The organism is Mycobacterium asiaticum (assembly GCF_001673635.1).
GTDB lineage: Bacteria > Actinomycetota > Actinomycetes > Mycobacteriales > Mycobacteriaceae > Mycobacterium > Mycobacterium asiaticum_C.
On the sequence record NZ_LZMH01000066.1, the window covers coordinates 1 to 57,671 of the forward strand.

The following is a 57,671-nucleotide window of genomic DNA, read 5'->3' on the forward strand; positions in this document are numbered from 1 at the left end:
CCTATGCCCCCCCCTTTTGGTGTGCCCCCATCCGCCTCACCCCCCCCCCCCCGGGGGGGGGGGGGTGTTTTACCCGGGGGCCCCCCGCCACAGAAAGGAACCCGTCATGACCATTAGCCTCAGCTACGACGAGAAGATCGCCCTGCTGGACCTCGGCGACGACGAAAACCGTTTCTCGCCGGACTTCCTCGATGCGATCAACGCCCGCATCGATGAGATCGAGGCAAGCGACGCGCACGGCCTGGTCACCACCGCAACCGGCAAGTTCTACACCAACGGCCTCGATCTCGATTGGCTCGGCGCACACGGTGACCAGGTGCAGTCCTACGTTGGCCGGGTCCACAAGCTGCTCGCGCGGGTGCTCACGCTACCGATACCGACCGCCGCTGCGGTGGTCGGCCACGCCTTCGGGGCCGGCGCCATGCTCGCGCTGGCGCACGACTACCGCGTGATGCGCGCCGATCGCGGCTTCTTCTGTTTCCCGGAGGTCGACATCCATATCCCGTTCACCCCGGGAATGGCGGCCCTCATTCAGGCCAAAGTCACACCGCAGGCCGCGGTCGCCTCGATGACCACCGGCAGACGCTTCGGCGGGGTCGACGCCGCGGGCCTCGGGATCGTCGACGCCACCGCGGGCGAAGGAGCCGTGACGGCCGCGGCGGTGGAGCTACTTCGACCGCTGGGCAGCAAGGACCGTGGCACGCTGGGCGCCATCAAGAACACCATGTTCGGTCCGGCCGTGGCCGCGCTCACGGAGAGCTAGCCGCGCTCCGCGATCAGCGACAGCAAAGCGCGCGCCGCGGCGCTGGGCGAGCGGGTGGCCGAGGTGGTGACGTACAGCCGCCAGGACAGGCTCTGGTCGGCCACCGGCACGGTGACCAGGCCGTCGTCGTCGATGTCGTCGAGGATGGACCAGCTCAGGAAGCCGATGCCCAGCCCGTTGCGAATATAGGCCGCGGCGGTGCCGATGTCGGCGACCTCCAGGGTGACGGTGCGCTCGACGCCGGCCGCGGCGAACGCGGTGTCGACGACGATTCTGGTGCCGTAGCCCGGCGGTGCGTCGACGAAGGACAGTCCCGCCAATTCGGCGAGGATCACCGAATCGCCGGATGCCAGCGGGTGGTCTTTGGGCACCACCAATTGCAGCGGGACGTCGGCGACCAGCCGAGCGCGCAGGTCTGACGGCGGGGCGCCGGTGAAGACCAGGAAGGCGATGTCCAGGTCGCCGTCGCGCAGCTGCCGGGCCAGTCCCGTCGTGCCGGCACGCGCCGCCCGTAGGTGAACTCGTACCTCGGGATGCCGAACGTGCAGTTCGGCGAGCAGTGCCGGCAGGTCGATGACGTTGATCGAGGTCAGGGTCCCGACGGTGACGGTGCCGCGCACGGTTTCGCGGGTGGCGTTGACAGCATCCTTGGCGGCGCGCGCAGCGTCGATGGTGGCGCGGGCGTGCGGGCGGAGCTCCTCACCGGCAGGGGTCAGCCGCACCCCCGCCGGGCCGCGGGTGAACAGTTCGGCACCGAGTTCGCGCTCGAGCGCCCGTATCGTCGCCGAGACGCCGGACTGGACGACATGTAGCCGCTGCGCCGCACGGGTGAAGCTCAGGTGGTCGGCGACGGCGAGGAAGTACTCGAGCTGGCGAAGCTCCATCCAGCAATTATCACTGATCGTGCTAGTAGTCATCAGATAATTTCTCTGGTGGTGATTGCTGGCCCGGGCGTACTTTCGGCCGCGTGGACATCACCCGAACTCGGTGGTCGTCGCCCTGCGAGGACGACGAGTTCGTCGTCGACAACCCCGCCACCGGGCGACCCGTCGCCGTCGTCCGCGCGGCGGGTCCGGCGCAGGTGGACCAGGCGGTTCGGGCCGCGCACGCCGCCCAGCGGGACTGGCAGCAACGCCCCGCCCGCGAGCGCGGACGCTGCCTGCGCCGGGTCGCCGACGTCATTCGCGCGCACGCCTACGAGATCGCCGCCCTGGAGTCCCTGGAGATGGGCAAGCCGATCACCCAGGCCCGCCAGTTCGACGTCGAAGCGGCGACAACGATCTTCGAGTACTTCGCCAGCGTGGTGGAGGTACTGCCCAGTCACGCGCGCGACTACGGACCGGTGTTCGACGTGACCACGCTTGAGCCGTACGGCGTGATTGCGGGCATCGTGCCGTTCAACTGGCCGCCGATCCACACCGCCGGCAAGACCGCCCCGGCCCTCGCGGTGGGCAACAGCATCGTGCTTAAGCCACCGGAGCAGGCGCCCTCGGTGGTGCTGCGGATGGTGGACCTGATCAACTCCGTGCTGCCCGATGATCTGGTGCATGCAGTTCCCGGCGGCGGCGCGGTGGGATCCGCCCTGGCCGGACATCCGTTGGTCGGCAAGGTGTCCTTCACCGGATCCCCGACCACTGCGACGGCGGTACTGCGCACCGCCGCGGAGAACCTGACCCCGACACTGATGGAACTCGGCGGCAAGAACCCGTTGCTGGTGTTCGACGACGCCGACCTGGACAAGGCACTGCTGGCGGCTATCGACGGTGGCTTCTTCAACCAGGGTGAGGCCTGCACCGCTTCATCGCGAATCCTGGTGCAGGACAGCATCTTCGATGAGTTCATCACGAAGTTCACCGCGGCGGTGACCCGCCTCAAGGTTGGCGACGGCGCCGACCAAGCCACCGATGTCGGACCGCTGGTCACCCGCAGTCAACAACAGCGCGTGCTGAACTACCTCGATATCGGCGTCTCCGAGGGCGCACATATCGCTGCCCAGGCGCCGCTTCCCGACGATCCGCGGCTCGCCGACGGCTTCTACGTCGCACCAACGGTTTTCACCGACGTCGAGCCGGACATGCGGGTGGCCACCGAAGAGATCTTCGGCCCGGTCGTCACGGTCCTGCGGTTCGGCAACGAGGAGGAAGCGGTCCGGATCGCCAACCGTACTCAATTCGGTCTCGTGGCAGGGGTTTTCACCCAGGACACCGACCGGGCGCTGCGGGTGAGCCGGCAGATCCGGGCCGGTGCAGTGTTCGTCAACAACTACGTGCGGATCGCCGTCGGGACCGGTTTCGGCGGTGTGGGCCACAGCGGCTTCGGGCGCGAACACGCCCAGGAGACCCTGTCCGAGTACGGATACAGCAAGACCATCCGACTCGCCGGCAACAGCGACGACATCCCGCGCTGGGCGGGCGCCACCCGAGTACTGGAGAGCTGAGCAATGCGCACCATCGCCATCGAAGAGCATTACGCCACAACGCAATTCCTCAACGGTCCGGGTGGCTGGTTGAAAACGCGACCGGGCATCGTCGAGCCGATTTGCAATCTGGGTGAAGCACGCATCAAGGCGATGGACGAGGCGGGCATCGACCTGGCGGTGCTGTCCCTGGCCGCGCCCGGCGTGGAACAGCTGGACGGACCGGCGGCCGTGCGTCTGGCCCACGATTGCAACAACGAACTTGCCGCTGCGGTCGAGCGGTTTCCTGACCGGCTGGCCGGGTTCGCCACCCTGCCCATCAGCGAGCCCGAGGCGGCCGCCGACGAACTGGAACGGGCGGTGCGCAAGCATGGTTTCGCGGGTGGGGTGGTCAACGGCCACTGCCGCGGTATTTACCTCGATGACCCGCACTTCGCACCGGTCCTCGACCGTGCGGCCGAACTGCAGGCACCGCTCTATCTACATCCGACCATGCCCCCGCCGGCGGTGATCGAGTCCTGCTATGCCGGGTTCTCTGATCAGGTGTCGTTCGCGCTGGCCACGGTGGGCTGGGGCTGGCACATCAACACCGCCACGCACGTGCTGCGCATCATTTTGGCCGGGGTGTTCGACCGTCACCCCAACCTGCAGCTGATCATCGGGCACATGGGCGAGGGGATTCCGTTCATGGCACCGCGTTTCGACGCCACACTGAAACCCGATCTGACCGGGCTGAACCACCCCATCAGCACCTACCTGCGCCGGAATCTGCACTACACATTCGCCAATTTCAACGACGCCGCGACCTACGCCAACCTGGTCGCCAATGTCGGCGTCGAGCGAGTGGCCTTCTCGACCGACTATCCGTTCGGATCGATGAACGCGGGCCGGAACTTCCTCGACAGCCTGCCGCTGTCGCAGCGCGACCGGGCCCGTATCAGCCACCGCAACGCGGAGTTGCTGCTCGGCCTGTGAACTGCCGGTGAGGCATGCTGTGGGATAGCCTGGCAAGCAATTCCCGCGGCCATCCGCGCAAGCTTCGGCGAGAAGGATTCGATGACACCGCCCGCACGCGCGCTTGACCGCGAAGACGCCGGTTACCACAAAGCGCTGAAGAACCGGCAGCTGCAAATGATTGCCTTGGGCGGCGCCATCGGGACCGGCTTATTCCTCGGCGCCGGCGGCCGACTGGCCTCGGCGGGGCCGGGGCTGTTCGTGGTCTTCGGGGTCTGCGGTGCCTTCGTTTTCCTGATCCTGCGTGCCCTCGGGGAACTTGTCCTGTACCGCCCGTCGTCCGGCTCCTTTGTCTCCTACGCGCGCGAGTTCTTCGGCGAGAAAGTGGCTTACGCCGCCGGCTGGATGTATTTCCTGAACTGGGCGATGACCGGGATCGTGGACACCACCGCAATCGCGCAGTACTGCCGCTACTGGAATATCTTCCAGCCCATCCCGCAGTGGACCCTGGCACTCATCGCGCTCGTGGTGGTGCTGACGATGAACCTGATCTCGGTCAAGCTGTTCGGCGAACTGGAATTCTGGGCCGCCTTGATCAAGGTGCTGGCCTTGGTGACGTTCCTGATTGTCGGGACGATCTTCCTGGCCGGACGCTTCAAGATCCAGGGTCAGCAGACCGGCTGGTCGATCTGGTCCGACCACGGCGGATTCATACCGACCGGCGCGCTGTCACTGGTGCTCGTCACCGCCGGAGTGGTCTTCGCTTACGCCGCAGTGGAACTGGTCGGCATCGCCGCCGGGGAAACCGCGGAACCGGAGAAGATCATGCCCCGCGCGATCAACTCGGTGGTATTCCGGATCGCGGTCTTCTATATCGGCTCCACCTTCCTGCTGGCCCTGCTGCTGCCCTACACCGCATATCGCGACGGCGTCAGCCCGTTCGTGACGTTTTTCGACAAACTCGGGATCTCCTGGGGCGACGACGTAATGAACCTGGTGGTGCTGACGGCAGCCCTGTCGAGCCTGAACGCCGGGCTCTATTCCACCGGCCGGATCCTGCGGTCCATGGCGATCAACGGCAGCGGTCCGAAGTTCACCGCGCCCATGTCGAAGAACGGCGTGCCGTATGGCGGCATCCTGCTCACCGCGGGGATCGGCTTGTTCGGCATCGTGCTCAACGCGGTTACCCCCAGCCACGCCTTCGAGATCGTGCTGCACATCGCCGCGACGGGTGTGATCGTGGCCTGGGCGACGATCGTCGCGTGCCAGCTCCGGTTCTATCACCTGGCCAAGTCCGGCGAGCCGGAGCGGCCGGCGTTCCGGATGCCGCTGGCTCCCTATACCGGCTGGGTCACGCTGGCGTTCCTGGCCGGCGTGCTCGTCCTGATGATGTTCGACAAGGTCTACGGCCGCTGGATGATCGCCGCGATGGCGATCGGCATCCCGGCACTTATCGGTGGCTGGTTCCTGGTGCGAAACCGGGTGCGGGAAACCGCGGCCGCGCACGCCCGGCAACTCGACGAAGCCGGAGATGCCGAGGCGACACCCTCGGCGGAACCGGTGGAATGAACTCAGGAACACCCTTCGGCGCGCTGTAGCCAGTCAAGGACGTCGGAGCGGCGCAGCGTCCACCCGCAGTCCGGCAGCCGTGCGATGACTTCGAAGGTGAACCGCTGATACGTCGACGACGGCACGGTCCACCCCTCGTCGCACCAAGGGCATTTCTGGGGCTGCGGGGCGCCGCCGCACACCACGCACCGGGCGGCGTCGCCGAGGGTGTGGATGAGCAGCGACCGGGCCAGATCGGCCGGTCCTGAACCGGCGTATCCCCACATCAATCCCGCCGGGGAGTGCTTGACCCGGTGCGGAAGAAGTCCGACGAACTCGCCGCGGGCTTCCACGGTGACCAACCGACCACCACCGGTCTGCTCGGGCTCGCATCCCCGGTAGCAAATGTCGTCGTCGTACCGTCTCATCTCGCCGTCCTGTCTCCTATCCCCCTTCCATTACATTCCAATTCTGACCCGTCTATATAGACATGTCAACACAGGAATATTGACATGCACGTAACGCTTTTTCATCGGCGCCGTTGCAACAGCGCGTCACTGCGGTGACTTGCGCCGCAGCGCGCTTAATCTGACTCCCTGGATCGGAGAGTTCGGGGAGTAGCACGTGTGGTTATTGCCAAAGGTACGGTGGGGCTTGCTGGCCGCCGCCGTGCTGGTCGCGGGGTGCAGCAGCACCATTGACGGCAGGCCGATAGCCTCGCCCGGCGCAGGCCCGACCGAGCCCACCTTCCCGACGTCACGCCCGAGCGCCGCCCCACCCACTTCCTCGGCCCCCGCACCTGCACCGCCGCCGGCCCCGCCGACGAGTCCGACTCCGGGCGCCATACCGCTGAAGCCCGACGAGAACGGCTACGTCTTCATCGAAACCAAGTCGGGCCTGACGCGTTGTCAGATCAACAAGGAGAGCGTCGGCTGCGAGGCACCGTTCACCAACTCCCCGATCAAAGAGGGCGAACACGCCAATGGCGTGCACATCACCTCGGGCGGCAACGTGCAATGGGTGCTGGGCAACCTCGGCGCCATCCCCACCGTCACCATCGACTACAAGACCTATGACGCCCAGGGCTGGACCATCGTCGCCAGCAAGGACGGCACCCGTTTTCAGAACAATGGCACCGGCCACGGCATGTTCGTCAGCATCGACAAGGTGAACACGTTCTGAGCTGACCCGGCGCCGCCCTATAACATCGGGTTGTGGCACGGTATGGCCCACCGGGGGACGACTTCAACAACCAGCCCACTGAGTACGGCGGCTTCGGCGGCTACCCGCCGCAAGGCCCGCCGCCGGGTGGGCCTCCTCAGGGTCCGCGCCCGCCGGGTCCACCACCGGGTGGACCTCCGTATGGTCCGCCTCCGCAGGGGCCACCCCCGGGGCCCCAACAGCAACCCACCGTGGAAGGGCAACCGCCCGGTCCGCCGCCGCAGTATGGCCCGACCGTAGAACACGGCCCGCCGCCGCAGTATCAGCCCACCGTCGAACACGGCCCAGCGCCGCAATTCCAGCCCACGGTCGAACATGGCTCGCCGCTGAATCAGCCCACCGTCGAGGGGCCACCGCCCGATCAATACGCTCCGTACGACGAGGATCCCGATGCCGAGCCGCGGCCCTGGTACCGCAAGCCGGTGACGCTGATCGGCTGGGCAATTCTGGTCGTGATCCTGCTCGCGCTGATCGCCTACGGCGTCACGCAGCTAATCGGCGGGGACAAGAGCAACAGTCCCGCCCCGAGCACGACGTCGTCAACGTCGACTACCACCACGACCACCACGACGACAACAACCACCACGGAGACGACCACCACCACAACCGAGCCCAGCACCAGCGCGGAACCCCCCACTCAGGCTCCGCCGACCAACCCGCCGAGGAGTCAGCCGCCCGCGCCGCCGCCGTCGCAGCAACCGACGCACCGCGGCCCGCACCTGCCTCCGCTGCCGTCCACGATCACCATCCCCGGGGGGCCGACGATCACGGTGCCGCACCTGCCCTAGCCGCAGGTCACCGATCGGCAACGGACCCGCGTGGCGGGGGTTTGCGGGTCCGCGCAGCAACTAGCATCGGCGCCCGTGACCAGGTACGACCCGCCCGATTACGGCGCCAACGACCCGACCGATGGCAATCACGGCTATGGGCCGGGTGACGGCTACGAGCCGGAACCGGTCCCGGGGTGGCGACGGCCGCTGGCGCTGGTGGGCTGGGGAGTGCTCATCGCGGTTCTGATCGGGCTGATCATCTACGGCATCGTGCTGCTTTCCCAGGGCCGACCCAGTCCTGCTTCGGTCACCACGACGACGTCCACCACGACCACGTCGCCCACCACGACCACCACGACGACGACCACGACCACTACGGCGACGACCACGACCACCACGACCACCACGTCGCCGGAAACAACCACGACCAGGTCGCCGGAGACGTCCACCACCACAAGCACCGTGCCGACCACGACACCGGCGAACTCGCCTGCACCCGGGTTGCTGCCCAAGCTGCCGTCGCAGATAACGTTGCCGCAGATCCCCACCGTCATCAATCTGCCGCCGGGCCTCTGACCCGGCCCCGCCGTCCGCAGGACGGCTAGGGTGGGGAACGGCCGCCGACCGCCAGCAAAGGAATGGACTCAGAGGTGTGGATATGAGCGAGTCGCTCGGGTTGTCGATCGGGGTGGCCAACCTGGTCGCGGTCCGCTCGGGTAGCGCCCCGGTATCCCGCACGCCGGTCTTGACGTTGTTCGAGCACCGCCCATCCGAAGTCGGCCTGCCGGAAGAGAATCCGAATCTCACCGAAACTGGTCTAGTGCTGCGCGGCTTCGTGGAGCGCGTCGGCGATCCGGCTCCGCTGGTCGCCGCGGACGGGACGAAATACCTGGGCCAGGCACTGACCATCGAGGCGCTGGAAGCGATGGCGCGCACGGTCGGCTACGGGACCCCGATCACCATCGCGGTGCCCGCCTACTGGTCGGACAACCAGGTGGCCGCGCTGCGCCAGGAACTGTTCGCGCAGCCGGACCTGACCGCCAAGGGTGGTGGCACGCCGACGTTGATCTCGGATGCGGCGGCCGCGCTGGCTGCGCTGAACGCCCGCCCCGGATTTCCCCGCAGCGGGGTCGTCGCGTTGTGCGACTTCGGCGCCGGCGGGACCAGCATCACCCTGGCCAACGCCGGCTCCAATTTTCAGCCGGTCGGCGGCACGGTGCGCTACAGCGAGTTCTCCGGAGATGACATCGACCAGATGATCCTGAATCATCTGCTGGCCGTCTCCCCCAGTGCCGACAGCACGGACGTTTCCGGCACCGCCACATCGATGGGATCGGTGACGCGGATGCTCGCCGGATGCCGGACAGCCAAGGAACAATTGTCGTCCGCGACGGTGGCGACGGTCGCTGTTGGTGCGGGCAGCGGCGTACAGCTGACCCGCACCGCCTTGGAGCAACTGATCTCGGGCCCGCTGGACCGCTTCATCTCGGCGGTCGGAGATGTGTTGCAGCGCAATGGCATCGGCAACTTGGCTGCGGTGGCGACAGTGGGCGGTGGCGCCGGAATCCCGTTGATCACCACTCGGCTGTCGGAACGCTTGCAGGTGCCGGTGTTCACCACGCCGCAACCCCTGTTCGGCGCCGCGATCGGTGCCGTGACGCTGGGCGCCATCGCGCAGTCGGCCGCCGCTGCGCCCACGGGTATGAGTCCCGCGGCCGACGTGCCCACCGGCGCCGTCGGTGCGGCGGGTCTAGCCGGCGCCGCCGGTCTCGCCGGCGCCGCCGGTCTGGCCGGCGATGCGACTGCCGCGTCCCCCACCGCGGCATCCGCGACCGCCGCGGTGCCCACCGAGGCGTTCCCCGAGGATGCCCGTCAGACGACCGACCGTGCGCTGGCCTGGTCCGAAGACAGTGGCACCGGGATGGAGCCGGTTCCCTACACCGGGCCTGCCGACTACACCGGCCCGGTCGAACCGCCGCCGGGTGTCGGGTATCCCGATGCTGATCAGGACCGCTACCCCGCCGAACCGGACGTCCCGCCCTGGTACAGGCGCCCGGCCATTCTGTTGAGCCTGGCCGGTGCCGCCGCGGCCATCATCCTGGCCATCGTGCTGGCGTTCACACTCGGACCGAGCGACACCAAACCTGTCACCACGACATCGCAACCGCCGCCGATCACCACCACGGTGATCGGAACCGACAACAGCCCCACCGAAACGGTGATCACGCCTCCGCCCGTCACCGTGACCTCGACGCCGCCGTCCAGCACCACCACCAGCCCACCGTCGAGCACCACCTCGTCGACGTCGACCACTACCCCGTCGACCACCACCACGACGACGACGACTCAACAGACCACGACCACGCAGCCCACCACGACCCAGGCGACCACCACCAACCCGCCGACCACCACGCAGCAACCACCAACCACTACGCAGCAGCCGCCCACCACCAGCGCGGCGCCCGCGCCGTCAACCAGCGCGGCGCCCGCGCCCGGGACCTGATCCGGCTCAGCGACGGGCGGGGAATTCGGCCAGGATGCCCTCGGCGCTGCGCACCGCGGCCCGGCAGGCACGAGTGGTGAACGGGTCGTTGAGAGGATGCTCGGCCCGGCGCCGCCACCACCGCGCGGCCGCGAACGCCGCCCGCGGGGCCTCCTGCGGGTCAAGCCTGCACAATTCGGGATCCAGGCCCAGTCTGCTGACCGGGTCGGTGCCCGACCCGCCCAGGATACGGCGCAGCGACGACATCTCTTCTGCATCGAATCTCGTTGTGCGCGAGGCTAACTGGCTCAGCAATCTTAATTCCTCGAACGCGTGGGTGTCGGCGAGCAGCGGGTCGATATCGGCGATGACGTACGGCGTGGCCAGCACCGGGTGGGTTTCGACGAACTTGCGCAACGACACCAGCGCGGTGTGCGCCTTGAGCATGTCGGAACGCTGCGCGAATTGCTGGTCGATGACTTCGCGCAGCGCCACCAACCCGCTGCGCTCGAGCAGCTCGGCGGCCAGGCTCGTCGCATCGGCGACCCCGGCCGCCAGCACCGCTATCGAGATCCGGATGCCGAACATGCCGAACCGTTCCAGCAGCTGCGCGCGAATTGGCGCGTCCACCGGCAGCGGGCTGTCCGGTCGAACGAACCGGTCCACACTCAGCAGCGCCTTGTTCAGCTCGGCCGGATCGGACTCGGCAAGTTTCTTCAGCGCGACGAACTCACCCTGCCGCAGGGTGCGCGCCGTCATCGCGAGCAGCCCAGACACCGGAACCACCGCCTGACAGATGCCCGTCTGGTTCATCTCGCTGGTGAACCGCTTGGCGACGTCGCTGGCCGACAACATCGCGTCGATGCGCCCGGCACCGATCTCGTCGGCCCGCGACGCGACGCCGATGATGCCCAGCGCACCGGCCGAGCCACCGACGAGGCCGCCGATCTGTTTGAGCAGCGCGATGTCGGCCGCGTTGAGGGTGCGCAGCAAGAAAACCACCGCGTCCACCCGGGGCACTCCGTCGGCGGGAACCAGCAGTTGCAGGGTGCGCTCAGAGGCCTCGCGGGTCAGCGACGAGGTTCCCGGGGTGTCAATGATGGTGGTGTGCACCAACTCCTGCGCCGGCCACTCGACGTGCAGGTCCAGGACGTCGGCCGGGTTGACTCTGCTCAGGTCGAAGCTCAGGCCATCGCGGTGGGTGATTGGGACGTTGCTGCGGCGTCCGCCGCGGTGGTTTGCGGTGACCTTCGGGGTGGGGCCGTGCCGGAACCAGGTGACGATCCTGGTGGCCTCGGTTGCGTCCGTCGGCGCGATGTCGTCACCGACCAGGGCATTGACCAGGGTGGACTTTCCGGCCTTCAGGGTGCCGGCCAACGCGATGCGGATGGGCTCGTTGAGCCGCGCGCCAATGCGTTCCAGTTCGTAAAAGACGTCCGCGCGGTGGCGGTAGGCCGGTTCCCCCCGGTAGGCCTCGATGGTGCCGCCCAGGATGGCGCGGACCCGATCGCTTGTGCTCACCCTCGTCCTATGGTCGCCCGTACCCTCAGTTTGTCTAAGTTTTCGGTGACCTGGCGCAGGATGTCCAGTTGCCGCTCCAATTCGCGCACCCTGGTGTCGCGTTCGACGCCTTCCATGTGAGCGGCGGTGACTGTGGCTTGCAGTGTCTCGTTCAACGATTGACTCAACTCGTTGGCGATCTCGCGGTAGTGGTCGCGCAGGGTGCGGTGAATCGTTTTGAGCCGGTCGCGGGATTCCTTGCCCACTACGAACGAGACCTCGTCGACGAAGCGGCGCAAGTTGGCCTTCGCCTCCGCCCGGGCGCGCAGAACTCGGCCTTCCTTCTCCTCCTTGTAGGCCATCCGGCCGAGTAACAGCCCGGCGCCGACCGATACCGGGTTGAACAGACCCAGGCCGGCCACCGACGACAACATGCCGATCATCACCACGCCCCCGTAGGAACCGCGCAACCCGGAGATCATCTTCTGGCCCTTGCCCTGCGGCTTAGCGTCCAGTTCCGCCAAAGCCTTGAGCTGGTCGAAGTTGCCGGCCATCAGGCGCGAGGTCAATTCGGGCGACATCACCGAGTTCAGTCCGGCGTCGTTGAACGAGCGGGCGACGTCGAGGGCCAGCGCCTCGGCCCGTTGGTATGCCCAGACGAAGTTGTCGCCGACCGCGGTGGCCACCGCATCCTCGGCATCGGCACCGATCTCCGCCCAGTGCAGGGTCGGGTCGCACGAGTCGATCTGCCGCTCGATGTCGTCGGTCAGAGCACGGAACCGGGCGCGCAGGTCGTGGTCGACGTCGTTGCTCAGGTCGGTGAATCCGTCATTGAGGACCTGCTGCCACAGCGCGGTCGCCTGCAGTGCGTCCTGGGCTTCCTGCTTGCGGCGTTCCAGGTCCGCAGTGAGCCGGTCACGCACCTGCGGATCGTTGACGACGGACAGCTCGGAACTGGCGGACACGGTCAATTGCTCTGCCGCCGAACGGATTTCGGTCAACACCTCATCGCGTATCCGGTCGTTCTCGCGGGACAGCACCTTTTCGCTGAGGAACTTGACGATCGCCGGGAAGTTGGATTCGGCGTTGAGTTCCTTGTCGTTGAGGCTGACGGCGTGGCTGCGCAGCAGCGACGAGACCGGGATGATCGGCATCGGCACACGGGCGCGGTGCAGGTGGGCGGCGTTGGTGTTGACGATGTCGCGCCAGCGCGGATACAGATCGGTTTTGGTGGCCACCACCACGCCGACCGGGCACACCTGATGTGCTTTGCGCAGGAACCACATCTCGGGTTCGGTGAACTCCTGGCTGGCATCGCTGACCATCAGCAGGGCATCCGCGTCCGGCAGCAGTCCAAGGGTCGCCGACAGGTGCGGCTGTCCGTGGCCCCCGACGCCCGGGGTGTCGATGAACGCCAATCCACCCTGCAGCAGCGGGCTGGGCGCGCCGATCTCCACCCGCAGCACGCGGCGGCCGCCGGCTTGGGATGCTTGACGCAGGTCGGTGTTGATCGCATCGACGGGGAGGTCGACGGTGGTGGTCTCGCCGTTGGGCCCGGCGGCCAGGACGAGCCGGGCGGTCGGCTGCGCGCTGTAGCTCACGACCGTGATGACCACGGTGGCTTCATCGTCGCCCACCCGCGCCACGGGGAGGTTCAGTAGCGAGTTGAGCAGCTGGCTCTTGCCCTGCTTGAGCTGGCCGGCGATCACGACCCGGATCTGCGGGTCGGTGATCCGCGTGCGCGCACGTCGGAGTCGCTGCACCAGATCACCGCGCTCGTGGAGTTCAGCGATAGCGATCGTGTGGTCGATCAGCTCGACGATCACACTGACCCGGCGCGGGTCATCGGGTTGAGCCACCGTGCTGCCCCCCTTTCTCGATCGCGTGCCTGTCAGAACACGGTAGGTGCATAAACCGGCGGGGACCATGAAGGTCCCCGCCGGTGGTCGCCGATCGGGCTATCAGAACCCGTGGTGGTCGGCCGCGCCGTGCGTCCCGGGGACGTCGGTGTGCGCCGGCGGCGTGTGTGCCGCGGGCGGCTCGTGGCCGAACACCGAAGGGCCTTGCGGCTCGTGGTGAGTCGGTTGCTCTATCGGCTGATGCTGCTGCGGAGTAACCACCGGGCCGTGGTCGGCCGGAGCCGGGTGGGTCGGCGTCTCCACCTGCGGGGCCGGGCTGTGCGGGACGTTGATCACCGGCGGGTTCGTGCCGCCGTGACCGGCGTCGCCTTGGCCCGTTGTGGTACCCGGCGTCTGGATGACCGGACCGTGGCCACCGCCAGTCGGCGGTGTCGTACCCCCGCCAGTCCCGGCACCGGTGCCACCGGTCTGGATGACGGGGCCCTGACCGGACGGGAACGTCGGCGAGTGGTCACCCGGAGTGACGCCGCCGGTTCCCGCGCCGCCACCCGCACTGCCGGGCGTACCAGCAGTGCCGGGCGTGCCAGCACCGGCCGGGACGCTTCCACCACCGAGCGTTGTACCTTCCTGACCCAGGATGTCGCCATGTCCGCCGGCGCTACCGGTGGCCGGCGCGTGGGTGCCCGGGCCGGTCGTGACGCCACCGGGGCCGTTCGCCGCTCCGCCCGGTGCGGTCGCCACGCCGCCGGGTCCGGTTGCTACGCCGCCTGGTCCAGTCGCCACGCCGCCGGGAACCGTGCCGGGGCTACCCGCGGTCACAACGACGGGGGCACCTGGTTCGGCGGCTCCGGGAGAGGACAGGGGCTGGGGCGCCGGGTGGGTTCCTGCACCGCCGAGGCCGAGCCCTGCGCCGGCCGCGCCGCTGGACTGCCCGCCGACGCCGACACCCCCAATGGGGCCGCCGACCTGCGGCGTCGCGGCGCCATGCAGCGCGGCGCCTTCGCTGGCAATCAGCCCGGCCTGCGGGGCCGCACCGGCACCCGCGTTGATTGCCGGATTGGCGCCGACGTTGCCCAGCGCGCCGAGGTTGCCGGTACCGGCAATTCCGCCGCCCGCAGCCGCAGCGGCCTGACCACCGACAGCCGCTTGGGTAGCGAGGCCCGCTTGGCCCGCAAGGCCTGCCTGGCCTGCGATGCCTGCCTGACCGGCGAGGCCCGCCTGACCTGCGATGCCCGCTTGGCCCGCCAGCCCGGCCTGACCGCCAGCCGCAATGCCGGCCTGGCCACCGGCCGCAATGCCGGCCTGGCCACCGGCCGCAATGCCGGCTTGGGCACCGACCGCTCCGCCGACCTGCCCAGCGGCGCCTATTGCGCCACCGGCCTGCCCCCCGACCCCACAGCCAACCTCCAGCACCGCCGGTGCCGCCGGCACCGCCCACACCACCAAGGACCGCGCCGCCGGCACCGCCAAGCCCGCCGGTCCCGATCAGCCCGGCCGCCCCGCCGGCGCCACCAGCCTGACCCGGGGCGCCCGCCGCACCGGCACCGCCGTTGCCCCACAACAAACCACCGGCACCACCGGCACCACCGGGCGTGGTCGCATCCGCGCCATTGCCAATCAATGGCCGCCCCAACCACGCCTCGAACGGTGCATTGATCGCCCCCCACACCACCTGCTGGGCATTGGCGGTTTCAGCAGCCCCGTAGGCTGCCGCACTGCCGGCCAGCATTGCCACGAACTGCTCATGAAACAGCTCAGCCTGCACGCCCAACGATTGATACTCGAGGGCGTGGGTGCTGAACAACGCCGCGATCCCTGCCGACACCTCATCGGCAGCCGCCGCCACAATCTGCGTCGTCGAGGCAACCGCGGCCGCATTAGCCACCCCCACCGCCGACCCGATCCCCGCCAACTCGGAGGACGCCGCGGTCGCCCATTGCGGTACCACATTGACAAACGACACAGACGACCTCCAGAAACCAGCGGGAATAGCCCCGACGCCACCCTCCGGACACGCCATCCCGTCATCACCAACGACCGGAAAAGACGGGACCTTCTAAACGCCGGTGCAGACCCGCACCCGATACCCGCCCGGTAATTTACGTTTATGCAAGAGGTTGGTACCAGCACTTTCATAGGTTTCATGCACAATGCCCAAGAATCACTGCCGAGCCCTGCGCATTTTGTGCAAAATGCACACTGCTTTCGCCCGCGACCCGGTTTACGCACGTGGTATGCCACACTGCGCGTCGGTGACGCATGCAGAAATATCTTTCGTGCGCAAGGTTGGGTAATAACTCTAAGCGAATTCATATTCGCCTAAAATAATCACGGTTCATCGTCATACATCAGCTCGATGACTCCTGACCCCGAGAGGCGCGCGCCTCAGCGTCTTCCCGCCGCGGCGATCGCTTGCCTTCCAACCGTCACGCCCTTTTCGGCTGGTCAAAAATTTGCTACTGCGTCACTGGCCCGAGCGGTCGTGCGGTATACACAGGACGACTTGATCTTGTGACCTAGTGTCGCCGTCCGGTTATCCACATACCGGTTTCCTGCAAACAGGCCAAGTCCCTAGGACAATCCAGTTACGACACAACCCGCTGATTGTGGTGGACAACTAATGCCAACGACCAATGAGGGGAAGGGCTATACCGCGGCTTGTCCACACGGTTGCGAGCGGTTCCGGCGATGATCTCGAGTTAAGGATGAGCTGTTCGCCGCAACCAAGGTCGACTTCGTCCCTTAACGCGCAATGCGCCGGCTCCTCAGTTGGCTGAAATCAGCGCCTCGGAGAGAATTCGATATTACTCGGAACGCCAATTCGCCGTCTAATGAGCGCGGTGAGGAATTGCGATCGTGGCAGCAGTCCGTCTGCAGCCATAGCGGGAGCCCGAAGAACGGCTCGATGGGTCCGCTGGGTTCTGGTACGACGGCAACGGCGTTATACGTGCGGGGCGCGGTCCAGTCGCGAGTGTGTCCGCACCGTAGACAGCTAAGTCGTCGGCGGGCCTGATCCCGCCATCGACACCGATCCCATCCAACAGCCGGCAACGAGATGATCTGGGCACAACCGTGACATGCCGGGCACCGAATCAGGATCTGCTCACCGAAGCAGCACAGCCGTTTCAAGGAGTCGGGAAACCGGTGGGTGTTTTCTTCGGTTTTTCCCGCCACTCCACCAGTATCACGGCGTCGAGGCGGTGGATACGACACCTGTTGCGTTGTCCGCGGGGGTTCCAGTCTCGGCGACTGCCATTTCCGCGCCGGGATGTCCCGCCTCCGGCAGTGCCTCAATGACCAGGCCCCGCAAACTGCCACGACGTTGAATCCGCCGGGCAGGGACATGAACCAACTCACGATTGACAACCCAGTACCGCGGGTAATGGATGCGGCAGGCGGCGTGGACGCGCGCCGTCAGCGATTGCAACGAGGGGACGCCACACGATGGACAGCTATTCCGCCACGTCAGTAAGAGAAGCGAGCCCGCCGCACGACGAGTTGCGGCGCGGCGAACGTCCGATCTCACCCGACGACGATCCCTTCTACCAAGCGCCACCGGGCTATGAGGACGCGGAACCTGGGACGGTGTTGCGATCGCGCGACGTCGAGATTGGATTCCTCGGTCTCGTCAGCCAACGAGTCAAAGCCACACAGCTGCTGTACCGCACCACGAATCTGCACGAGGAACCGGAAGTCGCGGTGACGACCGTGATCGTCCCGGCGCAGCGCGAGGCGGACGCCGCCTGTCCGGTGCTGTCATACCAATGCGCGATCGACGCCGTGGCGTCGCGCTGTTTCCCGTCCTTTGCCATGCGGTGCGGTGCCCGACCGATCGGTGCGTTCGTCCAAGCCGAGTATCTATTGGTGACTGCCGCGCTGGCGGAAGGCTGGGCGGTCTGTGTACCGGACCACGAAGGCTGCCACGGCATGTGGGGCGCCCCCGTCGAGCCTGGTTACCGGATTCTGGACGGGCTGCGGGCCGCGACACGGTGCGAGCGCCTGAACTTGTCGCCCGCCGCACCCGTGGGCCTGTGGGGATATTCGGGAGGAGGCCTGGCGTCGGCCTGGGCCGCCGAACTGTGCGAGCGATACGCACCGGAGCTCAATATCGTGGGCGCCGTTCTGGGGTCGCCCGTCGGCGACTGCGGGAGTGTGGCCCGCCGCCTCAACCGCAGCTTCTTCGCCGGTCTCGCCGCGTTGATGATCTCGGCGCTGACGCAGGTCTTCCCCGGCGCGCAGCGCGTCGTCGACGAGCACGCGACCGATGAGGGCAAGGCGTTGCTCGACAAGTTGCAGACAATGACGACGGCCCAAGCAGTGTGGCAGTTCCGCAACGTCGACATAGGGTCCTATGTCGACATGACAGCCGACGAGCTGTGGGACCTACCCGAAGTGCGGCACATCTTCGACGAGACGAAGCTCGGCAAGTCCAAGCCGAAGCCTCCTGTGCTGGTCATACAGGCGGTGCACGACGGAATCATCAGCGTCGACGATGTCGACGCACTGGTAGATCAGTACGAACGTATTGGCGCAGCCGTCACTTATCACCGCGACCGGTTCTGTGGTCATCTGTTGTTGCATCCACTGTCGGCGCCCATGACGCTGAGGTGGCTGCGCGATCGATTCACCGCCAGACCGGTCGACGAACACAAAACTCGAACAGTCTGGCCGACGCTGTTCAACCCATCGACGTACCTGGGAATGGCCAAGTTGGGCGTCATCACGGCAAAGGTCGTCTTGGGACGCTCCGTCGAACGCCAACCGCTGTCGACGACGGATGCCGGGTGATCAGCCGGCTCGGGTGAATACCACCTCTCACACCGCCGGCCGCTGCGACTCCTTCGCCCGGGCGATCTCATGGATTGCCGCGGGTCGTCCGAACAGATGTCCCTGAGCAAGGTGGCATCCGGCGGCCCGGATGATGTCCAACTGCGACATCGACTCAATACCCTCGGCGATCACGGAAAAGCCCAGCTCGTCGCAGAGCCCGATGACCGACCGGTAGAGGGCCAGGTCGTGGACCGGGTCGGCACCGACCGCCAGGCTGCGGTCCAGCTTGACGATGTGCACCGGCAATGCGTGCAGATAGGTCAACGAGTTGTAACCGGCGCCGAAGTCGTCGAGGGCGACCCTGACGCCGATCGCGTGGAGTCGGGCGATCTGGGCTGCCGCGTCGGCGAGGTCAACGATGGGAACGGTCTCGGTAATTTCCACGACAAGCCGGGCCGGCGCGATCCGATGCCGTTCCAGCGTCCTCTTGACCTGCTCGACGAAGCCGGTATTACCCACTCGCGCCGCGCCGATGTTGACGTGGATGTCCACGTCCAACCCGGCGACCTGAACTTCACAACACGCCAGGTCCAGAACCATCGCATCCAATGCTGCCCCCAGGCCGGCGGCTTCCGCGGCCATCACGAACGTCTCCGGAGCGATCTGCATGCCGTTGGGCGCGGTCCACCTGGCCAGGGCCTCTACGGCCTGCAATGTTCCCTCCGGAACCCGCACGATGGCCTGGTAGGCCAGACTGAATCCGGCGGGTACGCCACCGTCGGCCTTGCGTAGCGCCGTCGGGAAATCGGCGCGGATACCTGTCAACGGCTGATAGATCACCGCGGTGTCCTTGCCAAGCCGTTTGCCCGCGTACATCGAGATGTCCGCCTGCCGCAGCAGATCGTCGGATGTCTGCGGCCCGTCCTCAACGTCCGGGCGCACGACGCCGAGGCTCGCCCGAACCCGCACCGAGGAGCCTTGCAGCGGAAAGGGATCCCGAAGCGCCACTCGCAGCCGGTCACTCACTGTCTCCAGCTCTTCGACGTCTTCGTGGACCAAGATCGCGAACTCGTCGCCACCGATCCGGGCCAGGGTGTCGTTGTCCCCGACACATCGCTTGAGTCGCTCACCGACCGCGCAGAGCAGCTCGTCCCCGGCGGCATGCCCGAACCGGTCGTTGATCTCCTTGAAGTCATCGAGGTCGATGAAGATCAACACGAAGCCGCCGACCCGCATCGCCTCGTCGAGCCGACGGCCGAACAGGAGCCGATTGGGCAGCCCGGTCAACGCGTCGTGATGCACCTGATGGGCCAGCCCCAGTTGCGCCAGATACAAGCGCTGACTGAGCAGCCACTGCGCGCGCGTCGCGATCACCTGGCGGATGGTCACCAGCAGCACCATGAGCACCGTTACACAGACCGCGAACGCGTCCAACCAGTGGCCGACGAGCACGTGGTACGCAAAAAGCACCGCGACCCCGAGAAATCCGACGTACGGCAGAAGCAACCGCGCCCAGTCAGTGCCGCGGCGGGGGTCGTCGGCGTCCGCCAGCCTGGTCGGATATTCCAGCATCGCAAACGCGACCATGACCGGGCCCAGGATCAATCCGATGGCGCCCCACAGATCGCCGCCCTCGGCGCCGACCGAGCGTAGGTAGGCGACAACTCTGTCCGAGGTCGCCATGAGCACAAGTCCACCGGCCAGCAGCAGGTAGTTCACCCGATATGGCCGGTCCTGGTCATAGACCATGGCGATCAGAACCACGGCGGCCACGAGCATGACTTCGGCCGACGCAAACACCATCTCGATGGCGGGGATGCCCGACCGCGGCAGCGAAAGTGACGATCCGGCACCGAACCCGCCCATGGTTGCCAGCACCAGAAACGACAGGCCCGCCACCACCCCGTCGATGACACTGGGGACCGGCGGGCGCCACAACAACCCGTTGCGTCCGAACACATTGCCGCCGGAGTGCACCAGCAAAATCACCCCCGCGAGGGCGAGCACCGGCAACGAAAGATGCGCGGCAACTCCGGGGGCAGTAGCGACATGATCGGCCCCGTTGTCACCCAGCCACCACAGCGTCTGACCGAACAGCCACAACCCCACCCCCAACGTATAAATCAGCCGCCACCATCGCGACATGCCGCTCACCCGCCGCGCGACGACGAGGCCGCAGCAGACCGCCGCGAGCCCGGTGCCCAGCTGGAGGAGCGTCTCGCCGCGATGCGCTGCGCGTTCTCCCCACAACGCGAGCGAGTTGATGACTACCAACAGCGTCACGGCGACGAAGATGCATAGGCGCGCTCGAGATCGTTCGGCCGACACCAACGCCTCCCCTCGTGACTGGTCGGTTGCTCGTTTCGAAATGCCCCCGGGATGACGGTAGCCAAGTTGCCACGCGAATGGCATAAAAGGCCCGCGCCGACACCCACAAAACGGTTTGCCGCAAGCTCCACCCGCGCGTCCCGGGTTGCCAAGTGCCGATCCACTTGAACAACGGCCGCTGGCACTGCGGCGGATCGCCGGACCTTGCCGATCCGGCACGTGATTCAGCGAGTGGTCGCGATGTGGTCGAGTAACTCCCTGGCCGCCCCGGCCGGTGGCGTGCGGGCGCCCAGCCAGATCGCCCGTATGTCTCGTCGCAAGTCCAGACCTGCGACTGGAACGGCGCGCAGGCGGCCGTGCAGAAGGTCATCGCCGACGGCGGCCCGGCTCATCACCGCCGGCCCCGCACCGGCCAGGACAGCCGCGCGCACCGCTGCGGCAGAGGCGAATTCGAGTGGATGCGCGGCAGGCACCGGCTCATCCCCGGCCAGGGGATCCTCGATACCCAACAGCAGCTGCCAACCCGATTTGCGCGATACCAACGGGGTTTGGCGAAGCTCAGCCACCGTAACCGCGGCCGAACGCCGCACCCACTTGTGGTCGGGCGGCACGACAACGACAAGTTCGTCGTGCCCGATGACGCGGCTGCGCAGCCCGTGGAATACGCCGCGAATCTCGATGAAGCCAAGCTCCGCATGCCCGTCGCGCACGGCGGCGATCGCTCCCCGACTGTCGGTGGTACTGAAACTCACGGCGGGTGCCGAGACGCCGTGCCGAAGCGCCGCCGCCTGCATCGATACCAGCCACCGTGGCAGCAGGTGCTCGGCCACCGTTTGGCTGGCCGCCAGCTTGAGCTCACTACGACGCTCGGCGCGCAGGGACGCCAGCCCGGCATCGACGCGGAGTGCGACATCGAGCACTTGGTCTGCCCATTCGACGACCACCTCGCCCGCCGGGGTGAGCTGGGCGCCGCGCGTGGTACGTGTCACCAGGCGCAAGCCGATCTGCGATTCGATTGACGTCAGCCGCGCCGAAACGGCCTGCTGACTGATCCCTACTTCACGGCTGGCCGCGTTCAAGCTGCCCGCCTTGGCAATCGCAGACAACACCTCAAGCGCGGATAGTTCCGGCATTCGGGCGCTCAGGGCCACGCCTGATCGTAGCCTTCGAAACGCGCTGGTCGAGACGAAATGGCACGCACGACGTGCAGGTAGGAATCTGTCGGAAAGACCCGGGCTTGACGCCACCGCCGCGGGCGGCGCAGTGTGATACTCGTCATATGACCGCTAGTCACAGCAGGTAGAGAGGCGGCTCCTGATGACCACGAAAGACAAGTACACGGACGTGCCGGAACCGTATTCGTGGGACGTGCCCAGTGCCGGCGACACCAGGTTCACCTGGGAGTACGACGACGGCCGCGCCCGCCTGCTGTCCCTGTACCAAAAGGGAAAGGACAAGCAGTGGGATGCCCAGTCCCGTATTAACTGGAGCCAGGACGTCGACCCGCTGAACCCTGTCGGGCTACCTGACGAGTTCCATCCGCTGTTCGGCAGCCCCGTGTGGGAGGCCGCGGACGAGGCACGCCGCGCCGAGATGCGACAGCATTCGCAAGCCTGGCAGTTCTCGCAGTTCCTGCACGGCGAGCAGGGCGCGATGGTGTGCGCGGCCAAAATCGTCGAGGTCGTGCCGGATCTGGATGCGAAGTTCTACGCGGCCACTCAGACCATGGACGAGGCGCGGCACGTCGAAGCGTTCTCGCGTTTTCTGCAGGAGAAGATCGGGATGGTCTACCCGATCAACAAACACCTGACCGCGCTGCTGGACGACACCCTGCGCGACTCCCGTTGGGACATGCCCTATCTCGGCATGCAGGTCCTCATCGAGGGGCTCGCGCTCGCCGCCTTCGGGGTGCTGCGTGACATGGCGGCGCCGGACTCGTTGGCCAAGCAGGTGCTGGCCTACGTGATGCAGGACGAGGCGCGGCACGTCGCCTTCGGCCGCATTTCGCTGAAGGACTACTACTCGGCCCTCACCGAAGCCGAGCGGGACGAGCGGGAAGAGTTCGTCGTGGACGCCTGCTATCTGATGCGCGACCGGTTCCGCGGCGAGGAGGTTTTCGAAACCCTCGGATTGAACGTGAAAGAGTGCGCCGCCTGGGTCGACACGTCCCCGTTGATGATCCAGTTCCGTTCGCACCTGTTCAGCCGCATCGTGCCGATCGTCAAGGACATCGGACTGTGGGGCGACAAAGTGCAGAAGGCCTTCTCCGACATGGGTGTGCTCGACTTGGCCGGCTCCAACATTGAGGCGCTGATGAAGGCCGACGAGGACCAAGCCGAGGCGCTGGACAAGGCTCACGCTGAGATGGCCGACCGGGCACTCGAGGTGGACCGGGTCATTGCCGCGGGCGCGAGCTAGCGCCTAGGTAGCACCTGCGCGTCAGAGCCCGGGCAATCCGTCCGAGCCGACCAGCTGCCCGCCGGCGCCGCCGGTGCCGGCTTTCCCGGCCTTGCCCGGGGTTACGGCGAACCCGCCGTTGCCGCCGTTGCCACCGTTGCCGAACAGCACGGCGTTGCCGCCCCGACCGCCGTCGCCGCCGGCACCAGACGCGTTGACGGTGGCGTTGATCCCGCCGTCGCCGCCTTGACCGCCGTGACCAATCAGCCCGGCCGTGCCGCCGGCCCCGCCATCCCCGCCGATGATGGCGCTGATACCTCCCGCACCACCGGCCCCACCATCGCCGACGAGCAGGCCGGCACTGCCGCCGGCCCCGCCGTCGCCGCCAATCGCGGCATTGGACGCGGCGCCGCCGCCACCACCGCTGCCGCCGGAGCCGAAGAGCATGCCTGCTCGGCCGCCGGCCCCACCCTTACCACCGATGGCTCCGGAGGTGCCGCCCGCGCCACCATTGCCGCCGGTGCCGGCGAAGATGCCGGCCGCACCCCCGGCGCCACCATTGCCGGCAATATTGCCGCCGCCTCCAGCGTCGCCGCCGTCCCCGCCGTCACCGAAGAACATGCCGGCCGCGCCACCGGCTCCGCCGTCGCCGTTGATGGCACCACCGCCGCCGCCGGTGCCACCGGCCCCGCCATCACCGCCGAGCATGCCGCCGTTGCCACCGGCTCCGGCGTCCCCGCTGATTCCGCCCGCGCTGGCGGCTGCACCACCGAAGCCGCCAGTACCTCCGTTGCCGATAAGTCCGCCGCTGCCGCCAGCCCCGCCAGGTCCCGCTATCCCGTCGTTGGAGAACCCGCCGTTACCACCGGCGCCGCCCTCGCCGAACAGCCCTGCCGTCCCGCCGGCACCGCCGGCACCGCCTTTGCCACTAACGCCGTTGCCGCTGCCACCGGCACCGCCGGTGCCACCGGCGCTGAACAGTCCGCCTGCCCCGCCGGCGCCGCCGTTCCCTCCGCTGCCGGCGGCATTGAAGCCGCCCGGGCCGCCATTGCCGCCGCCGCCGAACAACAGACCGCCGGCGCCGCCCGCCCCGCCGTTCGTGGTGCCCGGCCCGCCGGCTCCCCCGGCGCCGCCGGCGCCGATCAGCCCGGCAGCCCCGCCGGCACCGCCGCTCTGGCCGGTTCCACCGGACCCGCCGTTGCCGCCACTACCGATCAAGAATCCACCGGCTCCACCAGCCGCTCCGGTGCCCGGGGCACCGTTGATGCCGTTGCCGATCAGCGGGCGCCCAGCCAGCGTCAAGAAAGGAGTGTTGATCGCGTCGAGCACGGGCTGCAGAGGCGTGGCAGCGGTGGCTTCAGCGGTGGCATACGAGGCCGCGCTGTTGGTCAATGCCTGCAGGAATCTGTCCTGGAGCGCTGCCACCTGCGCACTGAGCGCCTGGTAATCCCGGGCGTGCCCGGAAAATGCCGCCGCGATGACCGCCGACACTTCGTCGGCGGCCGCCACCAGAACACTCGTCGTGTGAGCCCCCGCGGCCGCGTTGGCCGCGCTGAGCGCCGATTCGATACCGGCTAGATTCGCTGCTGCCGCTGCCAGCGCCTCCGGCGCCGTGATCACAAACGACATGTGACACCTCCCAGCGCGCCATGACTTTCGTCATGCCCCCCCCGGGGAATCGGCGGTACACCGCACGATGAATTCATTGTTGCGCTCCAGGGCATGGCGCCGTCTGGCTTTGCCGAGATTTATCGCCCTTTTTTCGACTGGAACCCCTGGCCTCAGCCCTGGTTGCCGCTCGGCAGGTAGCGGCCGTGCTCGGTGACTACAGCGGTGATCAGCTCGGCCGGTGTCACGTCGAAGGCCGGGTTGAACACCTCGGCGTCCGGCGGAGTGACCGTGGCGCCCACGAATGTCCGCAGTTCCTCGGGTGCGCGTTCCTCGATGGCGATCTCGGCGCCGCTGGCAAGCGATGTGTCGACCGTCGAGGAAGGCGCGACCACGACGAGCGGCACCCCGTGGTGGTGCGCCGCGATGGCGAGGCCATAGGTGCCGATCTTGTTGGCGACGTCGCCGTTGGCCGCGATCCGATCGGCACCGACGAGCACACAGTCGACGAGGCCGCGGGCCATGGCGGCGGCCGCCGCGCTGTCCGGCTGCACCCGGTAGGGCACGCCCGCCTGGGCCAGTTCCCATGCCGTGAGCCGGGCGCCTTGCAGCAGTGGCCGTGTCTCGTCCACCAGCACCGATTCGACCAAGCCCCGCCCGTGCAGGTGCCAGACGACGCCGAGCGCGCTGCCCCAGGCCACAGTGGCGAGGTGGCCGGCGTTGCAGTGGCTCAGCAGCCGCAGCGGGCGGCGATCGCACAACCCGACGACGATCTCCGCGGCGTGGGCGGACGCCGCGCGGTTCAGGCGTTCGTCCTCGTCGAGGATCTCCAGCGCTTCGGCGAGCACGGCGTCGGCGCCCTCGTTGAGCTTCTCGAGTGCGCGGGCCACGCCCCAGCTCAGGTTGACTGCGGTGGGCCGGGCCTGCGCGACGCGGTCGGCTCGTTGTTTCACGGCCCACAAGTCGCCGCCTTCGCGGGCCGCGAGCACCACGCCGAGCGCGCCCGCCGCGCCGAGCGCCGGGGCACCTCGTACCGCCAGCCGGCGGATCGCGTCGATCAACTCATCGACAGTGCGCAGACTGACGATGCGGTACTGGGTGGGTAGCGCGGTCTGGTCGATGATCGTGACCGCATCGCCGTCCCAGTCGATGGTCCTGCGCACGGCCCGACCTTAGCCCGGGTAACTACCCCACGGTCTGAGCCGGTGCGCTCTTGGCTGCGTCGACGGCGAAGAACCCGCGCAGCGCGTCGGCAATCTGGCCGCGGATCGGGGCTCCGGAGACCACCACGTCGACCATGGTCACCGACAGGTGCGTGTGCCCGCGGGCCCGCACGTGCTGAGTGGCCACCCCAGCCGCGGCGAGCGCCTCGGCGTACGCGTCGCCCTCGTCGCGCAGCGGATCGAACTCCGCGGTGACGACGATCGCCGGCGGCAAGCCCGACAGGTCCGGCGCGCGCAGCGGCGCGATCCGCGGGTCGCCCCGGACCTCCGGATCTGCGTAGTGGTCAAGGAAATACCGCATCATCGGGGCGGTGAGCCCGTAGCCGTCGGCGTTCTCAACGTAGGAGGCGCGACCTTGGTCGGTGTCGGTGAGCGGTGCGAGCAGCGCCTGACCCGCAATCCTGGGCCAGCCGGTGTCCCTGGCCAGATGGCAGACGACCGCGGCGATGCCCCCGCCGGCGCTCCAGCCCCAGACCGCCAGGCGTCCGGGGATGCCGCCGAGTTCCTCGGCGTGCTCCGCGATCCACCGCACCGCGGCCCAACCGTCCTCGATCGCGGCCGGGAACCGGTGCTCGGGAGCGTGCCGGTAGTTCACCGACACGATCAGCGCGTCGCTGCGCACACAAAGGTCCCGGCACAACGGATCATCCGAAACCTGATCGCCGAGAACGTATCCGCCGGCGTGGAAGTAGACGACGATCGGGTGCGGTCCCGGGCTCTGAGGGCGGTAGAGCCGGTAGGCCAGAGGTCCGTCGGCACCGGGCAGGGTTGCGTCGACGATTTCGCCGACGTCCGGCCCCGGCGGACGCGCCAGGTTCATTTCGTTCAGGAGGGCCCGCGCTTGTTCGGGTGGCAGGGACTCCAACGGCGGCAAATTCAGCAGGGCCAGTTGCTCGAGCACCATCTGCACATCGGGTTGCAGGCGGCGGATGACGCCGTCGTTACATTGGACGCCGCCTTTGCCGGACAGCCTGAAACCCAGGTAATCGCGGGCGACGACCTCGTCGCATGCCACCCGGTAGAAGTCGACCCCAGCGGCGTAGGCCATGAAGGTGCGTGGCTTGCCCGGAATGTTGGCGCCCACGTACCACGAATTCGCTTGTGGGAACAGTGTTATCGATGCGGCGTCATCGACGTGCTGCATCCAGCCGGCTTCAGCGAGTGGAGTTGGTTCGATCCGGTCGAAGCCGTGGCCTCGAAGATGGGTCAATGCGTCGGCGACGAAATCGACGTGTTGCTCGATGGACACCGCCATGTTCGACAGCACCGAAGGACTCTGCGGACCAGCGATCAGGAAGAAGTTGGGAAACCCCTCGACCATCAGGCCGAGGTAGGTGGAGGGGCCGCGCACCCATTTGTCTTTCAACGCGAGGCCATCCCGGCCGCGGATGTCGATCGCCGCGACAGCACCGGTGATCGCGTCGAAGCCGGTGGCGAACACGATGGCATCGAACTCGAAAGACTCACCCGCCGTGTCGATTCCGATCTCGGTGACACCCAGCAGCGGTTGGTCCTGCAGGCTCACCAGTCGCACATGTGGCAGGTTGAAGGTGGCGTAATAGCCGGTGTCCAGGCACAGCCGTTTCGAGCCTACCGGATAGGTTTTCGGGCAAAGCTTGTCCGCCGTCTTCGGGTCGCGCACGATACCGCGAATCTTGTCGTGCAGGAAGTCGGCAAAGTCCTTGTTCGCCAACGGGTTACTCATCACATCCGCGTAAAGGTTGAGCACCTCGAGCAGCTCGCCACGTTGCCAGGCGAGTTCGTAGCGCTCCCGGCGTTCCTCGGCGGACACCGAAAACGCCGGGGTGATGGTGCGCTCGGCCGGCACCCCGCCGAAGGAGTATTTCGCCGCCTGCCGGTATGCGGAGTCGTCGGCCAATTGTGCGAGCTTGTCCGGTGAGATCGGGCCGTTGTGGGCCGGGATGGAAAAGCACGGAGTCCGTTGGAAAACCACCAGTTGCGCCGCCTGAGCCGCGATCAGCGGGATCGATTGGATCCCGGACGACCCGGTGCCCACGACACCGACGCGCTTGCCGGTGAAGTCGACGGGTTCATGCGGCCAGCGACTGGTGAAATACAGCTCGCGGGTGAACTTTTCGACGCCGGGAATGTCGAGATCCTTAGGCATGGACAGACAGCCCGTCGCCATCACCAGGTGGCGACAGGTTACTTCGTCACCGCGGTCGGTGCGTACCCGGTAACCAGAAAGGGTGTCGTCCCAGTGCGCGTGCGTAACCCGGGTGCCCAACTGGATGTCGCGACGCAGGTCGTGCTTGTCGGCGACGTGGTTCAGATACCGCAGGATTTCGGGCTGAGTGGCGTATCTCTCCGACCACTGCCAATCCCGCGACCAATCCGGGTCGAAGCTGTACATGTAATCGACGCTCGGGATGTCGACCCGGGCCCCGGGGTAACGGTTCCAGTACCAGGTGCCGCCGATGTCGTCACCTGCTTCGAAGATGCGCATCGATTGCCCCGTGAGTCGCAGCCGATACGCGGCATACAGGCCGGCGAAGCCGGCGCCCACTACAACAACGTCCACCTTGGCGAAATCTTCGTCAGCCATGTGAAACATCATGACTTTCCCGACGCGATTTGTTTAGTGGCTGGGAGCCTCGATTTCGCAGGTGATCGGCCTACTCAGAGCTTGCCGGCCACAAAGCTGGCGGCCTGGTCCACCAATCCGGAGTCGATGTACGACGGCTGTAGATGTGACGGCCAGTTGGTGCCCCGACCGCAGATCGGGTCACCGCTAGCGCACTGGTCGATGGTCTTACCGGCGAAGGCCGGCGGGATCGCCCGGGTGCCGTTGCCGAACAACGCGACCGCCGCGACGGTTGCCGGCGGCAGCCCGCCCCACATCGCACGGTCGACCACCTCGGCGCCCAGCGAGTAGCCGCCGAGCACGATGCGTGTGTTCGGGCAACTCTTCGCCATGGACTGGACGTGGCCGTTGATGTCGCTGGCGCCGCCGCCGGTGGTGATGTTGGCGGGGTAGTTGACCCCGTACACCCCGATCGACATGCGGGTCTTGCCCCGCAGCGAGTTGACCAGTGCGTCGCCGACGGCACCGACTCCGGGCGGCTCCTCCCGTCCCCGGGCGAACACCACTTCGGCGTCCGGGCACGCCGCGGCCGCCACCGGAATCGAACTGGGCGCGGCGGCCGGGACGATGACGAAGGTGGCGGCGAGCAGGGCGGCGGGCGCCAGCTGATGCGGTCGATGCGAACGGTGCATGACTCTCCCCTGGGTTTTCGGTTGAAGCGGTTAGCTCAGGCGGCGACGGGGACAAGCTCGCGGCTCGCCGGGATCCTCGCGCCGCCCTGCGGCATGACCCGAACGAACAGGCGTGCGACGAACGGCGCGGCCAGCAGCATGAGCACCACCCGGATCACCTGAGACGCCATCACGAACGTCACGTTGGATCCCGAACCCGCGGCGGTGCCCAGCACCGCGTAGATGCCCCCGGGGCTAGTCGCCAGGTACCCGTCGAGCATGCTCAGCCCGGCCACGTGGGACAGCACCACGCCCAGGCCGGCCGCGGCCACGTTGAGCACCATGATCAGCGCGAAGGCGCCGGGCAGGATCCGGCGGATCGCCCGCAGCGACTCGCGGTCGAACGCGATGAGCGTCTGCCAGACGATCAGCATGATTCCGGCCTCCACCAGCAGCATCGGGACGCTGAGGCCCTTGGCCAGGCCGGTGAATTGCAGCACGATCGTGATCGCCATCGGGGCGATCAGCCCGGAGCCGGGCAGCCGCACATAGCGCCCGAGCGCCGCCCCGGCCAGCACGATCACCGCGATCACCGGCAAAGCGAAATACCAAGCCAGAGAACCTGTTTCGGTGTGCTGCGGGGCTTGGCCCGAGGAGGCGTGGAAAATGACGGTCGCAACGACCGGCATGGCGGCCGTGATCAGCGCGACGCGCAGGTATTGGACGGCCGCGACGACGCGGTCGTCTCCGCCGAGGTCACGGGCGATCGCGACCAGTCCCGATGAACCGCCGGCCACCAGGGCGAGTCCGCCGGTGAGCGGGCTGACGTCGCGGTGCAGACCCAGCAGGGCGCCGCCGGCGACGCTGACGATCAGGGTGCTCACCGCGATCGCGATGACGATCGGCCAGTGCGAACCCAGGGCGGCGAACGAGATGTCGCGCACCATGAGCCCGGTGTACACGCCCAGCACGCCCTGAGCCGCCAGGCCCGCTCCCGACACGGCCTTCGGCGAGTACCGCGCCAATGCCCAGGTGAAAGCTCCGCAGGTGATAGCCGCGATCGCAAGGTCGAGTGTGTTCATGGCCTCGAGGTTTCAGCAGCCGCCTTGGAAAATCCTTGATGCGCAGGCTGAGCGGTCGGCGACGCTGGACCTTGGCGGACGTCTTTTTCCCGGAGGCGACGAGCGTGCGCAGATTGCCGGCCTCACCGGCGTGTCGCCGGACATCTGCGCACCCTCGCGACGGGAAGGGGCGCGACGGGAAGGGGCGCGACGAGCGCGACGAGCGCGACGAGCGCGGCGAGAGCGGTCGGCCACCCGCTCCGTCCGACGAGCGTGCGCAGATTGCCGGCCTCACCGGCGTGTCGCCGGACATCTGCGCACCCTCGCGACGGCAAGGGGCGCGACGGGAAGGGGCGCGACGGGAAGGGGCGCGACGGCGGACGCAACAAAGTAGCGCGACGGGCAGATCCGGCGCTCGCCACTGTCTTTAGAAATTGCCAAGAGCCTCACTCAAAACTCATAGAAACGAAAGCTCGATCAATTCGAGAGGCCGACACGAGAGGGGGATGGAGATGCTCACCACGTCAGCCAACAGTTCAACCGAAAAGTCGGAACAGCCGCCACAGGACGGCACCGTCGCCACGCGCCGGCAGATAGCCGGACCTACCGTCTGGGACCGCGACAGCCTGGACGCCTGGGACTACATGATGGCCGTCAACCCGCGACAGGCCGCCGCGTGCCTGCGCATCCGGGACGGGCTGCGCCGCCGCGGTCGCCGGCTCGACACCATCGAGGCCTCAGACTTCCAGGAGCCCGAGCTCGCCGAGATCGCCCGCGGAATCCGGCAGTGCCTGCAGCGTGGTCCCGGCTTCTGCGTTTTGCGCGGCCTTCCACTGCAGGGCTGGACCGACGAGGAGGCCTCGATGCTCTACTGGGGCCTCGGCACCTACCTCGGCGCACCGCAACCGCAGAACCGCCACGGCGACCGCGTGTACCTGGTCCACGACACCGGCCAGTCGGTCGCGGAGGCGCGCGGCTCGAAGACCAACTCCGAACTGATCTTCCACACCGACTCGGCCTGCGCATACGCCGGTAGCCGCCCCGACGTACTGGGGTTGCTGTGCCTGCGCAAGGCCGTCTCCGGTGGCGAGTCGGTCATGGTCAGCGGCCACACCGTCTACAACGCTCTCCTGGAGACGAACCCTGACCTGGTGCAGGAGCTCTACGGGCAGTTCTGCTTCGACCGCTCGCAGGAGACGGAACCAGGCGAGGACCCGTTCACCATGGGATCGGTCTTCACCGACACCTCGGACGGCGTGAAACTTCGCTACAACCGGCTGCACATCGAACTGGGGCACTACCGCAGCGGCAACCCGCTCAGCGACCGGCAGCGCCAAGCGCTCGACGCATTGGACCGCGCGCTGAACGACACCGCCAACTACGTCGAGTTCACCCTCGACGCGGGCGATGTCCTGTTCGCCGACAACCACACGACCCTGCACAACCGACGGGCGTTCGTCGACGCCACCGACGTGGCGGCACGACGTTGCCTGGTACGCCTGTGGCTCGCGGGCGAGCCGCGCAATTTAGAAAGCGCCAAGGCCGGCTCGGCACACTCCTGAGACCAGTGACGATCACGGGGGAGACACAGTAGGAATGTTGAGCCAACTGGCCGCATACACCGTGCGGCGCCCGAAAGTGGTGCTGGCCGCCGTGCTGGCCCTACTCGGGATCAGCATCGTGCTCGGCGGCTCGGTGTCGGACAAGCTCGGCGTAGGGGGAAACACCGATCCGAAGTCCGAATCCTCGCAAGCCGATGAATTCCTGGACCAGCATTTCGGCACGACCGCCAACCTGGTGATCCAGCTGCTTCCACACCAGGGGGATGTCGACAGCCGCGATGTCGCGCGGGTGCAGGAGCGGATCCGGCAACTCATCAAGACGGAGCCTGACGCGAAGCTCACCAGGTCGTTCGCCGATGAAGGCGCCACCGACCTGCGCAGCAAAGACAGCCGCTCCGGACTGATGCTGGTGCACGTCGGCGGCACCGCCGATCAGGCCTCGGAGGCGGCCAAACGGATCATCGCCGGCCTGCCGAAGGACCCGGACGTGACGGTCCGCGCGGGAGGCTCCCTCGGCGTGCAGCAAGAAATCCGGGACAAGGTCAAGCACGACCTGAAGATGAGCGAAAGCATCGCGGTGCCGATCTCGCTGGCCGTGCTGGTCGTGGTGTTCGGCGGCCTGATCGCGGCGGCGCTGCCGGTGGTGGTCGGGATCGTCTCGATCGTCTCCACGCTGTCGGTGCTGCTGCTGATGACCACGATCACCGACGTGTCGGTGCACGCCCTGACGGTCACCACCGCGTTTGGCCTGGGGTTGTCCATCGACTTCGGCTTGCTGATGGTGTCGAGATTCCGCGAAGAACTGGCCAACGGAAAGGACCATCATCCGGCGATCGTCGCCACGGTCAGCACCGCCGGCCGGACCATCCTGTTCAGCGCGGCCACCGTTACCCTCGCGATGACCAGCCTGCTCGTCTTCCCCACCTACTTCCTGCGCTCGGTCGGCCTGGCCGCCACCGCTACCGTCCTGCTGTCGGCGTTCAGCGCGATCATCGTCCTGCCGGCACTGCTCGCTCTGCTCGGCAAGCGCGTCGACTCGCTGTCGGTGATCCGCCGCAAGGTGCCGCTGTCGGCCGACTCGCTGTTCTGGCGGCGCTTCGCTGAGGTGGTGACGCGCCGGCCGCTGCTGTACGCCTTGCCGGTCGTCGTCGTGCTGCTCGGGCTGGGCATCCCGTTCCTCAACGCCCAGTACGCCACACCCGACGAGCGCGCCCTGCCAACCGAATCCAATGCCCGGCTGGTCGCCGAATCGCTGCAACGGGACTTCCAGTTGGATCCCTCCCAGGCGATCACCCTGGTCACCCGTAACGACGCCGAAGCGCTCAAGAAGCTGGCCACCGAAGCCTCCGGCATGAACGGAGTCGTCCTGGTCAACGGTTCGACCGGACGCTACGAGCACGGCCAGCCGGTCGGCCCGGCGCCGGAAGTGGCGGGTCCGGGCTATGCCTTCGTCTATCTTTCGGTGCAGGCCGACTCCGAGACCGCCCAGCATCTCGTCCGCGACATCCGCGCCAAGATCACCGGCCACCAGGTCGAGGTCGGCGGCCCGACCGCCACCCTGATCGACAGTCGCGCCGCGATCGCCGACCGGCTGCCGCTGGCCATCGCCCTGATCGCCGTCTCCACGTTCATCCTGCTGTTCCTGTTCACCGGCAGCGTCGTGGTCCCGGTCAAGGCGCTCTCACTGAACCTGCTGGTCCTGAGCGCGGTCCTGGGCGTGATGGTTTGGATCTTCCAGGAAGGGCATTTAGCCTCACTGCTGGGCATCTCGCCCGCGCCGCTGAACCCATCCATGGTCGTCCTGCTGTGTGCCATCGCGTTCAGCCTGTCCGTCGACTACGAGATCTTCCTGCTCAGTCGGATCAAGGAAGCACGCGACTCTGGGCTGGACAACAACGCGGCGACCGTCATCGGCCTGGGCCGGGTCGGCCGGATCGTCACCAGCGCCGCGCTGCTGTTGACCATCACCCTGATCTCGTTCGCCAACGGGCTGTCTTTCATGAAGATGTTCGGCATCGGGACGGCGCTGGCCGTCGTCATCGATGCGACGGTCATCCGCGGCGTCGTCGTGCCCGCCTTCCTGCGGCTGGCGGGTGACCTGAACTGGTGGGCGCCGGCACCGCTGCGGTGGGTTCACTCCCGCATCGGGATCAGCGAAGCGCCGTCGGAGGCCGCCGAGCATGCCGTCGCGGAACCCGCCGTCGAAGCGCCGCTTCCGGCCGTCACGCCGCTGCCCACGGCATCGACGGTCGAGCAGGCCGTCCCGGTCTCAGCTCCGGCGGCTCCGATCACCGAGGTCGAGGTCATTCCCGGCCCGCACCTGGTGGCCAACGTCAATGGCGCGGTGATCGTCGTGGCCCACCGCGAGCGGGCCCCGCTCTCGGCGAACTCCATCGCCGCGCAGCAGTTGGCGGCCCTGTCGGACATGGTGCGCCGCACCGACCCGCAACGATTGGTCAGCGCGTTCAAACAGGTTGCGCGAGAGACGACTTGGACCCGGACCCTGGTCGATGTCGGCATCGTGATGCCCACCGCGACGGGCCTGGAAGTGTTGCTGTGCGGCAGTGTCACCGTGGCGCTCGACGACGGTGTCGGGCAGACCGTGTTGCACGCCCGCGGACGGTTGGTGCACCGATCCGTGCCCATGCCGGCCGTGGCGGCGGTCATCACCGTCGACGAGGTCGGCCAGCGGCCGCGTGCCTCGGCCGAGTCCAACGGCGTGTACAAGCTCACCGGGGGCACCGTGCCCGGTCAGGGCGCCGTCGTGTGGTCCACGCCGGCCCGATCGGCGCCGCGGCCGACCCCCGCGCCGGTCCGCGAGCCGAAGCGCTGGATCGTCCTGGACGACAATTCCCGCATCGAACTCGACCGGGACTGCGTGATCGGACGGGATCCGCGCGGGTCAGACGCGGTAACGCGCGGACTTCACCCGGTATGCGTCGACGACCACGCCGGACAGATGTCCCGCGCCCACATCGAGGTCCGCATCATCCGGGGCGAGGTGGTCGTCGTCGACCGACACTCGACCAACGGAGTCTTCCTGCGTGAACCCGCACAGCCGGGCTGGACCCGCTTGGAACCCTGGCAGCCGACCACCTGGCAGCCGGGCGCATATCTGCGGGTCGGTGGCCGGATCCTGCGGCTGCAGGTGCTCTCGGCCGCGGGGCCGCAGCGCGGCGCGCGGGTCGCTGCGCAGCACGAGCTACCCCGGCAGTGCCGGTCGTCGGTCCTGGGTGTCACCGGAGACCGCGCCAAAAGCTTTGGCCTACAACGGCGCTAGCCACCCAGGTTGCGCACCGCCACGTCGAGTTCTTCGGCTCGCTCGGCCAGTTCGCGGTCTGACAGCTCGGCTCCGCCGGCGCGCTGCAGGACGTCCTGGCGAGTGGCGATCTGAAACGCGCCGCGATAGTCGGGCGAGTCCAACTCCGCTGGTGTGACGACCTCCACACGACCCTCGATGGCCACCAGCACGGCGTCCGCCTCCGCGGAATCCAACAGCCGCCGCACGTCGTCTACCTCGACCATCATCCTCATCCCCTTCCTCCACGCTTCTCAAACCGAGCTCCCAACCCGTCTCAAACAGCACTTGTTATGCCCACTAGCAGCGGAAATAACCCTGCGCGGGCCCATCGCACGAAACGAGTGGAAGTAGTGCGGCCGCGTGCGGCTAAGCTCAGTGCAAATCGAAATCGAAAGTTGTTTGATGCCAGAAGAGCAAAGTAAGTCCGCCAGCTTGGAACCACATTTTGACGATGTGCAGGCGCACTATGACCTGTCCGACGAGTTCTTCAAGCTGTTTCTGGATCCAACGCGGACCTACAGCTGCGCCTACTTCGAACGCGACGACATGTCGCTGGAAGAGGCGCAACTCGCCAAGGTCGACCTTTCACTCGGGAAACTCGGCCTCGAGCCGGGCATGACGCTGCTCGACATCGGCTGCGGCTGGGGCACCACCATCATCCGGGCGCTGGAGCGCTACGACGTCAATGTGGTCGGCCTGACGCTGAGCCGCAATCAGCAGGCGCACACCCAGCGCCGGCTCGACGAGCATCCGAGTCAACGCAGCAAGAGGGTGCTACTGCAGGGCTGGGAGCAATTCGACGAGAAGGTCGATCGGATCGTGTCGATCGGCGCCTTCGAGCACTTCGGCCGTGACCGCTACACCGACTTCTTCGCGATGGCGCATCGGGCGCTTCCGGCGGACGGCGTGATGCTGCTGCACACCATCATCAAACCCAGCGACGAGGAATTCGCCGACCGCGGACTGCCCATCACCATGACCAAGCTGCGGTTCATGAAATTCATCATGGACGAGATTTTCCCCGGTGGAGACCTGCCGCAGGCCAAGGGCGTGGTGGAGCACGCGGAGCGCGCGGGCTTCACGGTCGAGCGCATACAACAGCTGCGGCTGCACTACGCCCGCACCCTCGACACGTGGGCGGAGACGCTCGAATCGAAACGCGACGAGGCCATCGCCGTTCAGTCGCAAGAGGTCTACGACCGGTACATGAAGTACCTGACCGGTTGTGCCGAACTGTTCCGCGAGGGCTACACCGACGTCGCGCAGTTCACTCTCGCCAAATCCTGACGCAGGGTACAAACCAAGCAACATCGTCTACCGGATATCGCTGGTAGCCAAACGAAGTCATGCGCCGTAGCACGGTATGAGTTCGGCCGTAGGTGTTTTGGGCTCCAAGATGTGTGGAACAACAGGCTTGAAGCCAATTCACTTCATATTCGTGGCTAATGCCTAAAGGAGATTCTTGGATGAGTGAGCACAACACGGCCAGCGAAGCGCGCAAGGGCCTGGTCGATACGGTCAAGGGCAAGGCGAAGGAGGTCGTCGGCGCGGTCACCGGCAATGATTCGTTGACCGCGGAGGGACAGCTCGACCAGACGCAGGCCCAGGAACGCAAGGAAGCCAACACAATTCAGGCAATTGCCGACGCCCAGACCGAGCAGGCCCGGGAGAAGGAAGCCGAAACCCGGCGTGCGGCTACCGAGGAGAGGGCAGAAGCCAACGCAAAAGCGCAGGCCGCGGAGAATCAGATCGAAGCTCAGCAAGCCGCGCAGCAGCGGGCTGCCGAGGAAGCTGCGCAGCGGAGTGCCGCGGCCCAGCAGACGCAGGCCGAAGTGGAGGCGCAACGCGAGGTGCAGCACGCCAAAGCCGAGGAGCAAGAAGAACTTCGCGACGCCGCCGAGGACGTGGTCGAGGCGGCCGCCGAGCATCAGAGCGACGTCCAGGTGGCAGCCGCCGAAGAATCAGAAGCCGACCGCCTTCGCCGCGAAGCCAAGAACCTGTAAAAGGCGCCAACCCTTCAGAGGGTCGGCCAGACTCAGCCAAACATAGGAGCAAGACCATGTCGTTGTCACAACTTCCATTCGCAGTATTGCGCTTTCAGTATCAGCTCGCCCGGTTCCCGTTGCAGGTCATCCAGGATCGCGTGGTGACGCGTGCTCCGACGGAGGCCCCGGCGAGGCTGTTCTACGAGCGCGCACTGGGCATGCTCGACAGCACCGTCGGCAATGCGATCCACGATCCGCAACTCGTCGAGCGGGGCACTGCCCTCATCGAGCGGAGTCAGACGCTCGGGCGCGCCGCCCAACTCGACGCCCAGGCGCAAACCAGGAAACAGCAGGCCGAAACCAAGCTCAAGCAGGCGCGCGACCAGGCGATCGAGGACCAGCAAGAGGCGCGCGCGGCGACGGAGCAACAGGTTACGGAGGCGCGTAACGCCGCCGAGGAGCGCAAGCGAGAGGCCACGCAGTCGGCCCAAAAGCGCAGTGCCGCAGCCAAAGAGCGAGCTGAGGCGGTGGCTTCCAACCGCAAGCAAGTCGCCGAATCGGCCAAGCGGCGGGTGGAGGAGAAGACGGCGGCCGCTGAGAAGTCCGCGGCCAAGGCCGCCGACGCCAAGATCGACCACGCCGAGGATAAGCGCGAGGTGGCTCGGAGCAAGCGGGTCGAGGCAAACCGGTTGGACGACCTGGCCGACACCGAGAAAGAAAACCGGCAGGCGGAACGCGCCAACAGCTGACAAGCGATAACCGGGACCGCGGTCACCGGGCTGGGGTTCCTCCTCCTCGGCCCGGTGATCGTGTCACGTTCTCCTCGGCTGTGTCGTCTAACCGGCATGAGGAAAAGTTCAACCACTGCCACACGGCTGGTTATGGTGGCGGCCACCGCCTTGACCGGTGTTTTCACCTTCGGAATCGGAATCTGGTGCCTGGTCGATCCGGCTTCGTTCGCCAAGATCGTCCAATTCCCCACCCACCAGCACTTTTTGCACGATCTCGGTGCGTTTCAGTTGGGCCTGGGCGTCGCGCTACTGCTCGCATTGATCTGGGCCGACGCGCTGGCCACGGCGCTCGCCGCGATGATCGTGGCGAACACGGTGCACACCGTCAACCATGTGCTGGATTTGCCGCTGGGTGGTTCGGTCGCCCAGGCGTGGATGCTGGGTGCGATGACGGTGCTGCTGGTCGTGGCGTTTGTCCTGCGGCTGCAGCAACTGGACTATGTGCTGGGCGCGGTCGCTGTCGCCACCGACCGAAAGCTGGCACCGTTCGTGCGGCAGAAGACCATCAATCTCACCACCTTTCGCAAGGACGGCACGGCCGGCACCAGCCCGGTCAGCATCGTGGTGGACGGGGATCGCGCCTACTTCCGCAGCTTCGAGCGCTCGTTGAAGGTGCGCCGGTTGCGGCGTAACCCACGCGTCGAATTCGGAGCCGCCACCGGTAAGGGCAAGCCGGACGGCCCAGTGCAGCCTGGTGCCGTGCGGTTACTCGAGGGTGCGGAGGATCGAGCGGCAGCGCGCCTGCTGCGGCGGAAGTACCCGTTCCTGCATGGCATCCTGGTGCCGATGGCACATCGGTTGATGCGCTCCAAGTTCGGCCGGACCGTGCACGCCGAGTTGCTGCCGGCGCCCGTCAGGGCCGCATCGCCACCCGAATACAGTTGTCCTGCTTGTTCTTGAACAGGTCGTAGGCACGCACGCCCTCCTCAAGCGGGAGGTCGTGCGTGATCAACTTGGCGGGGTCGAGATCGCCCTGCTCGACGTAGTCGAACAACCGGGCCATGTAGCGCTGACCGTGCTGCTGCGAAGTCTTGAGCGTCAAACCCTTGTTCGTCAGCACGCCCATCGGGAACTTGTCGGTGAGCCCGTACACGCCGAGCACCGACACCACTCCGCCCTTTCGGCAGGCCAGGATCGCCTGGCGCAGCGCCGTGGCCCGGTCGGTCTCCATTCGCAGTATTTGCTTGGCCTTGTCGTACAGCTGTTGGACACCGGTGCCGTGACCTTCCATGCCTACGGCATCGACGCACGCGTCCGGACCGCGCCCGCCGGTCATCTCCCGCAGCGTCTCGTGGACGCTGTCCGCAGCACTGTAGTCAATGGTTTCCAAGCCGAACTCGTTGCGCGCCAATGCCAACCGCTCCGGAATTCGGTCGATGACAATGGCACGCTCGGCTCCCAGCAACAGTGCACTGCGGGCGGCCATCAACCCGACACCGCCGGCGCCCCACACCGCGACCGTGTCACCACCGGCAATGTCGCAGAAGTCGGCACCCATGAAGCCGGTGGGCACCGCGTCGGATAGGAACAGTGCCTGTTCGTCCGTGATATCCCCAGGTATCGCAAAGCAATTCGCGTCCCCGAAGGGAACGCGGACATATTGGGCGTGCGAACCCGCATAACCGCCGAACGGGTGTGTGTAGCCGTAGATTCCCCCGGAGGGATAACCCAGCAGTGGCTGCTGGAGTTCGGCGTTCGGATTTGTGGTGTCGCAGCATGCGTACATTTCGTGTTCGCAATACCAGCAGTGGTCGCAGGCGATGAACGACGGCACCACCACGCGGTCGCCGACCTTTGTCTCGCGCACTTCAACTCCAGTTTCGACGACCACCCCCATGAATTCGTGTCCGAACACGTCACCTTCGCGCATACCGGGGAGGTAGCCGTCGATGAAGTGCAGGTCTGACCCGCACGTGGTGGTCAGCCGGACTTCGACGATGACATCGTGCGGGTTGAGGATCTTCGGGTCGTCGACAGTTTCTACGGACAAGTCGTTGACGCCGTTCCAGCACAGTGCGCGCATACTCTCAGGTCTCCTCGGAAATTATCGCGCGGAACTTCGCGCGCTGGGATTGGACTTGATGGTCGGCACCTCACCGGTCTGCAGCAGCGCGCGCAAACGGTAGAGCACCTTGTAAGCCGCGGCTCCGGACAACAGCCCCGGCGCCGGGGTTTTGACGCGCAATGTCACCTCGGTGCCCATATCGCGGGGGGCCGGTCGATAGTTGATCGAGAGTTCGTTGTCGTCCCCGGTGCCGATGAAGCGGGTAGCGCCTGCATCGGTGGCCAATCTGGACTCCCACGCCACGTCCGGTTCGTCCGTTAACCGCCAGCGATATGTCTCGCCGCCTGCGGATTCCACCGTGCCGATGTCGCCGAGCACGACCGAGAGCTGGGCGGGATCGCGCCAGAACTCCGCAACCCGCTCTGCGGAGCAACCGATGGTGACCGTCTGCGCGGTGGCCGGCCGAGGCTGCGGGTCGATGATCTTGGTGACGGCTCCGACTATTTTCTTTGCGGCATCAAGTTGATTCACGCGCGCGCTCCCTCCGTGGTGACGTTGCGGTACCCATCGACGCAACGCCCAAACGAGGGGCGGCTGAGATCAGTGGTTACGCACGCACTCGTAGGTGAGCTTGATCTCGGAGCCGAGGTTGACCACCTCGAACTGATCGGCCGTGATGCCTCCGAATGTCTGAGCGTCGATGCCCAGGTCGGCCCACTTCTTCGTGCTGGTGCGGTCGTCGGCGAAGGTGAGCGGCACCTGGCCACCATCGGCAAGCAACATCCCGTACTTCTTCAACGCGGTGATGACCACCCGCTGAGACGGTGAGAAGCCGGTGTCGTCGAAGTCGGCACGCAGCCGAAAGTGCACCCCGTAGGGCGGAGCGTTCGGTTCCTCGCTTTCCGGTCCGCCCGCGTGCGTGGCGGGCCGGACGTAGACCCCGGCCTTCATCCGATCGTTCGGCAGAATGAACCGGATCGCGTGATTGATTGCGCCGGAAGCGACTTCGTCGGCGGTAGGGGTCATCGCGGCGATCGGGAAGCCGGCAGCGTCGGCGCTGGTGCACTGGTCCCCGCGCAGTGTCTCGGGGTATTTCTTGGCCAGGTCCCAGATGAAAAAGCCTTCCGCAGCGATGTTTTGGCCGGATTGTCCGCCGTGATAGACCTCGTAGAGCTTGTGTTGGTCGCGATCGACCACTAGGAGGTGGCAGTCGGACTGGCCGTCGGTAGCGCCGGTGGTGTCGCAGTTCAGATTCTTCGAGCCCTCGAAATAGGCGTTTGCCGGCACTGGCATCTGCGCGGGAACGGAATCGCAGTCCGGGCCACCGAAGCAGTACTCATTGGTCCCGACCACCCGCATCCGGCGTGCGTTGCTGTCCGCATAGAAAACGGGGATGGAGAAGTCGATCTGGAAGGCTCCGGTTCCCCATCCGCCGGCTGCGGTCAGCGCCGCGATGATGGCGTCGGACTTGTCGGCTTTAGCGGCGCCGGATATGTCGGCAGTCCACGGCATCGCGTTGGTGAACATGGCTCCGGTCGGTGCGGGCGCACTGGCACCGGAGGAGCCGGTCGAGCCCCGGCCGCCAGGGCTGCCCTCATTGGACGACGATTGTTGGGTCGATTTGCTGCAACCGGCGACGAGGATGACCACGGCGCACAGGACGGCCAACGCCTTCGCGGCCTTCGGAAGTGACATTTGCCAAGGTTAGCCGTTCGGCGGCGCCTTGTCCCCGTTTGCTGGAAAGGTCCGCCGGGCATGGTAGATCGAGATCGATCCCGAGACGGTCCGGACCACTTCGGCCTCGACGGCATCCACGAAGCCGGCGCGGTCAATCAGTTCCGGCAGAATCCCGTCGGCGTTCGGTTGGGTGTCTTCCTTGCCGTCGGCCCATTGCACAAATCGGAATCCCGACCGCATCAGGACGCCGCGCTGGCGTCCGAAGTCGGCGATCACCAACTCACCACCGGGCCGCAACAGCCGGAACATGTTGGCGATGATCGCTTCCTTCATCGGCACCGGACACTGATGCAGGACCAGACTGGAGATGACCTTGTTGGCCGTCCCGGGCCCGACGAGGTCAGCGGCCCGGTCCCCCATGCCTTGGATGAACTCGACGTCGACGCCGGCCTTGCGTACCTTCTGCCGCGCGATCGCGAGCACTTCCGGATCAGGGTCCACCCCGATCACGCGCGCACCCGCCTGGGCGCGCTTCATCCTGACCGCCAACGACCCGGTGCCGCAACCGACATCGACGACGACATCACCGGACCGCAGCCCGAGCCGGTCGATGGCCGCCGAACGCCACCGCTCCTCACGAGTCATGAGCGCGATGACGGTGTCGTAGTACTTGGTGTACTTCGGATCTCCGGCGGCGGGGGTAAAGGACTGCCCTGACATGACTCCAAGTCGTACCATCGATCGGCGATGACTTTCTCTGCACGAACGGCCACATCCTGGTCCGAAACGGACAACACGGGGCTGCTCGACATGCGCCGGGGCGGCACCTGCAGCGCGGGGGCGTTCGTCTACGAAGGACAACGGGTGACCACCACCAAGCACGCCCACGACCTGCACCAAGTGGAATACGTCGTCCAGGGCGTGCTGGAAGTCGAAACCGACGCGGGCGCTTACGTGCTGTCCGAGCGGCAGGCTGCATGGATTCCCGCCGGACTCGGGCACATCAGCACCATCGACACGCGGGTGCGTTCGGTGTCGATATTCCTGGACCCGTCCCAGCTCCGGACCACCCACCCCGCAGCGGGGATCGTGCTGGTCTCACCGCTGATCCGGCAGATGATCATCTACGCTTGCCGCTGGCCCATCGATCGCGACTCCTCCGATGCCGTCGCCGACGCGTACTTCCGGTGCTTCGCCGAACTGCTGGCCGAACTCCTACAAGCGCGTAGCCCGTTCAGCTTGCCCACCACCTCCCATCCGCAGCTTGCGGCGGCCCTCAAGTGCACCCGTAATGCCCTGTCGGACATCACCCTTGAGCAGGCCGCCGCGGCGGCGGGCATGTCATCCCGATCGCTGCGCCGGCTCTGCCACCGCGAATTGCGAATGACCTGGCGGGATTACACGCAACAGGCACGGTTGATGCAGGCCGCCGCGCTGCTCGCCGACCCCGGGCTGAGCGTTCTTCAGGTGGCCACCCGGGTCGGCTTCGACAGCGCGAGTTCGTTCACCCGAGCCTTCCGCTCCGCCTGGGGCCGGCCTCCGTCGGCATACCGCCGGCACGGCAGCGAGGTGCCGGTGTGAAACTTCGCGCAACACATCTGCACGAACTAGGGGTCCCGGTCCCGGGCTACGACCGGAGCCGAATCAGCACCGGCATTGGCTGTTTCGGAGTGGACGGCTTTGACCAATGACGCTGGTCGCCGGCGTCGACTCCTCGACCCAGTCCTGCAAGGTCGTGGTGTGCGACGCCGACACCGGCGAGGTGGTGCGCAAGGGCCGGGCCGCCCACCCGGGCGGCACCGAAATCGACCCCGCGGCTTGGGAATCGGCTGCGCGTCAGGCTATCGCCGCCGCCGGGGGCTTCGATGATGTCGCCGCGGTCGCGGTTGGGGCGCAACAACACGGCATGGTGTGCCTCGACCCCGGCGGCCGCGTGGTCCGGCCGGCACTGCTGTGGAACGACGTGCGCTCCGCCGAGGCCGCCCGTGCCCTGACCGACGAACTCGGCGGCCCGCAAGCCTGGGTGGAGGCGGTCGGTTTGGTGCCGCTGGCCGCGATCACCGTGGCCAAACTGCGCTGGCTGGCCGATCACGAACCGCAGCATGCCGAGCGCACCGCGGCCGTCTGCCTCCCCCACGATTGGCTGACCTGGCGCCTGCGCGGCGCCACCGATATCGTCTCGCTGACCACCGACCGCAGCGACGCCAGTGGCACCGGCTACTACGACGCGGGCACCGGTGCCTACCGCCTCGACCTACTCGAGCTGGCGCTGCGCGGCCGCCGACCCCAGTTGCCGACAGTACTAACCCCGGGTGACCGAATCAGCTGCGGGGCAATGCACTTCGGCGTCGGACTGGGGGACAACGCCGCCGCCGCACTCGGTCTCGGCGCCGGCGAGGGGGACGTCATCGTCTCGATCGGCACCTCGGGCGTGGTGTGCGCCGTGGCCGCCGGACCGGTCCGCGACCCGAACGGCTATGTGGCCGGATTCGCCGACGGGACAGGGCAATACCTCCCGCTGGTGTGCACACTGAACGCCGCACGGGTGCTCGATGCGGCCGCGTCGATGTTGCACGTCGACCACGCCGAACTGTCCCGGCTGGCGCTGTCGGCCCCGCCGGGTAGCGAAGGTCTGGTCCTGGTGCCGTACCTGGAAGGCGAGCGAACACCCAACCGCCCCAACACCACCGGCGCGATGCACGGCCTGCGGGTGTCCAACTCCACACCCGCCAACGTAGCCAGGGCCGCCGTCGAGGGACTGCTGTGCGCGCTCGCCGACGGCCTGGCCCACCTCACCACGCACGGCGTGGCGGCGCGCCGCATCCTGCTCATCGGTGGCGGCGCCCAGTCCCCGGCGGTGCGCCAGATCGCACCCGCGGTGTTCGGGATGCCCGTGCTGGTGCCGGCCGCCGCCGAGTATGTCGCGCTGGGCGCGGCCCGGCAGGCTGCCTGGGCGCTGAGCGGAGCCCCGGGCCCGCCCTCCTGGAAACCCCCGCCGACCGACGAGTACCTCTGCGACCCGACCCCGGCGGTGTCCGAACGCTACCGGCGACTGAGGGATCTCACCGAATGAGGGACAGCGGCCGGTACACCGCCAGCGCCCGGTACTTAGCGGCGAAAGTGACTTCGCCGTACTCCTCGCCGATCTCGCCGTCGTGGGCGACCACGGTGGGTCCGTCGACGGTGGTGAACGTGAATTCCGGCACCTGCATCTCGTGATACAGCGGGCTGCGTTCCAGCCGGCCGAGGATCAGCGCGGCCAGGATCCGGGTCCGGGACAGCCGACGGCCGGTTTCCAGGATTCGCACGTCGATCAGCCCGTCGTCCATCCGGGTGCGCCGCGACGGCGCGAATCCCGTTGGCAGGTAGAGGGAATTGCCGACGAAGAACAGCGAGGTCTGCAGGGTCTTGTTGTCGTACCGGATGCGCACCGGCTGTCCGTTGCGCAACGTGTGCAGCATCGCGTACATCCCGGCCAGCGGCTTGCCGATGCGCTTCTCCAGTTTTTCGCGCTCCTGCACGAACGCGGGATAGGCGCCGATGCTGGCGGTGTTGACCATCATCTTGCTTCCGTTCAGACACACCAGGTCGACGCGCGCCACGGTGCCGCGCCGGATCGCCTCGACGGTCTTGGCGACGGTGTCACAACCGATGTCCTTAGCAAAGTGGTTGAACGTTCCGGCCGGGAAGACCGCCAGCGGCAGGCCCGCCTCGGCGGCAACCGCCGCGGCCGTCGACACGGTCCCGTCGCCACCACCGACCGCCAGCACTTCGGCTCGTTCGGCGACCTGGCGCAGCACCGGCAGCGGGTCCTCGTCGGGATCGAGTTCGACAATCTCCATCTCGGGCAGCTCGGTGCGGACATCGTCCGCCACGCGTGCCCCGGTGCCGCTACCGGAGGCCGGGTTGACCACCAGGACCACGCCGGCGCCATCGGGCCGCTCCGGGACCTCGACGCGAAGTGGTTCGGTTCTGGGCAGAGCGGTCTCCACGATCGGCGGGACCAGGCGGCTCCCGCTGATCGCCACACCGGCGCCGATCCCGAATCCGATGACCACGTCACCCGGATAGTGCGCGCCGACCGCAACCCGCGACAGCCCCACCAGGCCGGCCAGCAGGGCCAGTCCGAAGCCGAGGGTCGGATTCTCCAGACCCACGCCGACAGCGAACGCGGCGGCACTGGCGGAGTGCCCGGACGGCAACGAGTTCGAGGTCGGCCGACGCCGAACGCGCCGGACCAGCGGGACCGACTCGTACAGCGGCCGGGGACGTCGCCGGACCCGCTTGGCGACCTGGTTGGTCAGCAGGCTGGCCACCCCCAGCGACACCACACCCCGGGTGGCGCCGCGTTGCGCGGAGTGCTTTCCCGACGCGAACAACAGTCCGGCGATGGCGAACCACAGCTTGGAGTGGTCGGCCGCGCGGGTCAGCGGCGGCATGGCCGTGTCGAGTAGCGGAGTGGGACTCTCTGCGATCGCCTCGAACAGTTCCCGATCGAGGGCGCCAAGCCCGTTGGTGATCTTCCTGATGCTGCGCGTGGGTCGCCAGGGCCGCCGGTTCATTGGCTCTACCCTAACCGCCGTCACAGCAAACGGATCGGGTCCTGGGGATGCGGAGTCAGCGGCGTGGTCTCGATGGTCACCCAGCCCGAGAGCGGCAGCGACTCCAAAATGGCTTCCAGCTCACCGAGATCGCGGGCCCGCCACAAGCCGAGTGTGCCCGGGCCGTCCGGGCTGACCGGCAACGTCCAGAGCCGCAGCAGATGCCCGCGGACGGCCAGGTCGCGAGTCTGCTCGGCTTCGCGTGCGCAGGCGTCGTCGACGGCGGCTGCCGGGATGCCCGGGGGGACCGTCAGGGTCATGCTGATCAGGAATTCGGGCCCCTTGCCGGGCCGGCCGACCACTCCGGCGGCAGCCGGGTCGTTGTCGTGGGCACCTAGCGGCGTGACGCGGGCAGCCGCCGACATCCCGGCCAACAACAGCTCGAACTCGTCCCCGTCGGCGGCCGAAAACAGGCCGAGGGTGCGCGATTCGCCCGGCCGACTGGGCACGCGCCACAACCGCAACAGTCGCTTGTGCCTTACGAGCTCGGGTGCGCGGGCCGCCCCTGGCCCGTCGGGCACCTCGGTGGCCATCGCGACCAGGAACTCCACGAACAGACTCTATTCCCGCGCCGGCCGCTCGGCCTTGCGACGCAACGTCCAGGCCGGAATCCAATGCGTCACGGTTTTCTGCTTGGAGCCGAAGTCGACCGGGTAGGTCACCAGCCCCCACCAGTCGCCCTGCTCGCAGATGCCCCAGCAGCTGAGCTTGCCCTCCACCACCTTGTGCAGCTGCAGTCCGTTCGGGTGGTAGCGCCCCGTGCGGTGCGGCTGACGGGGGAAGAGCACTGTCAGATCGACCAGCACCGAGATCGGGGGGCGGACCGGACGGAACGGACCGCGGACCGGCTGTCCGTTGTAACCGATCGACGCGAGCCGTCCCACCAATCGATCATACGTTCGAATGGGGATGTGGCACAGGTTTCGCCGGAGGCCGCTCGGGCAACTAGCGATTCAACGACTTCGGAAGGGGCTACACATGAGAATCCACGTGAAAGCGGGTGTCACCGCGGGCATCGTGGCCTTGGGCTGCATGACCACCGCCGTCGGCGTGGCTAACGCCGACGAGGTGCAGGTGGAGGGCAACTACGTAACGGAGGCGGCCTGCCAGGCCGACGGACCGCATGTCGAGATCACCCACAACGATGCGGCCTACACCCACTGGGACTGCCGTCAACACGCGGACGGGCTCTGGTACCTGTACCTGACTAACTGAGGAATACCTGGCTCACCGAGCGTTCCCGGCCACCCTGGCAACATGACCGGTGTGGCAGACGAGTCGCGGCCCCATCCGTGGGATCCGGTGTGGGTTGGTGTGTTGGCCGCCGCGGTGAGCCTGGGCGGGGCCGCGCGGCCCTCGTTCTGGTACGACGAGGCGGCCACGATCTCGGCCGCGTACAGTCGCTCGCTCGGCCAGTTATGGCAGATGGTGGGCAACGTCGATGCCGTTCACGGCCTCTACTACCTGCTGATGCACGGCTGGTTCCTGATCGTCCCACCCACCGAGTTCTGGTCCCGCGCACCGAGCGGCATAGCCGTCGGTGTCGCCGCGGCAGGGGTGGTAGTGCTCGGCCGACAGTTGTCGTCCCGGACCGTCGCGGTGGTCGCGGGCCTGATCTGCGCGATTCTGCCCCGGACGACCTGGGCGGGCATCGAGGCGCGCCCGTCGGCCATGTCGATGACAGCCGCGGTCTGGCTGACGGTCCTGCTGGTGTACGCCGTGCGCCGCCGCAGCGGCTGGGTGTGGACAAGTTATGGTGTGGCACTTGCCCTTTCGATCGTGCTCGACCTGTATCTGGTGTTGCTACTGGTGGCGCACGCGCTCTTCATCTACGTCTTCGAGCGACGCCGACAGGTACTGCTGCCGTTCGCCGTGTCCGCAGGCGTCGCGGTGGTCGCGCTGACGCCCTTTGCGCTGGCCGTAGTCAGGCAGGCGCACCAGATCAAATGGGTCGCGCCGATCGGTCACCGCACCATCGAGGACGTCGTGATCCAGCAGTACTTCGAACGCAATCCGGTGTTCGCGGTCCTGTCGGCGCTGATCGTCCTCGCGGCCGTCGTGTGCTGGGTGCGCTCATCGCGGCCTTTCACCCTGGCCGATCGTCAGTTGCTGACCCTGTCGATCGCCTGGCTGGTGATACCGACCGCGCTGATCATCCTGGGGTCGGTGCTGGCACATCCGATCTATACGCCCCGCTACCTGACCTTCACCGCCCCGGCGATGGCGATCGCACTGGCGGTCTGCGTCGGCGCGGTGGCCGCCAAACCCTGGGTGGCGGTGGCCCTGGTGCTGCTCCTGACGATCGCCGCTATCCCGAATTATCTTCGGACACAACGCAACCCGTACGCTAAGTACGGGATGGACTACAGCCAGGTCGCCGACCTGATCTCGGCGCGGGCGGCGCCGGGTGACTGCCTGCTCGTCAACGACACGGTGACCTTCATGCCCGCGCCGATGCGGCCGTTGCTGGCCGCCCGCCCCGACGTCTACCGCAAACTGAACGACCTGACCCTGTGGAAGCGGGCCACCGAGACCCACGACGTGTTCGACACCAACCTGATCCCCGAGGTCGTCGCCGCGCCGCTGAGTCATTGCAAGGTCGTCTGGATCATCACCCAGGCCGACGCGGCGGTACCCGCGCACGAGCGGGGCTCAGCGCTGCCGCCGGGACCGCTCTACGGAGCGACGCCGGCGTTCGCGGTGCCGCACGACCTGGGGTTCCGCCTGGTGGAGCGCTGGCAGTTCAACCTGGTCCAGGTCATTCAAGCCGTCCGGTAGGACGGCTACCAGACGCGGATGTAGTCGATCAGCATCGAAGCCGGGAAGTTGCCCCCGGCCGGATCGCCGGCGCCCACGCCGCCGACGGCGAGGGTGTACATCGGTGACATCCAGTAGCCGGGGTTGTTGAAAGGCCACCGGAAATCGTCGGGCGCGCCGCCGTGCACGTGGATCGGCTTGGGCGGCACGGCGAAGTACTGCGCGCCGTCCCGCGAGAACTTGAAACCGTCAACGTCCCAGCGCATCTGCCAGGTGTGCCAGTTGCCGTCCACCAGACCGGGGATCGACTTGCCCTCCCAGGTCTTGCCGTTGGATGCCGCGTGGACCGTGGTGCCGGGGGCCCAGTCGCCGTTGCCGTACCACTCGAAGACGTCGACCTCACCGTCCGGCAATGGATCCTCGTTGACCGCCCAGAACGACGGCCACAACCCGGGGCTCAGGCAGTCGAGCTTGATCCGCGATTCCCAGGTGGTGCCGATCATGCCGCGCCAATTGCCACGCAGTTTGCCGCTGTAGTAGGCGCCATTGAAATCTTTGGTTGCGCGCAGCACCAGATTGGAGTTGCCGTCCTGGAAGACATTGCTTGGGTCGTTGCGGTAGATCCCGTCGACCGGCGGGAAGACGTCATCCTGCCAGGTCTGCACGGTCCATTTGGCCGGGTCCGGACCGGACCCGGCCGGTCCGTCGAATTCATCGGCGAAGAGGTAGGGCCCGGACGGGCCGGCCGACGGCGCCTGGGGCGGCGCCGGGTGCGCCTGGGCCTCCGGGATCGGGATCGATGCCGCGGCGGCCAGCATGCCCAGGCCTGTCGTCAACAACATGCTCCGACGATCCATTCAGGTACCACCCGTTCTTTATTTCCCGTTCGAGGCCCCTTCGAGGTCCATCGGGGCCTGTCCCGGCCAGGTTCTCCGACTCGCGCCATCCCCCTGGGTGCTTTCACAAACGGTCTTATAGAACCATGCGCCGGGGGCCGATCGCACCTTGCACACGCGGTGATACTCGCCTCAGCATCAAAATCAGAAGACTCGCACCCAGTCGACCAGCATTTCCTGCGGGTACGAACCGGCAGCGGGATCGCCCCCGCCGGAGCCTCCGACGGCCAGGTTCAGCACCGGGAACACCGTGTAATCGGGATCGTTGAACGGCCACTCGCGGATCGGTTCGTTCAGGTCCTCGATGCCGGTGGCCGGCACGGAGAAGTACGGGGCGGCACCGTCGGCATAGTCGAGCCAGAAGTACATGCCGGTGGCGTCCCAGCGGACCCGCCAGTTGTGCCAGCCGGCGTCGACGCCGATCGGGAAGGTCTCGAACGCCGTACCGTCCGGGTTGGCGTGCACCGTGGTTCCCGACGGCCAGGTGCCGTTCCCGTACCACTCGATCAGGTCGATCTCCCCGCTGCGGCCGGGATCGTCGTTCGACAACCACCAGGCCGGCCACATGCCGGGGGCGAGACAGTTCATCTTGATGCGCGCTTCCCAGGTGGTCCCCACGCCGCCCCGCCACAGTCCGTGCACCAAGCCGCCGAAGTAACCGCCGCCGTCCTTCGTGGCGCGCAGCACCAGGTTGGATTTGCCGTCCAGGAAGACGTTCTGGCGGTTGTCACGGTATTGGCCCCAAAACTGCGGCTGGTCGAAGCCGACCGGGTTCCTGATCGGCGTCCGGAAATTCGACACCGCCCATTTCGACGGGTCGGGCGCCGAGCCGGCCGGCCCATCGAACTCGTCGTGCCAGATGAACGCCCCGGTGGTGCCGGCGGAGGGAGCGGCCGGCACGGGCGCCGGGCCCGGCTCGGCCCCGGCCACCGGGGCCGGAATGGCGGCCGCCAGCGCGCCGAATCCCGCCATCATCAGCATGCGGCGACGGTCCATCTGTGACATGGCAAGGGACGATAGCAAAAGCTATTGGATGGGTTCGTCGCCCAATACGGTGGTGCGCAGCATCTCCCGCCGCGAGTTCGGGTCATACGGCGCCGCGCGGTGCAGCACCCCGCGGTTGTCCCAGATGACGGTGTCCCCGACCGTCCAGGCGTGACTGTAGACCCGGTCGGGGGTGGTGGCGCGGTCGAGCAACTCGGCCAGCAGCGCGCGTCCTTCATCCGGGTCCATGCCCACGACGTAATCGGCCGAGGCGCCCAGCACCAGCGATTTGCGGCCGCTGCGGTGCGTCCACACCAGCGGATGCTCATGGGTGCGCCGGGATCGCCAGCGCGCCAACTGCTCCGGCGTCGGGTCCGGGGTCACCCGCCGCTGGGAGGCTTCCAGCGAATGCACCACGCGCAGCGACCCGAAGCGCTCCTGCTCCGCGGGCGTGAGCGCCTCATATGCGGCGTAGGAATTGGCGAATTCGGTTTCCCCGCCCCACTCGGCGACCTGCACGGCGGACAGGACGGTGGCCTTCTGCGGGTATTCCTCGCCGAGCGGCGTGCACCCGTCGATGTGCCAATCGAACGTGGCCTTCAAGTAGGCCGCCGACGAGTTCTTCGCCGGATTCAGCGTGATCGGGTAGATGCCGGCCACCGGGTGATGCCCGTCGGACGAATGGTCGATGTCACCGAGCCGCCGGCAAAAGGCGACCTGCGCCTCGGGATCAAGTTGCAGGCCCCGAAAGACCAGCACCCCATTGGCCTCCAGCGCGTCGAGGATGGCCGCACCGATCGAGTCGTCGGATGCCGCGTCGGCGAGATCGAGTCCGCAGACCTCCGCACCGACCGACTCGGTGAGCTGGTTGATGGTGAGCACACTCATGGCCGAACCTTTCTATAGACAGCTGCCGCAGCGGGTTCAGGGCACCGGCTCACCGGTGCGGACCATCACGGCGTCCGCGGCATCCACCGGCACCGGCTGATGCATGACTTCCACCGCCATGGCGACCATGATCAGCGAATAGATCAGGTGCAGCAGGTTGAGCGCGTCGTCGGGCAACCCGTCGAGCGCAAACTTGTCGCAGTACTCGATGGCCTCCTCCAGGCGCGGAAAGAAGGCGTCGTAAAACTCCCGCAACTGCGGCATGGTGCTGTTCACCCGGGCGTTCCAGCGTTCGGATTCCGTTGCCAGACACCAAGTTTGAGCGTACTTCTCCAGCTCTGCGAACGCGCTGGGCAGCATGTTGCCGGCCATCTCAGACCCCCGCCGGCGTCTTCTCGCGGCGGTACGCCTCGACCCAGTCGACCACCACCTTGTGCAGGTGCCGTACCAGGATCTCCTGGTCGTTGAGCGGGAAGTCGTCGACGATGCCGTATTCCAGCGCGGCCTGGGTCCCGCCGAGCATTCCGGCGTCCTGCAGCGCGAACTCCTTGAGCACCACCGCGGCGACCTCGTGCTCGATGCGCTCGCGCACGCTGCGGGCGGGGTGGAAGTAGGTGTAGGCCTCGAAGCGGTGGGTGTTGTGCGATGTTGGCCAGTAGCGGTAGAGCAGGTACCAGCCGCCGTAGACGAGGATTTCGATGTTGGGGAAGATCTGGAAGTTGCTGATCCCCCACGGTTCGATCCCGCCCGGGTTGAGCCCGGCCGGCAGCTCGCCGATATCGGGGGTGCGCCACGGGCCCACCAGCCCGCTGCGGGTGGCCCGCTCGATCGGGTACATGTACTCCTCGGGCAGTAGCCAGCGCCGCCGTCCCGCTGTCGAGACCATCCGGTGCGGCCCGTCGAGTTGGAAGTGGCCGCAGGTGAATCCGGCGTTGGGGTCGCGCACCGCCGCGGGCACCTGCTGCGGGTGCAGCGACGGGACGTGGTAGTACTCCTGGAACGCGTCGGCGAAGATCTTCCAGTTGCTGTTGTTCTGGGCCACCCACTCGTAGCGTTCGGTCAGCTTGTCGAACGGATAGCCGTCCAGGCCGGTGATCATCGGCCCCAAGAACTCCCGCAGACTCTGGCGTGGTTCGTCATCGAAGTTGATGAAGACAAAGCCGTTCCAGACGTCGCAGTGCACCGCCCGCAGCCCGTACTCGGCCGGATTCAGGTCGAAGAACTCCGACTGCTGCTGCACGAAGGTCAGCGCACCGTCCAGACCATAGCGCCAGCCGTGGTACTTGCAGGTGAACTGCCGGCAGGTGCCGCGGGTCTCGTCGCCGGGAAAGTCGTTCCACACCAGCTTGTTTCCGCGGTGCCGGCATACGTTGTAGAACGCGCGGATACGCTCGTCGCGGCCCTTGACCAGAAGCACCGAGCTGCGAGCGACCTCGATCTCCTTGGTGAGATAACTACCGGCGCGGGGCAATTCCTCCACCCGCGCGACGTTGAGCCAGGCGCGCTTGAAGACGGCTTCGCGCTCCAGCTCGTAGAATTCCTCGGACGTGGAGTCCCGAAACGAGATTGGACCGGTACCCAGTTCCGGGTAATGCTCAGTCCACGACCCCTCGGCGGGCCTGCCCGATCGCGTCATCCTCGCCTCCTTGTCTCAACACTCATAGCACCGATCCGCCGTTGACCCCGATGACCTGACCGGTGATGAATCGGGCCTCGTCCGAACACAGAAATCCGACCGCCGCGGCGATGTCGGCACCGGTGCCGAGGTAGCCGACCGGGATATTGCTCGCGATCTGTTCGTTGGGCGGCAGGTAACCGGCCGCTTGCGACTGGTGCTGCATGGGTGTCTCGATGCCCGAGGGCGGAATGGTGTTGACGGTGATGCCCCGGGCGGCGTACTCGCGGCCCAGCGACTTGGTCAGGGTCAGCACCGCGCCCTTGGCCGCGGCATAGTGCGCGGCGAACGGTGACCCCCGTTGCGCGCTGGACGACGAGATCAACACAATCCGGCCCCAATTGGCGGCCAGCATGTCCGGCAGCGCGACCTGGCAGCAATGGAACGTACCGGTGAGGTTGACGTCGACGATTCGGGCCCAGTCCTGCGTCGTGATCTCCAGAAACGGCGCGAAACCGAAGAGCCCGGCGCTTGTCACCAGGACTGAGACAGGTCCGAGTTCGGTGCGGATCTTGGCGAATGCCTGCTCGACGGCCACCCGATCGGTGACGTCCGCACCGACGCCGGTCGCGGTGATCCCGTCTGCTCGCAGGTCATCGGTAACCCGTTGCGCCGCATCCTCGTTGATATCGAGCACGGCGACCCGGTGACCGCGCCGGCCCAGCTCGTGGCAGGTGGCTTCACCGATGCCCGAGGCGCCCCCGGTTACCACCGCCACCCTGCGGGCCACCCTGCTCACTCGTAAACCACCCGCACCGTCGGGGTGGTAGGCAGTGCCTGACAGGTCAGGACCCAGCCCTCGGCCACCTCGTCCGCCTCGAGGGCGTCGTTGTTCAGCATCCGCGCGCCACCCTCGGTCAATCGCGCCATACACGTTCCGCAGGAACCTACTTCGCAGGACGACGGCGGCGAGAGCCCCGCCATCCGCGCAGTCTGCAGCAGGGTGTCACCCTGCGAGTAGGACACCGCGGTGGTGCGCCCGTCCAGGTCGATGGTGACCTGTGCGGCGTCCACACATGACAAAGCCGGCGATTCTGACATCGTCCCGAGAGTATCAAGTACTTGTGACGATTATCAAGTACTAGAGAATATCCCGTTCCTCGACGTGATCGGCGAAGAGTTGGTGGCCGGTGCCCTTCTCCACCACGCGGCCCAGCAACTCGCGCAGCGTCTCCTGCTCCGCGGGGCTGAGTACGCCAAAGACCCGCTCGTGGGCTTCCACCGCGTCGCTGACCACGGTCGCAGCGACCTTGCGCCCTTCCTCGGTGAGGTAGGCCTGCAGGATGCGGCCGTGCGCCGGGTTCTTCTTTCTCTTGACGAGGCCTCGTCGCTCCAGCGACGTCAGCGCGAGCTGAACACCTTGCGGGCTGATCAGCAACCGGCGGGCCAGTTCGGCACCGGACAGCCCGGGTTCGTTGGCCAGCTGCCGGAGCACGCCGATTTGAGCGGTACTGACCCCGTGCGTGCTCATGGCCTCGTTGATCGTCGTCAGCGAGTAGTAGAAGGCCTGCTTGAGCAGCCACAGGATGTTGTCGGTGAGTTCGATGTCGGCTCCTGCCATCAGCCGACGCCCGCCGGAATCTTATGGATTCGCCCGTTCTTCATGACAAAGGCCACCTCGAGGGTGGTGCCGATGTCTCGGGATGGATCGCCCGGTACGGCGATGATGTCGGCCAGGTAGCCGGGGGCCAGCCGGCCCAACTCGTCGTCGGCGTCGATCAGTTCGGCGGCCACCACGGTGGCGGCCCGGATCGCCTGCATCGGGGTCATGCCGCGGTCGACCAGGGCCAGCAGCTCGCGGGCGTTCTGGCCGTGCGGGATCGCCGGTGCGTCGGTGCCACACGCGATGCGTACGCCCGCCGCAATCGCCTTGGGCAGCATGGCTTTTGCCCGGGGGAAGACCTCTTCGGCCTTTTTGCGCAGTTCCGGCGCGATCCGGTCGATCGCCATCGCCTCGGTCAGGTACGTGGTCGAGACCAGGAACGTGCCGTGATCGGCCATCATCTGGATGGTGTCGTCACTGGCGAGAAAACCGTGTTCGATGCAATCGATGCCGGCTCGGATGCAGGCCTGGATCGCGGTGTCACCGACGGCGTGCGCGGCCACCCGCACCCCGGCGCGGTGCGCTTCGTCGGCGATCGCGGCGAACTCCGCATCGGAGTACTGCTGGGAGCCGGGTGCGGTGCTGTGCGACATGACCCCGCCCGAGGCCGACACCTTGATCAGCTTGGCGCCGTGGCGAATCTGGTAGCGAACACAGGCGATAACGTCGGGCACGCCGTTGGCGATCCCCTCGGCGACCGACAACGGCATGATCCCGGGCGCCAACCGCTGAAACACCGTCGGGTCCAGGTGCCCGCCGTACGGGGTTACGGCATGGCCAGCCGGATAGATGCGGGGCCCGACGTGCCAACCCTGGTCCACGGCGCGCTGCAGCGCGACATCGAGCAGATAGCCACCGGTCTTGACCATCAGCCCCAGGTTGCGCACCGTGGTGAAGCCGGCGTCCAGGGTGGTGCGCGCATTGACCGCGGCCCGCAGTGTGCGGTACGCGGGATCGTCCTGCACGCCGTGCATCGGCGCCGGCAGCCCTTCCGGCCCGCCCGGCCCGCCGATGAACAGGTTGAGCTCCATATCCATCAGCCCGGGAAGCAACGTGACGTCGCCGAGGTCGACGACCGTCGCCGAATCCGGCTGCGCCTGTTCGGGATTGACGGCGGTGATGCGTTCGTCTTCGACCACCACCACCGCCGGCGAATGAACCTCGCCCGCAACCACGTCGGCCCACCGGGCCGCACGCAGGATGGTCGTGGTCACGGAACCGGCTCGGACACACAGTCCAGGGTGGCCGCGCCAGAGTCGGGCACCCGGGGCTGCTTCCAGCACTCCATCGGAAACGACACCATGATCATCGAATACAGCAGATGCATGAGGTTCAGGACGTCTTCGGGCAGGTCGTCCAGCGCGAACTTGTCGCAGTAGGCAAGTGCTTCCTCGGCGCGTGGGGTGATCGCGTCGTAGAACGCCTTCATCTCGGCCATCGAACTCGACAGCCGTTTGGCGTAGCGCTGCGGCTCGGTCGGCAGGCACCAGTCCGAGAATGGTTCCAGATCGGCGAATTCGGTTGGCAGCACGGTCATCACACTCCTGCCCCGGTGCGCTGCCGGTAGTCCTCGATCCAAGCCGCGGTCTCCTTGTGCAGGTGACGAATCAGGATCTCCTGGTCGCAGAGCAGGAATTGGTCGAGCACCTGGGATTCGATCATGGACTGGGTGGCCTCCAGGGTGTTGGCGTCCTGCAGCCCGTATTCCTTGAACGACACGGCGGCCAGCTCCTGGGCCACCCGCTCCCGCGGGGTGCGCGGTTGCGGGAAGTACAGCGTGCCCTCGAACAGGTGGGTGTTATACGACGTCGGCCAGTAGTGGTAGGTCAGATACCAGCCCTGGCCCCAGAACAGCAGGACGAAGTTGGGGAACAGCTGGAACGAATCCAGGCCCCAGGGATCGCATTTCGCCGGGTTGAGCCCCTCGGGCATCGGTCCCAGATCCGGTTTGTCCCACGGCCCGAACAGTCCGCTCTGGCAGATGTCCTCGATCGGCTTGCGCATCTCGGCCGCCATTTCCCAGGCCCGCACACCCGAGGTGCTGACCAGTCGGTGCGGCCCGTCGAGGCGATAGTGTGGCGCCTCGAACCCGGCCTCGGCGGCCGCCTTGGAATAGGCGGTCGGCGACTGGTTCGCATGCAACACCGGCGCGTGATAAAACTCCTGGAACGCATCCATGTAGAGCTTCCAGTTCGCCTTCACCTCGGAGCGGTAGTGCCAGCGCGAGGTCATCCTGTCGAATGGATAGCCCTCCAGGTCGGTGATCATCGGCCCGAGGAATTCCCGTAGCGATTGTTCGGGCTGCTTGGCGAAGTTGACGAAGACAAAACCTTCCCAAACCTCGCAGTGCACCGGGACCAGGCCGTAGCGGCTCTTGTCGAGATCGAAGAATTCCTCTTCCTGCTGCACGAAAGTCAGGTTGCCGTCCAGGTCATAACGCCAGGCGTGGTACTTGCAGGTGAACTGCCGGCACACTCCGCTGGCCTCTTCAAGGGGCATGTCGTTCCACACCAGTTTGTTGCCGCGATGCCGGCACACATTGTGGAACGCGTTGATCTCCCCGGATCCGTTGCGCACCAGGATGATCGAGGTGTTGACCACCTTGAGCTCGCGGGTCAGGTAACTGCCCTTGCGGGGTAGCTGTTCGATCCGTGCCACGTTGAGCCAGGCCCGCTTGAAGATGGCTTCGCGCTCGAGCTGGTAGATCTCGGGGCTGATCGAGTCCTCGTAGGACACCGGACCGGTGCCCAGTTCGGGGTAATGCTGCGTCCAGCTACCCTCAGCCGGCTTGGGGAATCGCGCCATGCTCGCTCCTGTCCAGTCCCGTCGC

Annotated in this window: 49 protein-coding genes and 2 pseudogenes; 20 read left to right on the top strand and 31 right to left on the bottom strand. The window is 67.0% G+C overall.

The window, feature by feature from the left end:
* Nucleotides 1-106 precede the first annotated feature (106 nt).
* On the top strand, nucleotides 107-763 hold the full coding sequence (locus tag A5645_RS18125; protein WP_065130562.1) for an enoyl-CoA hydratase-related protein: 657 nt from the start codon (nucleotides 107-109) through the stop codon (nucleotides 761-763).
* On the opposite strand, the gene A5645_RS18130 is transcribed toward A5645_RS18125, so the two are convergent.
* Nucleotides 760-1,647, bottom strand: coding sequence for a LysR family transcriptional regulator (locus tag A5645_RS18130; RefSeq protein ID WP_065130563.1), 888 nt, complete (start codon nucleotides 1,645-1,647; stop codon nucleotides 760-762). The two genes, A5645_RS18125 and A5645_RS18130, sit on opposite strands and share 4 nt — an antisense overlap.
* Before the next feature lie 83 nt (nucleotides 1,648-1,730).
* Between A5645_RS18130 and A5645_RS18135 the strand changes: the two genes are divergently transcribed.
* The 3 genes from A5645_RS18135 (at nucleotide 1,731) to A5645_RS18145 (ending at nucleotide 5,702) form a co-directional block, all read left to right on the top strand.
* Nucleotides 1,731-3,200, top strand: coding sequence for an aldehyde dehydrogenase family protein (locus A5645_RS18135; RefSeq protein ID WP_216638326.1), 1,470 nt, complete (start codon nucleotides 1,731-1,733; stop codon nucleotides 3,198-3,200).
* A 3-nt stretch (nucleotides 3,201-3,203) separates the two neighbouring features.
* Nucleotides 3,204-4,154: an amidohydrolase family protein gene (locus tag A5645_RS18140; protein WP_065036092.1), complete on the top strand. Its 951-nt coding sequence runs from the start codon at nucleotides 3,204-3,206 to the stop codon at nucleotides 4,152-4,154.
* Between the two features lie 81 nt (nucleotides 4,155-4,235).
* Nucleotides 4,236-5,702: an amino acid permease gene (locus A5645_RS18145; RefSeq protein ID WP_065130564.1), complete on the top strand. Its 1,467-nt coding sequence runs from the start codon at nucleotides 4,236-4,238 to the stop codon at nucleotides 5,700-5,702.
* A 2-nt stretch (nucleotides 5,703-5,704) separates the two neighbouring features.
* Here A5645_RS18145 and A5645_RS18150 read toward each other — a convergent pair whose 3' ends face one another.
* Complete coding sequence (locus A5645_RS18150; protein ID WP_065130565.1) at nucleotides 5,705-6,109, bottom strand: DUF6166 domain-containing protein; 405 nt, start codon at nucleotides 6,107-6,109, stop codon at nucleotides 5,705-5,707.
* Between the two features lie 196 nt (nucleotides 6,110-6,305).
* On the opposite strand from A5645_RS18150, the gene A5645_RS18155 reads away from it, so the two are divergent.
* The 4 genes from A5645_RS18155 (at nucleotide 6,306) to A5645_RS18170 (ending at nucleotide 10,175) form a co-directional block, all read left to right on the top strand.
* Nucleotides 6,306-6,863, top strand: coding sequence for a hypothetical protein (locus tag A5645_RS18155; protein WP_065036090.1), 558 nt, complete (start codon nucleotides 6,306-6,308; stop codon nucleotides 6,861-6,863).
* A 32-nt stretch (nucleotides 6,864-6,895) separates the two neighbouring features.
* Nucleotides 6,896-7,690, top strand: a complete 795-nt coding sequence (locus tag A5645_RS27850; protein ID WP_155768066.1) for a hypothetical protein — start codon at nucleotides 6,896-6,898, stop codon at nucleotides 7,688-7,690.
* A gap of 75 nt (nucleotides 7,691-7,765) precedes the next feature.
* Nucleotides 7,766-8,248, top strand: a complete 483-nt coding sequence (locus tag A5645_RS28210) for an oligopeptide transporter substrate-binding protein (RefSeq protein WP_172830560.1) — start codon at nucleotides 7,766-7,768, stop codon at nucleotides 8,246-8,248.
* A gap of 82 nt (nucleotides 8,249-8,330) precedes the next feature.
* Nucleotides 8,331-10,175, top strand: a complete 1,845-nt coding sequence (locus A5645_RS18170; RefSeq protein WP_065130566.1) for an Hsp70 family protein — start codon at nucleotides 8,331-8,333, stop codon at nucleotides 10,173-10,175.
* A 6-nt stretch (nucleotides 10,176-10,181) separates the two neighbouring features.
* On the opposite strand, the gene iniC is transcribed toward A5645_RS18170, so the two are convergent.
* From iniC to A5645_RS29445, 3 genes and pseudogenes are all read right to left on the bottom strand, one after another.
* Nucleotides 10,182-11,675: an isoniazid-induced dynamin-like GTPase IniC gene (gene iniC / locus A5645_RS18175; RefSeq protein WP_065036088.1), complete on the bottom strand. Its 1,494-nt coding sequence runs from the start codon at nucleotides 11,673-11,675 to the stop codon at nucleotides 10,182-10,184.
* Nucleotides 11,672-13,513: a dynamin family protein gene (locus A5645_RS18180; protein WP_065130567.1), complete on the bottom strand. Its 1,842-nt coding sequence runs from the start codon at nucleotides 13,511-13,513 to the stop codon at nucleotides 11,672-11,674. The genes iniC and A5645_RS18180 overlap by 4 nt, the downstream gene beginning before the upstream one ends.
* A gap of 1,329 nt (nucleotides 13,514-14,842) precedes the next feature.
* Nucleotides 14,843-15,476: pseudogene (locus A5645_RS29445) on the bottom strand (PE family protein); the annotation flags it as partial.
* Nucleotides 15,477-16,957: 1,481 nt separating this feature from the next.
* Here A5645_RS29445 and A5645_RS18195 point away from each other — a divergent pair.
* The gene (locus A5645_RS18195; RefSeq protein ID WP_065037222.1) at nucleotides 16,958-18,301 is read left to right on the top strand and encodes a lipase family protein; all 1,344 of its coding nucleotides are present in this window, start codon (nucleotides 16,958-16,960) and stop codon (nucleotides 18,299-18,301) included.
* Between the two features lie 27 nt (nucleotides 18,302-18,328).
* Here A5645_RS18195 and A5645_RS18200 read toward each other — a convergent pair whose 3' ends face one another.
* A complete protein-coding gene (locus A5645_RS18200) occupies nucleotides 18,329-20,566 on the bottom strand; it encodes a putative bifunctional diguanylate cyclase/phosphodiesterase (protein ID WP_253867047.1) in 2,238 nt (745 codons plus the stop codon).
* Between the two features lie 269 nt (nucleotides 20,567-20,835).
* Nucleotides 20,836-21,762, bottom strand: a complete 927-nt coding sequence (locus A5645_RS18205) for a LysR family transcriptional regulator (protein WP_065130570.1) — start codon at nucleotides 21,760-21,762, stop codon at nucleotides 20,836-20,838.
* 166 nt (nucleotides 21,763-21,928) lie between these two features.
* Here A5645_RS18205 and A5645_RS18210 point away from each other — a divergent pair, with 166 nt between their 5' ends.
* Nucleotides 21,929-23,029: a ferritin-like domain-containing protein gene (locus A5645_RS18210; protein WP_065130571.1), complete on the top strand. Its 1,101-nt coding sequence runs from the start codon at nucleotides 21,929-21,931 to the stop codon at nucleotides 23,027-23,029.
* A gap of 21 nt (nucleotides 23,030-23,050) precedes the next feature.
* Here the strand turns inward: A5645_RS18210 and A5645_RS18215 are convergent, their stop codons facing one another.
* From A5645_RS18215 to A5645_RS18235, 5 genes are all read right to left on the bottom strand, one after another.
* A complete protein-coding gene (locus tag A5645_RS18215; protein ID WP_065130572.1) occupies nucleotides 23,051-24,637 on the bottom strand; it encodes a PE family protein in 1,587 nt (528 codons plus the stop codon).
* A 152-nt stretch (nucleotides 24,638-24,789) separates the two neighbouring features.
* On the bottom strand, nucleotides 24,790-25,779 hold the full coding sequence (gene mtnA, locus A5645_RS18220) for an S-methyl-5-thioribose-1-phosphate isomerase (RefSeq protein ID WP_065037226.1): 990 nt from the start codon (nucleotides 25,777-25,779) through the stop codon (nucleotides 24,790-24,792).
* Between the two features lie 22 nt (nucleotides 25,780-25,801).
* Nucleotides 25,802-28,405 carry a flavin-containing monooxygenase gene (locus A5645_RS18225; protein WP_065130609.1) on the bottom strand — a complete coding sequence of 868 codons (2,604 nt, stop codon included), beginning with the start codon at nucleotides 28,403-28,405 and terminating at the stop codon, nucleotides 25,802-25,804.
* A gap of 74 nt (nucleotides 28,406-28,479) precedes the next feature.
* Nucleotides 28,480-29,076, bottom strand: coding sequence for a cutinase family protein (locus A5645_RS18230; RefSeq protein WP_065037227.1), 597 nt, complete (start codon nucleotides 29,074-29,076; stop codon nucleotides 28,480-28,482).
* Between the two features lie 35 nt (nucleotides 29,077-29,111).
* The gene (locus A5645_RS18235; RefSeq protein WP_065130573.1) at nucleotides 29,112-30,137 is read right to left on the bottom strand and encodes an AbrB family transcriptional regulator; all 1,026 of its coding nucleotides are present in this window, start codon (nucleotides 30,135-30,137) and stop codon (nucleotides 29,112-29,114) included.
* Between the two features lie 491 nt (nucleotides 30,138-30,628).
* On the opposite strand from A5645_RS18235, the gene A5645_RS18240 reads away from it, so the two are divergent.
* Both A5645_RS18240 and A5645_RS18245 read left to right on the top strand, forming a co-directional pair.
* Nucleotides 30,629-31,678, top strand: coding sequence for a TauD/TfdA family dioxygenase (locus A5645_RS18240; RefSeq protein ID WP_172830561.1), 1,050 nt, complete (start codon nucleotides 30,629-30,631; stop codon nucleotides 31,676-31,678).
* Nucleotides 31,679-31,712: 34 nt separating this feature from the next.
* The gene (locus A5645_RS18245; protein ID WP_065130575.1) at nucleotides 31,713-34,958 is read left to right on the top strand and encodes an MMPL family transporter; all 3,246 of its coding nucleotides are present in this window, start codon (nucleotides 31,713-31,715) and stop codon (nucleotides 34,956-34,958) included.
* On the opposite strand, the gene A5645_RS18250 is transcribed toward A5645_RS18245, so the two are convergent.
* Nucleotides 34,955-35,206: a hypothetical protein gene (locus A5645_RS18250; RefSeq protein WP_065130576.1), complete on the bottom strand. Its 252-nt coding sequence runs from the start codon at nucleotides 35,204-35,206 to the stop codon at nucleotides 34,955-34,957. The genes A5645_RS18245 and A5645_RS18250 overlap by 4 nt on opposite strands.
* Before the next feature lie 175 nt (nucleotides 35,207-35,381).
* Here A5645_RS18250 and A5645_RS18255 point away from each other — a divergent pair, with 175 nt between their 5' ends.
* The 4 genes from A5645_RS18255 (at nucleotide 35,382) to A5645_RS18270 (ending at nucleotide 38,655) form a co-directional block, all read left to right on the top strand.
* Nucleotides 35,382-36,266: a cyclopropane mycolic acid synthase family methyltransferase gene (locus tag A5645_RS18255; protein WP_065037232.1), complete on the top strand. Its 885-nt coding sequence runs from the start codon at nucleotides 35,382-35,384 to the stop codon at nucleotides 36,264-36,266.
* Between the two features lie 179 nt (nucleotides 36,267-36,445).
* Nucleotides 36,446-36,982 carry a CsbD family protein gene (locus A5645_RS18260; RefSeq protein WP_065037233.1) on the top strand — a complete coding sequence of 179 codons (537 nt, stop codon included), beginning with the start codon at nucleotides 36,446-36,448 and terminating at the stop codon, nucleotides 36,980-36,982.
* Between the two features lie 119 nt (nucleotides 36,983-37,101).
* A complete protein-coding gene (locus A5645_RS18265) occupies nucleotides 37,102-37,713 on the top strand; it encodes an IF2 family translation initiation factor (RefSeq protein ID WP_253867049.1) in 612 nt (203 codons plus the stop codon).
* A gap of 132 nt (nucleotides 37,714-37,845) precedes the next feature.
* Complete coding sequence (locus A5645_RS18270; RefSeq protein ID WP_253867051.1) at nucleotides 37,846-38,655, top strand: PPOX class F420-dependent oxidoreductase; 810 nt, start codon at nucleotides 37,846-37,848, stop codon at nucleotides 38,653-38,655.
* On the opposite strand, the gene A5645_RS18275 is transcribed toward A5645_RS18270, so the two are convergent.
* The 4 genes from A5645_RS18275 to A5645_RS18290 all read right to left on the bottom strand — a co-directional run bounded on the left by A5645_RS18275 (nucleotide 38,609) and on the right by A5645_RS18290 (nucleotide 42,157).
* Nucleotides 38,609-39,778, bottom strand: a complete 1,170-nt coding sequence (locus A5645_RS18275) for a zinc-dependent alcohol dehydrogenase (protein ID WP_065130579.1) — start codon at nucleotides 39,776-39,778, stop codon at nucleotides 38,609-38,611. The genes A5645_RS18270 and A5645_RS18275 overlap by 47 nt on opposite strands.
* Before the next feature lie 21 nt (nucleotides 39,779-39,799).
* Nucleotides 39,800-40,291: an SRPBCC family protein gene (locus A5645_RS18280; protein WP_065130580.1), complete on the bottom strand. Its 492-nt coding sequence runs from the start codon at nucleotides 40,289-40,291 to the stop codon at nucleotides 39,800-39,802.
* A gap of 69 nt (nucleotides 40,292-40,360) precedes the next feature.
* Nucleotides 40,361-41,455, bottom strand: coding sequence for a hypothetical protein (locus A5645_RS18285; RefSeq protein ID WP_065130581.1), 1,095 nt, complete (start codon nucleotides 41,453-41,455; stop codon nucleotides 40,361-40,363).
* 9 nt (nucleotides 41,456-41,464) lie between these two features.
* Nucleotides 41,465-42,157: a class I SAM-dependent methyltransferase gene (locus A5645_RS18290; protein WP_065037239.1), complete on the bottom strand. Its 693-nt coding sequence runs from the start codon at nucleotides 42,155-42,157 to the stop codon at nucleotides 41,465-41,467.
* A 27-nt stretch (nucleotides 42,158-42,184) separates the two neighbouring features.
* On the opposite strand from A5645_RS18290, the gene A5645_RS18295 reads away from it, so the two are divergent.
* Both A5645_RS18295 and xylB read left to right on the top strand, forming a co-directional pair.
* Entirely contained in the window at nucleotides 42,185-43,018 is an 834-nt protein-coding gene (locus tag A5645_RS18295) for an AraC family transcriptional regulator (RefSeq protein WP_065130582.1), read from the top strand.
* A 106-nt stretch (nucleotides 43,019-43,124) separates the two neighbouring features.
* Nucleotides 43,125-44,510, top strand: coding sequence for a xylulokinase (gene xylB / locus A5645_RS18300; protein ID WP_065130583.1), 1,386 nt, complete (start codon nucleotides 43,125-43,127; stop codon nucleotides 44,508-44,510).
* Here the strand turns inward: xylB and A5645_RS18305 are convergent.
* Genes A5645_RS18305 through A5645_RS18315 form a run of 3 tightly spaced genes read right to left on the bottom strand, consistent with a single transcriptional unit; the run spans nucleotide 44,500 to nucleotide 46,922 of the window.
* On the bottom strand, nucleotides 44,500-45,999 hold the full coding sequence (locus tag A5645_RS18305; protein ID WP_065130584.1) for a bifunctional phosphatase PAP2/diacylglycerol kinase family protein: 1,500 nt from the start codon (nucleotides 45,997-45,999) through the stop codon (nucleotides 44,500-44,502). The genes xylB and A5645_RS18305 overlap by 11 nt on opposite strands.
* A gap of 20 nt (nucleotides 46,000-46,019) precedes the next feature.
* Nucleotides 46,020-46,589: a muconolactone Delta-isomerase family protein gene (locus tag A5645_RS18310; RefSeq protein WP_065130585.1), complete on the bottom strand. Its 570-nt coding sequence runs from the start codon at nucleotides 46,587-46,589 to the stop codon at nucleotides 46,020-46,022.
* A 9-nt stretch (nucleotides 46,590-46,598) separates the two neighbouring features.
* Nucleotides 46,599-46,922 (bottom strand): hypothetical protein, encoded by a 324-nt coding sequence (locus A5645_RS18315; RefSeq protein WP_065037244.1) that lies wholly within the window; start codon nucleotides 46,920-46,922, stop codon nucleotides 46,599-46,601.
* Between the two features lie 94 nt (nucleotides 46,923-47,016).
* On the opposite strand from A5645_RS18315, the gene A5645_RS18320 reads away from it, so the two are divergent.
* A complete protein-coding gene (locus A5645_RS18320) occupies nucleotides 47,017-47,253 on the top strand; it encodes a hypothetical protein (RefSeq protein WP_065130610.1) in 237 nt (78 codons plus the stop codon).
* Nucleotides 47,254-47,295: 42 nt separating this feature from the next.
* Complete coding sequence (locus tag A5645_RS18325; RefSeq protein ID WP_065130586.1) at nucleotides 47,296-48,816, top strand: glycosyltransferase family 39 protein; 1,521 nt, start codon at nucleotides 47,296-47,298, stop codon at nucleotides 48,814-48,816.
* Between the two features lie 5 nt (nucleotides 48,817-48,821).
* Here the strand turns inward: A5645_RS18325 and A5645_RS18330 are convergent, their stop codons facing one another.
* The 11 genes and pseudogenes from A5645_RS18330 to A5645_RS18380 form a co-directional block, all read right to left on the bottom strand.
* The gene (locus tag A5645_RS18330) at nucleotides 48,822-49,652 is read right to left on the bottom strand and encodes a glycoside hydrolase family 16 protein (RefSeq protein ID WP_065130587.1); all 831 of its coding nucleotides are present in this window, start codon (nucleotides 49,650-49,652) and stop codon (nucleotides 48,822-48,824) included.
* A gap of 183 nt (nucleotides 49,653-49,835) precedes the next feature.
* Nucleotides 49,836-50,696, bottom strand: coding sequence for a glycoside hydrolase family 16 protein (locus tag A5645_RS18335; protein WP_155768069.1), 861 nt, complete (start codon nucleotides 50,694-50,696; stop codon nucleotides 49,836-49,838).
* A 21-nt stretch (nucleotides 50,697-50,717) separates the two neighbouring features.
* The gene (locus A5645_RS18340; protein ID WP_065037247.1) at nucleotides 50,718-51,563 is read right to left on the bottom strand and encodes a TauD/TfdA dioxygenase family protein; all 846 of its coding nucleotides are present in this window, start codon (nucleotides 51,561-51,563) and stop codon (nucleotides 50,718-50,720) included.
* Nucleotides 51,564-51,599: 36 nt separating this feature from the next.
* Nucleotides 51,600-51,935: a hypothetical protein gene (locus tag A5645_RS18345; RefSeq protein WP_065037248.1), complete on the bottom strand. Its 336-nt coding sequence runs from the start codon at nucleotides 51,933-51,935 to the stop codon at nucleotides 51,600-51,602.
* 1 nt (nucleotide 51,936) lies between these two features.
* Nucleotides 51,937-53,199 carry an aromatic ring-hydroxylating oxygenase subunit alpha gene (locus A5645_RS18350; RefSeq protein WP_065130588.1) on the bottom strand — a complete coding sequence of 421 codons (1,263 nt, stop codon included), beginning with the start codon at nucleotides 53,197-53,199 and terminating at the stop codon, nucleotides 51,937-51,939.
* A 22-nt stretch (nucleotides 53,200-53,221) separates the two neighbouring features.
* Nucleotides 53,222-53,968: an SDR family NAD(P)-dependent oxidoreductase gene (locus A5645_RS18355; protein ID WP_065037263.1), complete on the bottom strand. Its 747-nt coding sequence runs from the start codon at nucleotides 53,966-53,968 to the stop codon at nucleotides 53,222-53,224.
* Nucleotides 53,969-53,973: 5 nt separating this feature from the next.
* Nucleotides 53,974-54,243, bottom strand: a pseudogene (locus tag A5645_RS18360) (2Fe-2S iron-sulfur cluster-binding protein); the annotation flags it as partial.
* Nucleotides 54,244-54,319: 76 nt separating this feature from the next.
* Nucleotides 54,320-54,784: a MarR family winged helix-turn-helix transcriptional regulator gene (locus A5645_RS18365; RefSeq protein WP_065037264.1), complete on the bottom strand. Its 465-nt coding sequence runs from the start codon at nucleotides 54,782-54,784 to the stop codon at nucleotides 54,320-54,322.
* 14 nt (nucleotides 54,785-54,798) lie between these two features.
* Nucleotides 54,799-56,055 carry a metal-dependent hydrolase family protein gene (locus tag A5645_RS18370; RefSeq protein WP_065130589.1) on the bottom strand — a complete coding sequence of 419 codons (1,257 nt, stop codon included), beginning with the start codon at nucleotides 56,053-56,055 and terminating at the stop codon, nucleotides 54,799-54,801.
* On the bottom strand, nucleotides 56,052-56,378 hold the full coding sequence (locus A5645_RS18375) for a hypothetical protein (protein ID WP_065037252.1): 327 nt from the start codon (nucleotides 56,376-56,378) through the stop codon (nucleotides 56,052-56,054). The genes A5645_RS18370 and A5645_RS18375 overlap by 4 nt, the downstream gene beginning before the upstream one ends.
* Nucleotides 56,378-57,646 (bottom strand): aromatic ring-hydroxylating oxygenase subunit alpha, encoded by a 1,269-nt coding sequence (locus A5645_RS18380; RefSeq protein ID WP_065037253.1) that lies wholly within the window; start codon nucleotides 57,644-57,646, stop codon nucleotides 56,378-56,380. The genes A5645_RS18375 and A5645_RS18380 overlap by 1 nt, the downstream gene beginning before the upstream one ends.
* Nucleotides 57,647-57,671 lie beyond the last annotated feature (25 nt).

Coding starts and splice junctions, on each gene's coding strand:
- A5645_RS18260 (WP_065037233.1), top strand. CDS start 36,446: ATGAGTGAGCACAACACGGCCAGCGAAGCGCGCAAGGGCCTGGTCGAT.
- A5645_RS18335 (WP_155768069.1), bottom strand. CDS start 50,696: ATGTCACAGATGGACCGTCGCCGCATGCTGATGATGGCGGGATTCGGC.
- A5645_RS18340 (WP_065037247.1), bottom strand. CDS start 51,563: ATGAGTGTGCTCACCATCAACCAGCTCACCGAGTCGGTCGGTGCGGAG.
- A5645_RS18195 (WP_065037222.1), top strand. CDS start 16,958: ATGGACAGCTATTCCGCCACGTCAGTAAGAGAAGCGAGCCCGCCGCAC.
- A5645_RS18210 (WP_065130571.1), top strand. CDS start 21,929: ATGACCACGAAAGACAAGTACACGGACGTGCCGGAACCGTATTCGTGG.
- A5645_RS18325 (WP_065130586.1), top strand. CDS start 47,296: ATGACCGGTGTGGCAGACGAGTCGCGGCCCCATCCGTGGGATCCGGTG.
- A5645_RS18290 (WP_065037239.1), bottom strand. CDS start 42,157: ATGTCAGGGCAGTCCTTTACCCCCGCCGCCGGAGATCCGAAGTACACC.
- A5645_RS18225 (WP_065130609.1), bottom strand. CDS start 28,405: ATGGCTGACGAAGATTTCGCCAAGGTGGACGTTGTTGTAGTGGGCGCC.
- A5645_RS18345 (WP_065037248.1), bottom strand. CDS start 51,935: ATGGCCGGCAACATGCTGCCCAGCGCGTTCGCAGAGCTGGAGAAGTAC.
- A5645_RS18130 (WP_065130563.1), bottom strand. CDS start 1,647: ATGGAGCTTCGCCAGCTCGAGTACTTCCTCGCCGTCGCCGACCACCTG.
- A5645_RS18375 (WP_065037252.1), bottom strand. CDS start 56,378: ATGACCGTGCTGCCAACCGAATTCGCCGATCTGGAACCATTCTCGGAC.
- A5645_RS18270 (WP_253867051.1), top strand. CDS start 37,846: ATGGTGGCGGCCACCGCCTTGACCGGTGTTTTCACCTTCGGAATCGGA.
- A5645_RS18320 (WP_065130610.1), top strand. CDS start 47,017: ATGAGAATCCACGTGAAAGCGGGTGTCACCGCGGGCATCGTGGCCTTG.
- A5645_RS18330 (WP_065130587.1), bottom strand. CDS start 49,652: ATGGATCGTCGGAGCATGTTGTTGACGACAGGCCTGGGCATGCTGGCC.
- A5645_RS18295 (WP_065130582.1), top strand. CDS start 42,185: ATGACTTTCTCTGCACGAACGGCCACATCCTGGTCCGAAACGGACAAC.
- A5645_RS18170 (WP_065130566.1), top strand. CDS start 8,331: ATGAGCGAGTCGCTCGGGTTGTCGATCGGGGTGGCCAACCTGGTCGCG.
- A5645_RS18140 (WP_065036092.1), top strand. CDS start 3,204: ATGCGCACCATCGCCATCGAAGAGCATTACGCCACAACGCAATTCCTC.
- A5645_RS18240 (WP_172830561.1), top strand. CDS start 30,629: ATGCTCACCACGTCAGCCAACAGTTCAACCGAAAAGTCGGAACAGCCG.
- A5645_RS18255 (WP_065037232.1), top strand. CDS start 35,382: ATGCCAGAAGAGCAAAGTAAGTCCGCCAGCTTGGAACCACATTTTGAC.
- A5645_RS18145 (WP_065130564.1), top strand. CDS start 4,236: ATGACACCGCCCGCACGCGCGCTTGACCGCGAAGACGCCGGTTACCAC.
- A5645_RS18150 (WP_065130565.1), bottom strand. CDS start 6,109: ATGAGACGGTACGACGACGACATTTGCTACCGGGGATGCGAGCCCGAG.
- A5645_RS18245 (WP_065130575.1), top strand. CDS start 31,713: ATGTTGAGCCAACTGGCCGCATACACCGTGCGGCGCCCGAAAGTGGTG.
- A5645_RS18125 (WP_065130562.1), top strand. CDS start 107: ATGACCATTAGCCTCAGCTACGACGAGAAGATCGCCCTGCTGGACCTC.
- xylB (WP_065130583.1), top strand. CDS start 43,125: ATGACGCTGGTCGCCGGCGTCGACTCCTCGACCCAGTCCTGCAAGGTC.
- A5645_RS18250 (WP_065130576.1), bottom strand. CDS start 35,206: ATGATGGTCGAGGTAGACGACGTGCGGCGGCTGTTGGATTCCGCGGAG.
- A5645_RS18285 (WP_065130581.1), bottom strand. CDS start 41,455: ATGTCACTTCCGAAGGCCGCGAAGGCGTTGGCCGTCCTGTGCGCCGTG.
- A5645_RS18215 (WP_065130572.1), bottom strand. CDS start 24,637: ATGTCGTTTGTGATCACGGCGCCGGAGGCGCTGGCAGCGGCAGCAGCG.
- A5645_RS18275 (WP_065130579.1), bottom strand. CDS start 39,778: ATGCGCGCACTGTGCTGGAACGGCGTCAACGACTTGTCCGTAGAAACT.
- A5645_RS18235 (WP_065130573.1), bottom strand. CDS start 30,137: ATGAACACACTCGACCTTGCGATCGCGGCTATCACCTGCGGAGCTTTC.
- A5645_RS18305 (WP_065130584.1), bottom strand. CDS start 45,999: ATGAACCGGCGGCCCTGGCGACCCACGCGCAGCATCAGGAAGATCACC.
- A5645_RS18230 (WP_065037227.1), bottom strand. CDS start 29,076: ATGCACCGTTCGCATCGACCGCATCAGCTGGCGCCCGCCGCCCTGCTC.
- A5645_RS18380 (WP_065037253.1), bottom strand. CDS start 57,646: ATGGCGCGATTCCCCAAGCCGGCTGAGGGTAGCTGGACGCAGCATTAC.
- A5645_RS18350 (WP_065130588.1), bottom strand. CDS start 53,199: ATGACGCGATCGGGCAGGCCCGCCGAGGGGTCGTGGACTGAGCATTAC.